Source organism: Acinetobacter sedimenti (assembly GCF_022601685.1).
Classification (GTDB): domain Bacteria; phylum Pseudomonadota; class Gammaproteobacteria; order Pseudomonadales; family Moraxellaceae; genus Acinetobacter; species Acinetobacter sedimenti.
Genome location: NZ_JAKUML010000011.1, coordinates 1 through 57671 on the forward strand (window position 1 = coordinate 1; position 57671 = coordinate 57671).

Genomic DNA, 57671 nt, shown 5'->3' on the forward strand with positions numbered 1-57671 from the left:
CTGTTTATCAACAAGTTTTTATCTAACTGTCCGCCAATAGGTGCGCATTCTACACCATTAATTCAGCGATGCAACCCCTTCCAATAGCTTTTTATACCGAGTGGTTGTTTCATGTTCATTTTTTCACTTTACCGCTCATTTCTGAATCAAATACAACGTTATTTAGATATTATTCTGTATTTGGGCTGTCTAAATATGCCAAAAGCATTGTAAGAAGCTCTTTTTTCAGTCGTGCTTCTTCGATTAAAAATTGATTGTGACTAACATAGCGCATCATGGTGAAGAGCGTACTATTGATAATGACAAAAGATTTATGTTTTAAGGTTTCAAAATTCCAATGACTATAAAAGCGGTTAAATACATAGAGTCCAACTTCAAAAAAATGTTTTTCAAGCACTTGCGCCGATTCAGACTCACTGTATTCATGCCAGTTTTTTAGGATTTCGATCAGAAAGCCTTGATCTGCTTTAAGCGACTCAAATCCGAATTCGATACTATTTTGAATCACTTCTTGAATACTTTTGTGTTGTTCTTCCATGACTAAGGCTTTAAACCCAAGTCCAAGTTTTTCACTTTTTCTCAAGAGCAACTCTTCGATGATTTGCTCTTTATTTTCAAAATATTGATAAATTGAGCCGACGCTCACACCTGATATTTCAGCGATTTTGGGTGTTGTGGTGTGAAGCACGCCATGTTGACTAATGCAATATAAAGTCGCTTCGAGAATATCATCGACGATGCGCTTTGCTCGTTGTTGCTGTGGTCTTTTTCTCATCTATACTTCCTTATCTTATCGCTTAGACCACTCCGCCTATTATATGACAGGGTATTTCCATGAATGCGAATTGAATGCGAATAAATATTCATATTATTATATGATTAAATTTTAAGCAGAGTAAAAGATCATGTCATTGACCTATCCGACTCGCCTTATGGCATTTGAGCATACCCAAAAAAGCAACTGGACGACGCAGATTTTAAATCATTTGTGCGATACACCTGTTCAGCCTAATTATGCTGAACATTGTCAGATTGCACGCTCAATTAATGATGGTGATCGGTTGATGGATCCAGTTATTGAATGGGTCATGCAAGCTCCTAAAGAACGCCGTAAATTATTTGAAACAGCATTATTTCAAGGACTTGATCATTTACAGGGTGATGCAACTGAATATACTCACGATGATGTAAAAGTACTGTATAACTTTTTTGCTCAAGTTGAACAAATACCGTCGTGGGTCGATCAAAGGAAAATTCAAAATGCGGTCAATTTCACTCATCGTCTTGGGATCAATAATGGTTTTGTTTTGCGTGATGTGTCTTTGATGGCAGGTTATATGTTCCCAGGCTTTAATCAACCCCTAGTCCTGACTGGCGCATTAAAACAACAAGTCAATGTACGCCTAGCGGAAACAACGAAATGGTGGATTGATATTACAGAAATTGATGGCTTACAACGCTTTCATTCAGGCTTTACTTCAACCATTTATGTGCGCTTTATTCATGCGTTGGTACGTCATCAGTTAAAAAAATCTGAGCGTTGGGATAGCAAGACATGGGGTGTACCGATCAATCAGTATGATCTCGCCATGACCAATATTGCATTTTCAAATGTAGTGCTGTTAGGTGTTCGAGCTTTAGGTATTTTCCCAAATAAAACCGAAGTCGATGAATATTTGCATTTTTGGCGCTATGTCGGTTGGCTTATGGGTGTTGAAGAAAAATGGTTAATTAACAAAGAATCAGAAGCTTGGCGGATGATGTATTGGTTACAATTTTCCCATCCTGCTTCTGATGAGTCGAGTGCAGCTTTGGGCGCAAGTTTATCCAAAGAGCCTTTTTTTCGAGAATATCGCCACTTCCGTCCGTTGCAACAAAAATTGGCGTATCGACAACATTTGGAAATTACCCAATTTTTTATCGGTAAAAAACGCATGCAAAGCCTCGGTCTGCGAACTCGCCCTGCATCGTGGTTTGCCTATTATCTCATAATGCGCAATTTGATTTTATATACTGGCGCAAAGCGTAGTCCAAAACTCAGTCAATATTTACAAAATCAAGGGCGCCGTATGCAGAAGATGGGGCTTTCACTCTATCAAAGTCCTAACAATAAAAACCAAAGCAATAAAAGCCCCAGCAAACAACTTGCGAGCATGCATCAATAGATGTATTGCTCACCCCAACCGTGAAAATTATTTCACACCTGAGTCTTTGCTCCATACTAGAATTTTAGTAGTCGATTCCTGCACCACCTCATCATTTTGATTTTTGGTTTGGCTAAATAGCGTGATCACGCCTTGATTCGGTTTTGACTGTGAACGGCGTAATTCGGTAATTTCTGATTCAACATGAAGTACATCATTTGGGCGAGTTGGCAATTTCCAGCGGACATCCGCTCCCATACCCAACAAACCACCTGCTACAGGAAAGCTTTTCACCCATAGACGCATAGTAATTGCCGCCGTCTGCCAACCACTTCCTGCTAAGCCTTGAAATACGGGATGCGCTAGAGCAGACACTTCATTCATATGAAAGGGTTGAGGATCATATTCAGAGGCGAATTGTTTAATTTTTTCTTCGGTCAGCGCATATTCGCCACTGTGATATTTTTGACCGACTGCCAAATCTTCAAGATAAAGTTTTGTCATGATTTGCTCCTTTAATTGTTCTCATCATAGTAGAAAAATTCGCAGTATTCGACTTATGTCGCTCAACTAAAATACAAATTGCTCAAAGTCTGAACAATTCGTAAATTTTCAATAAAAACGTCATCAACCTGTCATTTGTGATTGATATTTTGTGCCCTTATTTATTGGGGGTGGCGTTCCATGATGAACATTCAAAGCAATTATAAACGTACAGAAGCAGGCACTCGTGAACTGACGCAAAGACAGCTCAAAATCAATGCACGCACACGTACTTTGTTGTTATTACTCGAAAAAGATGATATCAAACAACTTAGCATTGATGCTTCGAATAAAATTGCAAATGCAGAAAACTTCCAAACTTTGCTCGATCTTGGTTTGATTTATGACACGACGACTGATCAACCGACAACTTTAATGTCTATAAATGAAATCGCTAGTCATAAAGCAGAATCCAATTCGCAAAGGCATTTAAGTGATGATTTAGCGACTGAACCTACAAATAATAATACTCAGCCAAAGCCTAATTTTTTATCTAAAGTATCTCGCACGCTCTCTCAAGTAAATGAAGCCTTGCAGTCAGAAAGGGTTGAGCGCAAATTATCATCAACTGAAATAGCATCTAAGGCAAATTTTGAAGCACAGCCCGATAAGGTCGTTGAAAACGAAACTGTTCAATCAATGTCAGCAGAAATAAAAATGTCTGAACCTGCAAAACAGCGCAGTAAAACAATAGAACCCGTCTCGCCGTTTAAAGCACCAACACCAATTCCACCAAAACCTGAACCACTTGCTGAAGAAAAATCAAGTGTCGCGACGATCGGATTTGAAGAGGTGAAAAGTTTAATGCAACAAACGCTTCAACAATATTGTGGATTGATGGCAAAAGCGTTAATTGTAGCGATAGGAAATGCAGAAAATACGCATCAACTGCGCCAATATCAAAGCAAATGGCTGACGTCGTTGTTTGAAACACGTATCGGTCGGCAGCAGCTTAATGAGCTGCTTAGTGTCATCAATGCCAGTTTGGAGCACGTCGATCATAATCAGTTGGCGAGTTAAGCTTTTGAGTCGTGAATTCAACTAAACCCAAAACGAAATAATCAATAACATTCCAACCAAAATACTAAACCCCGCCAAGAGCATCGGCTGATTGGTTTTATAGCCTTCCATCATTTCCGCATCGGTAATCGAACGTAGCGCTATGCGATATTGTTGCACCGAGATCAGACAGATAATCATCCCCAAAACGATCACCCCGCCCCCAGTCCATTTGCTAAATGCAATCTTGTCGGCATATTTCACAGGATCGACCAGTTGCGCAAGAAAGGCTGATTTTTCAATGACAAAGCCGAAAGCAATCAACGCCAAACTACTCCGATTCCACGCCAATACAGTGCGTTCCAAAGCCAATAACACACGTGGATCTTGCAAATTTGACATATTCTTACTTTTCCATGACCAATTTCTTGCTAAGATAAACATAAAGCAAGCACAGGAGAAATACAATGAAGATTCAAATTATCGTCGGCAGTGTTCGGGAAAATCGTGTGGCGATTCATGTCGCCGAGTGGATGCAAAATGCCTTGCAAGACATTGATGCCGAAGTGGAAATTGTCGATCTAAAAACTTGGGATTTGCCAATGTTTAGCGGTGCATCACCGATGTCCCTAAAAGGCAACTATAGCGATCCACTGCAAAAAAAATGGTCTGAAAAAATATCCGAAGGAGATGCCTATTTCCTGATTTCCCCTGAATACAACAATGGCTACTCGCCAGCTCTCAAAAATGCCTTAGATTATCTTGGTGCGGAGTGGAGTGGCAAACCTGTCGGTTTTGTCAGTTATGGTTCGGTGAATGGCGCTCGTTCAATTTCCCAAATCCGCCAAGTCACCACAGCACTAGGCATGATCGACAGCAATAATAGCCTTTTAATCCGTGATATTTTCACACGTAGCAAAGACCAAAGCTTTCAAGGCACTGATGTGGAAAAAGAAGTGCTAAATAGCTTAGCGAACAAACTGATTGATTTAGCTCAAAAACTAAGCCGTTAATAACTTAGTTTTACCTAAAATACATTGCGTAGCATGCGCATCTTCATGTCAGTTTGACCAATGTAGTGATTTTTTTGAGCGCCTATACTCAGCGATAGTTTGGCAAAAACAATAATGCCGTCACGGAATGACTTCACGGATATCACCTTAAGGAAATCTGTCATGAAAAAAATAATGCAACTACTCGGGCTAACAACGCTTGGACTAATGACCACACTCACCATGAATAGCGCACAAGCGAAGCAAACTTTTTGTGTATTTGATCTGGTCGGGACACAAGGCGATGTCTATGCTCTGATGAAAGATTATCAACTTGCATCGAAGCAATGGGGCGCAGATATTGAGCTCAAAGCTTATACCGATGAGCGTGTCCTCACCGAAGATTTTAAAGCTGGAAAGTGTGACGGTGCGAGTATCACTGGAATGCGTGGACGCCAATTCAATAATTTCACTGGTTCAATTGACTCAATCGGCGCAATCCCAAGTTTAAAGCTAGCAGTCAAAGTCATGCAAACACTTGCCGATCCTCGATTTGCCAACGATATGAAAAAAGGCAAATACGAAATCGTTGGTATTGTCCCTGTCGGTGATGCGTATTTATTTCTAAACGACCGAAGTATCAATACCATTGCTAAAGCCGCAGGGAAAAAGATCGCCATTCTTGACTACGATCAAGCGCAGAAGAAAATGGTACAACAAGTTGGTGCGCAAGCTGTTTCAGCTGATGTCACCAATTTTGGTTCAAAATTTAACAATGGTGAAGTCGATATCATTGGCGCACCTGCTGCAGTGTTTCGTCCTTTAGAGCTTTATAAAGGACTCGGTTCAAAAGGTGCGATTGCCAACTATCCACTACTGCAAGTATCAGGCAACCTGATCATTAACAGTGCAAAATTTCCTGCTGGATTTGGTCAAAAATCAAGAACTTGGATCAAAGGTCAATTGCCACGTGCCTTTACCATTTTGGGCAAGATGAAAGATGATATCCCTGCCAAATATTGGATGCAAATCCCTGATGCAGATAAAATCGGTTATCAAAAAATGATGCGTGAAGCACGTATTCAGCTCACTAAAGAAGGCATTTACGACAAAAAAATGATGGAGCTGTTGTGGCGTGCTCGCTGTGCGGAAAACCGTCAAAACTTCGAATGTGCGCTCAAAGATGAGCAATATTCGAAAAAATAAAGTGATCGCATCAGATTTTCACTTGTAAATCACAAATTCGCACAGATATGCTAAAATAACTCTGTTCTGATTTATTGGTGGAAATCATCATGACTGCCCAAGCCTTAGTTTTAACGAATAATGCTGCCGACAAAGTACGCCAACTGCGTGATAGTGAAGGCAATGCGGACCTAATGCTCCGTGTCTATGTGACAGGTGGCGGATGTTCAGGATTTTCCTATGGCTTTAACTTCGCAGAAAGTGTCAATGATGACGATGCCGAATTTGAAAATGGCGATGTAAAAATGGTCGTGGATTCGCTTAGCTATCAATATCTTTTAGGCTCAGAAGTTGATTATGTACAAGGTTTAGAAGGTTCACGCTTTATCGTCAAAAATCCAAATGCAACAACAACTTGTGGTTGTGGCTCATCGTTTTCGATCTAAGTATTTTCGATTTGAGTTTTTAGAAAAAAATACCTTGTTAATGATATAAACCGAACATCATTGTTCGGTTTTATTTTTTCTCATATTTTAAAAAGTGAAACTGATCCGCAAATGATAGACAAAAAGAAGCCTAGGTCTGGGGAGAGCCTAGGCTTTGAGAAGAAGGATGTTTTGTTGACATCCTTGAGGGTTGATCGTGTCTCATTCGATCGAATCAATAGCTGTATTATGCCGATCTCTAGCAATTAACACTGTTTAGCGAAAGTTGCTAATCTTAAGCAGTATGTAAAGAATACATACAATATGTACAAAGCTAGCGCATCACATGAATGTTTAATATTTCGCTAAGACATTCATTTTTATTCGTTAAAATTCTACACAAATGATATTTCATGCAAATTCCAAGCTGTAAAACCGATCATTTGCGTCACATAAGTTAACAAAACTGAATATCCTTAACCCTCAAAACTGGCTTCAAGCTCTTCGAGTTCCATCATTAATTCAAGCAATTGCTCTTCATCTTGCGCCAAACTCGCTTTATGCGCTGTCTGCTGATCCATCAATTGCAATAATTCCGCTTTACGATCTGTATCATAGATTGCGCTATCAGCCAACTGATTTTCAATCGTTGTTAGCTGTGCTTGCGACTTCTCGATCGACTTTTCTAATTGTTCCATTTTCTTACGCAGTGGACGAGTTTTCTCACGACGGCGTGCATTTTCTTTGCGCTGTGCTTCTTTATCGACTTTGCTATTCGATGATGTAGATGTTGTATTACTTGTCGTACTGTCTACTGCTTGTTCAGTTGTTGTTTTTGTACTGACTGTCGTAGATATCTCATCTTGTTGCTTTTGCAGCATCTGTTGTCGAGCTTGACGTAGCCACTGACTGTATTCTTGCAAATCACCATCAAATTCCGTCACGCGCCCATCATGGACGAGCAATAAATCATCACACACGGTCGCAATCAACTGTCGCTCATGCGACACCAACACCACCGCCCCTTCGAAGTCTTGTAGCGCCATCGTCAGCGCATGACGCATATCCAAATCCAAATGGTTAGTCGGCTCATCGAGAATCAACACATTCGGGCGTTGCCACACGATCAATGCCAATGCCAAACGAGCACGTTCACCACCAGAGAAGCGCTGACATGGTGTATCCATGCGCTCGCCACTAAAGCCAAAACTACCTAAAAATGACCGCAAACTGGCTTCACTAATGGATTTATCTGCGATCCGAGCAAGCTGTAACATCGGACTGGCTTGATCATCCAGCGCATCCATCTGATGCTGTGCAAAGTAGCCGATATTCAGTAATTCTGAAGCTTGACGCTCACCTACGAGTAAGGGCAACTGACCGACTAATGATTTAATCAGTGTCGATTTTCCTGCGCCGTTCATCCCGAGTAAACCCAAACGTGTCGTCGGCGTGATCTGCAATTTTACTTTTGAGGCAATACTTTTCTCTGCGCTATAACCTATCGTCGCATCGTCAAGGCTCAGTAATGGTGAACTCATCCGAGTTGGCTCACGGAAGCTAAAGGTGAACGGCGTATCTACATGTGCAGGCGCAAGATTTTGCATACGTTCAAGCTGTTTGATACGGCTCTGCGCTTGGCGGGCTTTGGTGGCTTTGGCTTTGAAACGATCAATAAACTTTTGCAGATGTGCTCGTGTTTCCTGTTGCTTCTCATAAGCTTGTTGTTGTTGCGACAAGCGTTCACTGCGAATGGTTTCAAAGCTCGAATAATTGCCTGAATATAGCGTTAATTCTGCATTCTCAATATGCAAAATATGATCAGTCACAGCATCCAAAAAATCACGGTCATGCGAAATCAAAACCAACGTGCCTGCATAACTCTTTAGCCAATCTTCTAACCATAAAATCGCATCTAAATCCAAATGGTTGGTTGGCTCATCGAGTAATAATAAATCTGAACGGCTCATCAAAGTACGAGCAAGATTCAGACGCATCCGCCAACCACCCGAAAAGCTCTGCACAGGCTGACGAATCTGAAATTCAAAAAAACCTAATCCTGCAAGCAATTGTGCTGCTTTAGCAGGCGCAACATAGCCATGAATCTCATCAAAGCGTGCATGCAGCTCCCCAAGCTCTGTGTCACTGAGTTGATCGCTATTTTGCAATTTAGTCTGAATCTGCCAATACTCAGCGTCGCCCGACAAGACAAAATCTAATGCAGGTACGTCTAGCGCCTCGATCTCTTGCGCCATATGCGCCACGACCCAGCCTTGTGGACGTGTCAATTGCCCTTCATCCGCACCAAGTTCACCCAGTAGCACAGCAAATAAAGATGACTTTCCTGCACCATTGACACCAGTTAAGCCCACTTTCCAACCGGGGTGGATTTGCATGGTGGCATTTTGGAATAGCGCACGCACGCCACGTCGAATGCTAAAATTTTCAAGTTGGATCATGGAGAGGTATCATTAAAAAATCAGGGCTGTATTGTAAACAATTTTATAGATCCTCCATAGCTTCACCTGAACTCGACGTAAAATCAGCAATTCAATTTAGATATTTATGTTCATTTTTTATGCACATTTTTACTTTTTGTGACCAATTGCACACAAAATTAATTGGCAATTGGAGCAATTACTCTATTAATTTAAATACAAGCACGATATTATTTTGCTCAAGTTGGATCGGGAATGACTCTCGCCAAAAAACAACAACTGAAAGGATGATGCAAAGATGAAAAAACTTGCGCTTGCCATCGTGGCAACTTCCGCTATGGGTGCGATGTCTAGCACTCAAGCAGCAACAATGTGTGTATTTGATTTACTTGGTGCTTCAGGCGAAGCTTACCAACAAATGAAAGGTTGGGCGCTACAAGCCAAATCATGGGGCGCTGACGTTACCCTTAAAGCTTACACAGACGAACGTGTAGCCAATGAAGATTTTAAAGCAGGTAAATGTGACGGTGTCAGTATCACTGCAATGCGTGCTCGTGAATTCAATAAATTCGTGGGTTCTATTGATTCTATTGGTGCAGTACCAAACAATAAAGTTGCGCAAAGTGCAATTAGCTTCACTTTGAACTCTCGTAATGCTGGCAAAATGGTTAGCTCGAACAAAAAATATGAAGTCGTCGGTATCGCCCCAATGGGTTCTGCTTACTTATTCGTCAACGATCGCAACATCAACTCAGTTGCAAAAGCGGCAGGTAAGAAAATTGCCGTTCTAGACTATGATTCTGCACAAAAGAAAATGGTTCAACAAATCGGTGCACAACCTGTTTCATCTGACGTAACCAATTTCGCATCAAAGTTTAACAACGGTCAGGTTGATATCATTGGTGCGCCTGCATATGCATTCAAACCACTTGAGCTTCACAAAGGCTTGGGTTCAAAAGGTGCGATGGTTAACTTCCCAATTCTTCACGTCACAGCGAATGTTGTGATCAATCCAAGCAAATTCCCTGCTGGCTTTGGTCAAAAGTCACGTGATTGGTTCGTGAAGCAATTGCCTAAAGCATTTAGCACGATTTCTAAGCTTGAAGCGGGTATTCCTGCGAAATACAAAATGGACATTCCAGCTGACGACAAGATTGGTTATCAAAAAATGATGCGTGAATCACGTATTGCTTTGACCAAGCAAGGCGTTTATGACAAATCAATGATGTCAGTGTTGAAAAAAGCACGTTGTAGCGTTGATAAGTCAAACTTTGAATGTTCACTCGCTGGTGAATAATTCACACAGAAGATTTTATCTTTTCATAAACTGCCTCTCGGGGCAGTTTTTTTATGTCATTTTTTATAGTTCACACTTTTGTACTACAGCTTTTCAAGGGTGTATTCACCTATAATCGGATCTGTTTTTTCAATGAGCATGATCATGATTCGCATAGCAATGACTAGGGACTTTGAGCAAATTTGGCGGTTCTTTAAGCCTATTGTTGAGGCAGGTGAAACCTATGCTTTTGATCGTGAAGTGACGAAAAAAAAGGCTTTTGACATTTGGATGACTTTGCCCAACCAAACTTATGTTTATGAAAAAGACGGAGAAATTCTAGGTTCATACTATCTCAAAACCAATCAAAGTGGTGGCGGATCGCATGTGTGCAACTGTGGCTATATGGTCTCCGAATCCGCACGAGGTCAAGGCGTCGCTGCCAAAATGTGTGAGCACTCTCAACAGGTCGCACGTGAACTCGGTTATCTTGCGATGCAATTTAACTTTGTCGTGGAAACTAATAATGGTGCAATTCGACTTTGGAAAAAGCTAGGTTTTGATATCGTTGGTCGCTTGCCAAAAGCCTTCAATCACCCCAAACAAGGTTTTGTTGATGCTTTGGTGATGTATAAGTGGTTAAAATAATCATGTTTCACGTGGAACGTGTACCCTACTTGCCTACCCCTAACTAACATTTAGCGATCTATTCGATCGACAAACTTGGCAATATCTTTTAAAGCACGCTTTGCAGGGTCAACCCAATGACTAAACATGTGAAAGTTGTGCCACATTCCTGAGTAAATCGTTAGCGTACACGCCACATCTGCACGATCTGCCGCATCTTTCAGCCGCTTTGCATCATCAAGCAAAATTTCCTTACTTCCAACATGGATCAGCATCTCTGGCAATCCTTTGAGATTGGCAAAAAGTGGTGACACATACGGCTCGTCTACGCTCGCATAATCGTTCAAATAATACCGAACACCATCACGCAAAGCCTGTTCGGATAACAAGGCATCATGCTTTGCATTACGTTTGATCGAAGGACCACTCAGTGATAAATCAAGCCATGGTGATAATAAAATCAAACCATTCGGCAACGGCAATTTTTCATCTCTTAACTTCAAACACAATGCTAATGCCAAATTTCCTCCGCAAGAATCACCTGATAAAGTAATGTTCTTTGCCGAAATGCCCTGCTCAAGTGCTTCAAGATACGCAGCTTGTAAAGTTTCTAATGCAAAAGGGAAAGGATGTTCAGGCGCCAGTGGATAATCCATATGAATCACTTGTGCGCCAGTGGCTCGCATCAAATCACACATCAATCCACGATGACTTTCCAAACCTCCTAGAAAGAATGCCCCACCATGTATATGAATAATCAATTGCGTTGCAGAATCACGTTTATGTCGAATTTCCTCACATTGCATGCCTGCCAAGTGTAACTGGCGAAATGCCAAACGCTGATCTACAGGAAAAATACGCCCTGCTTTACTCATCAAGCCACGCAACACAGATGCTGAAAGCCCTTGTCGACTTGGAAAGTGTACAAACATTCGTAATAATTTTTCGATTGCATAAGTTTTGAATGGATTCGAAGCAGGCATATAATTTTTCCACAATTGGACTAGCTATTCACAAAAGAAGCTTATAAAATTACAAGTATAAACGAAAAAATCATAATAGAAATTCGTTAATGTTTTATCGTGGATGAACTCAGGAAAACCCTTCGCAAGGAAACCAAAAATGAAAAAATTAGCATTTATTACGCTAAGCAGTGTGTTGGCAACTTCAGCTTTCGCAGCAGACCTAAACAATACGCAATGGCGTACAGTGGATGACGAAACTGGCAAAGCAAAAGCTTTGGTTGAATTCTCAAAAAGTTCAAATGGTACGTATACTGCCACCATCACCAAATCACTTGACCCAACGTCTAAGAAAACTTGTGAAGCTTGTTCAGGTTCACTCAAAGGCAAATCAATTGAAGGCTTGAATATTGTTCAAAACTTAAAATTAGACAAAGGCAATAAGTACACTGGCGGTACGATTCTTGATCCGAAGTCAGGCAAAACCTACAAAATGAACGCTGAAATGGCTTCTAATGGTAAAACTTTGAAAGTTCGTGGATATATCGGCGTAGCTGCTTTGGGTCGCAACCAAACATGGTACCGTGTGAAATAATATTCTGATCCAATCAGGCATTATAAAAAAGCTTGCGATTTAGCAAGCTTTTTTATGTCTACTATTTTGCTAAACTTGCATATTCTGCTTCGTCAAAACCAACTAAAATGCCCGATCCAGTATCCAACACAGGGCGTTTAATCATACTTGGACTGGTTATCAATGTTTCTATCAGTTGAGCCTCATTTTCAAGTGCGTAGGCTTGTTGTTCAGCAGAGAGCTTTTTCCACGTGGTCCCCTTTTTATTCAAAATCACATCTTGATCTTTTTGTTTGAGCCACTGTTTTAATGTCGCTTCATCAATGTCTTGCTTTTTATAATCATGAAATTCGTAGCTCACGCCGTGCTGATCTAATGCTGTAAATGCCTTCTTCATCGTATTACAATTCTTAATACCATAAATTTTCATCATAAATTTCCAAAGAAAATGTGTTTGTAGATAGGATAACTGGTCAAGAAAAAGTGATAAAGAGCTATTGACGAAACAGTAAAATTCACTAAACTGTAATATGTAACATAATATTTTAACAATTTTTACAACGTTTATGGGGAATAACCATGAAAAAATTGAGTCTTGCTACAGCACTAATCACTTCACTATTTGCCATGGGTGCAAATGCCTATCAATATGAACTTAATGTTGGCTATGAAAATACTGATATTGATGGTGCAGGTGATCTTGATACTTGGTCTGCTTCAGGTAAGTATTATTTGAATGCAGTTCAAACCAAATCTTCGCCGCTTGCTGAAGCCGCATTTTTGAATCGTGCAAGCAATATTGGCTTGGGCTATGTTAATGCGAGTGGCGATGGTGACGAAGATATTGATGTCTATGGTGTTTCGGGTGAATTCTTTATTCCAAACTCACAATTTTATTTCAGTGGTTCTTTAAATCAAGTTGATCTTGGTGGCGAAGACAACACAGGTTATACAGTTGAAGCAGGTTACTTACCAGTAAATGGCTTACTACTTGCATTAGGCGTATCTAAAGAAAGTTTAGATCCTGTACTTGTTGCAGAGAATGGTTTCGTTACATCTTTAGGTTATGCAAGTGCTGTAGGTGAAGATACAACTGTCAGCACTCGTGGCAAGTACGTGACTCAGATCGGTGGCTTTTACACCAACTTTGAAGGTGTAGTCTATTTTGGTGACGAAACAGCTTATAAACTTGGTGGTGACCTGTATCTTGATCCAACATTAAGTGTTGGTGCGTCTTTTGCCGATTCTACGGCAGATGAATCAGAAACTATCTTCGGCATCAATGCGAAAAAATTCTTTACACCACAAATCGGAGTTGGTGTTGCATACACCACAACGGATGACATTGATTCTGTTGGTATTAACGGAACTTTCCGCTTCTAATTCCACATCGCTGATGAAACTAAAAATCGCCCAACTGGGCGATTTTTTGTGACTTGCATCGCTGTGAATTTTTCTAAAGCACATTTTCACAATGTATCAATCGCAGTTGCAAACGTATTTGCCCACGAAATTCATTTCTTTCCAAGCTATAAGCAATTCTGACTTTTGGTGCTATTTCACCCTGCTCAATTTTCTCGATAAAATTAAAACCAATGGCTTCAACAAAATGATTTACATCAATTTGTAATTTTAGTTTTAAGTGCTTTTCCTTAAGCCATTGATAATCGACAACCTGAAATATTCCTTCAAATACTGGCGACTCAAAGCCTTGCCCCCATGGACCAAGCTGTTCCAATTGTTGTAATAAAGTCAGATTCATCTCATCGTTTTTAAGTGTGCCATCCGTATAGATTTTTGCTTGAAATACCTCAGGATTGACCTGAGCAACCACGTCAATAAACGCTTTGCGGAATGCTTCAAAGTTTTTCTGCGCAATGGTTAAACCTGCCGCCATAGCATGTCCACCAAAGAATTTGACCAATTGCGGATGCTGTTCTGCTACCGCCTCAATGGCATCACGGATATGAATCCCTACGATTGAACGTGCAGAACCTTTGAGGTGCTCTCCATCTTCATCGAGTGCAAATACAATACTCGGACGATGAAAATGTTCTTTTAAGCGCCCAGCGACAATACCGATCACGCCTTGATGCCATTCAGGCTCAAAAAGCACCAAAGCATCAGGAAGCTGATCTTGCTCAATATGAATTTGTTGCAAATAATCAAAAGCTTGCTCATGCATCCCCTGCTCGACTTGACGACGTTCGATATTCAGCCGATCAAGCTGATAAGCGTATGGATAAGCGCTATTCAGATCAGGTGCAAGTAAGCACTCAATACCGATCTGCATACTATCCATACGCCCTGCCGCATTGATGCGAGGACCAAGCACAAAACCAAAATCACTGGCTTGCAGTTGTGTTGCATTTTTACCTGTGATCTCGATCAATGCCAAAATTCCCGCTCGACACTGCCCTTGTCTGATGCGCTCAAGTCCAGCTTGCACCAAAATGCGATTATTAAAATCAAGCTTTGCTACATCCGCAACCGTGCCCAGCGCCACTAAATCGAGGAACTGCGTCATGCGCACGCTCGATTTACCAAGCTTTTGCCGGTGCGTTGCCAGCCGAGCCAGTAAATAAAATGCCACCCCCACACCTGCCAAAGACTTACTGGCAAAAGTACAACCCAATTGATTGGGATTCACCACAGCTTCGGCGTTCGGTGTGGCTTTTGTCGTGAGGTGGTGATCGGTGATAATGACTTGCATATCGAGCGCATGACAACGCTCTACACCTGCATGACTGGAAATGCCATTATCCACTGTCATCAATACATCGGGGTGAAAACGCTCATAAGCAAGCTCAGCAATTGCAGGCGTCAATCCATATCCATATTTAAAGCGATCGGGCACGATATAGTTCACATCTGCACCCATCGTCTGCAAAGCTAAAACAGCAAGTGCGGTACTGGTCGCCCCATCAGCATCATAATCACCAACGATGAGTATTTTTTGTTTTTTTTCAACCGCTTGATCTAAGATTTGTACTGCTTTATCCAAGCCCATTAAATCAGGTTGTAATAAGTGTTTTAATTGCAAATCAAGTTGTTCAACTGTCGTGTCACGCGCTGATAAAATCCGTGCCAACGTGTCTGAGCCAAGATATTCATATTGCTGTACAGGTTGTTGTAGGGAGCGTTGTTCGAGTTGAATTGATTGCATAGTTCTATAACGAGCTCATCATGCTCTTTCTACCATTGATATTGGGCAAACAATTGAGCACCCATCCTCTTGGCCTGATTGGTATTTAGATCATCTGCAATATATTTCAAGCCAAAATTTTGATGCTGTACTGATAAGCCTAAAGCATGGGTTTGAGGTTCAAAATGGATTCCCCATTGCACACCTTCATCCCAATAAGCATTCAATTGCCAAAGGCTACTATATTGATTGCTGATTGAACTTACACCTAAAAGCCAATTCTGATCTGACTGATAATTTAGATCGGTATAAATTTTAAAAGGCAGCTTCTGAGTATATTGATAATACTTATTAAATTGTCCCTGAATATCAAATCGGGGACGCTTATCCTGATCATAAGCAACCTGATATTGAGTATAAGGTGCATCCTGCCAATATAAATAGGCCAAAGCATCCTGAATATTGATATTTACTTTCCAGTGATTCGCAATTGTCCCTTGTAATGATGTATCAAATGCAAAACCATATCCATGATTCGCTCGCTCATTCCAGCCCATTTTGTCTTCTTTTAATGCTGGCTGGTCATAACTATAGTCAATTTGACCATTAAGCCACTTCACACGATCCATAAGTTGTTCCTGATCTATGGTTTTCGCCAAAGCATTCACCTGACCATCAGCATAATGTCGGCCAATTAATGCGGTTGCCCCTGTAGTTACATTCCAGTTAGGTGAAAGTTGCCAGGTATATGCAAATCGTGACCCAACCGTATCAATGTGCTGTGCCTCTAGTTGCAAATCATATTGAGTATTGGCATCAATCAATTTTTCATTTTTGATCTGATAATATAATTTTGCAGTGTCTGGACTAAAACGTAGTACATAATCATAACGCCAAATCCAGCTAAAATCCCATTGACCCTGTTTAATACCCAACTGCATTAGACCATGAGCAAACGCATTTTTTCCCGATTTAAAATCTGGGTCATCCCAATCATCAGTAAATGAGTGAATCGACAAAGGTTCACTATATACATCTGCTTGCACTTGATAATAGATTTTTTCCTGAGCATTGGAATAAAGAGGAATCAGCATTCCTAATACAGCTAGACTTTTTTTGAGCATAGAAAAAAAGGGGGAATTTACTCCCCCTCTCCTTTTCATAATTATGGTGCAATCGCTTTAACAGTATTATCTGTGAATTTTGCAGAATATACGTTATCTGACACTTTGCTCACTGTAGCATATGGGGTATTGCCCACTTTGATCTCTGCTGAAGTAAATTTGTCAAGATCAGCAATTTCAACATAAGCACCATTGGCATGAGATAATTTTGCCCATACAACAGGTTCATCTTTTGTAATCAAATTGTCTGTTTTAAAGTCAGCTGTAAGTGCATCTTTATCGACAGCAACCTTAATCGTTGCTGTACCTTTCTGGTACTCATTACGTTTAGCAGTTAAATCAACACTAAATGGTTTAATGCTAGTACCGCCACCTTTGACATTACCACTGAGTTTCATATTAAGGTCCGCATTGATAAATGCAGCAGCAGTTTCACCATTAGTCACATCAATCTGTTTTGACAAATCATTGTTTAATTTAATGCTTGCTTCTAAGTTCAGGTTCTCAGTTCCAGCAACAGCCTTACCTTTTAAGTTCAGTTCAGTTGGAATAATTTCTGTAGACGTGCTTAAACCATCTTTAAATTGAACTTGTGTAGCCTTGCTTGAAAACTCCGTTAAACTCAACTCTGCACCTGTACCTACAGCAGTCAACACAATATTCGCAAACTTAAATTGTGCACTCGTAGGAGTTTGATCACTAGAACGATCATCCAGTTTTTTTGCATTGTTATACACAACCTGAGCAGTACTATCACTATTAACCGCCAAAATCGCTTCTTTGTTGCTCACAACATTCTTGGTCGCAATTTTCCCACCAGCAACCAGTTTAAAATCGTAAGTTGATTTAGATGCAGAGAAGGGTGCTTCAAGTTTCAGATTGGTTACACCCACAGTAGTTTCATTACCAAAAACGTCATGCCCTGTTTGTGTTTTAGAGTCCCAAACATAATCAGTCCAATATTTAGCTGTAACACCACCTGTTACAGTCACTGAATTTGGTGTCACACTGACTTTTAGCGTATTATTGCTCAATTGATAGTCAGGATAATAATACTGACCATCGGTTGAATCCTCTTTTAATAAAGCTTCCAATTGAGCCGCATTATATTCTTTTTCAGAACCTTGCGCATCTTGTTCCGCCAATGAGGCCAAAGTCAAAATCAAGCTACTTGCATTACCAATATCGCTACCAGCATCACTAATTGCATCGAATGTCGGCTGATATTGTGATTGTAATCCATTAAAACTATCAAAATAACTAATAATAGTATTTGTTGTATCTACCAATTGCTTTGCCTTATCTAGATCTGATGCTGGAATAGCTGGATTTTCAGTATTATTACCACCATTATTTGATGATGAATCACCACCTCCACCACAAGCAGTTAAAATGGCTGAACAAGCTAAAACCAACAATGTTTTCTTAAACATTCTACAACCCTCTTTTATAGTAAACTATTATCTAAATTATTAAATTTAGTTTTATACAAACTATCTAGTTATATTTATAATGTCAATAAACTTTAGGGCATCAAACGTTGAATCAACCAATCTTCGCCCTGCTTTTGATAACAAATTCGATCATGCAAACGATTTGGTCTACCCTGCCAAAATTCATAATAATCAGGCACGAGGCGGTAACCTCCCCAAAATTTGGGTTTATCGAGTTGTTCAGTTTTTTCAAACTGTTGTACTGCATCATTAAAGCGTTGTTGCAGTGCTTCTCGGCTTTCAATCACACCACTTTGCGGCGTGCTGACATGCGCTGCAATTTGGCTATCACGAGGGCGTTTGTGATAGTAAGAAGTTGATTCAATTTCTGAAATTTTCTCAACTCGCCCAGAGATGCGCACTTGCTGTTCCAACTCCGCCCAATAAAACAAAATCTGCGTTTGTGGGTTTTCCGCCAAATCGAGTCCTTTTTCGCTGTCATAATTGCTATAAAAATCATAGCCTTGATTCGTTGCACCACGAAGTAGTACCGTACGCACGTGCGGTAAAGCTTGTGCATTCGCCGTTGCCAAATACATCGCATACGGCTCATGCAGGTCGCAGGTCAGCGCTTGATTAAACCACAATAAAAATTGCTCATGCGGTATTGGCGCCACATGATCTTCATGCAACTCCCCACGCTGATACGAAAGTCGCAATTCACTCAAATCTTTTATACTTGAACTTTCTATACTTTGCTTAGACATCTCTTATTCTGCGTGCATATCAGCTTGTTGACGGATTTGTTTTGCCAAATGTTTTGCCAATTGACTCACTTCATCCAAATTATCACCTTCGACCATCACTCGGATCACGGGCTCAGTCCCTGATTTACGAATCAGCAAGCGACCTCGCCCTTTGAGCTGTTGCTCGGCTTTTTCAAACTCTGCCACAAGTAAAGGATCAGCAAATGGGTCTATCATCTGTGCAAGGCGAACATTTTCTAAGACTTGAGGAAAAAGTTTAAAATCTTTAACCAATTCATCTAAGCTCGTTTCTTGCTCAACCAAAACACGCATCACTTGTAATGCAGCAATAATCGCATCGCCAGTGGTACTTCGATCTAAAGTCAGAATATGCCCTGATGGCTCTCCGCCAATAAACCAGTCATTTTCTTCCAACGCTTGAAGTACATAGCGATCACCAACTTTGGCACGAATAAATGGTATATCCACTTTGTTTAAGGCAAGCTCAAGTGCCATGTTACTCATAACAGTGCCGACGATACCATGTGGTGCTTTTTTACCTTTAGTGGCAAGGATATACAAAATATGATCGCCATCGATAATTTTTCCATGCCGATCAACCAGCAGTACTCGGTCAGCATCGCCATCAAAGGCAATACCCAAATCCGCCCTGTGCTCTGCCACAGCCTTTCGAAGGTTCTCTGGATGTGTTGAGCCACACTGTTCATTAATATTGGTGCCATTCGGTTGATCAAAAATGCTGATCACTTTTGCACCAAGTTCACGAAATACTGCGGGGCCAACGCTATAGGCTGCACCATTGGCGCAATCCATGACGATGGTAAAGTCCTGTAAATTCAAATGGTAGGGAAAAGTTGATTTGCAAAACTCAATATAGCGTCCTTGTGCATCATCGACACGTATACTTTTCCCGAGTTGATTCGGCTCTGTAATCACTAAATCTTTTTCAAGTTCTAAGCTAATCTCATTTTGCAATTCGTCTGGAAGCTTCTTCCCCTCATTAGAAAAAAACTTAATGCCATTATCAAAATACGGATTATGTGATGCCGAAATTACAATCCCTGCATTGGCATGTAAAGCACGCGTTAAATGTGCAATCGCAGGCGTTGGTAAAGGACCAAGCTGATGCACATACACACCTGCTGAGTTTAAACCAGCCTGTAAAGCAGACTCTAAAATATAACCAGAGAGCCGTGTATCTTTACCCATCACCACGATTGGCTTTTTCTTTGGAAAAGCTCGCTTAAGTACAGATCCAGCGGCAAAACCAAGTTTTAAAGCAAACTCTGGAGTAATCGGAGTTTGACCAAACTGTCCACGTATTCCATCTGTTCCAAAATAACTCATTGAATATCTCTAATTTCATCTTTCTAATATTAAATTGTATCCATTCTACATCAAAAAATAGCCACCTGCATGAGGTGGCTATGATATCAAAATATATAATATAACTTAAACCAATCAGCCCACCCGATAGTTTGGTGCTTCTTTGGTAATGGTCACGTCATGTACATGCGACTCTTTCATACCTGCCGAAGTAATTTTGACAAACTTCGCATGTTGACGCATATCTTCAATGCTTGCAGAACCTGTATAGCCCATAGATGAACGTAAGCCACCCATCATTTGGTGTACGATATTGCCCATTGGTCCTTTGTACGGCACACGCCCTTCGATACCTTCAGGAACCAGTTTCTCCGCACCTGCTTTGGCATCTTGAAAATAACGGTCTGCTGAGCCACTTGAACCAGACATCGCACCAAGTGAACCCATTCCACGATAGGCTTTGTAGTAACGCCCTTGGAAGAACTCCACTTCACCCGGTGCTTCTTCTGTACCCGCCATCAATGAACCAACCATGATGGTACTTGCACCTGCGGCAATCGCTTTAGAAATATCACCTGAGTAGCGAATACCACCATCAGCGATCAAAGGAATTTGCTCTTTCAATGCTTGAGCTACATTATCAATTGCTGAAATCTGCGGTACACCAATACCTGCAACAATACGTGTGGTACAAATCGAACCCGGACCAATACCGACTTTGACGGCATCTGCACCTGCATCAAGCAGTGCTAATGCTGCATCGCCTGTTGCAATGTTGCCACCGATCACTTGCACTTGTGGGAAGTTTTGTTTGACCCAACGTACACGTTCGATTACACCCGCAGAGTGACCATGTGCTGTATCGACAACGATCACATCGACGCCTGCATCCACCAATGATTCAACACGGCTTGGTGTTTCAGCACCCGTACCGACCGCAGCACCGACGCGTAAGCGACCGAGGTCATCTTTACAACTGTTTGGATAAAGCTCTGCTTTACGAAAGTCTGTGACAGTGATCAAGCCCCTTAAGTTTTGCTGATCATCGACCACGAGGACTTTTTCAATGCGATGTTTTTGTAATAAGGCTTGGATATTTTCTTTCGACTCACCTTCACGCACTGTCACCAAACGATCTTGTGGTGTCATGATATTGCTTACAGGTTGTTCAAGGTTGGTTTCAAAACGTGTATCACGCCCTGTCACGATACCAACCACTTTTTCACCTTCAACCACAGGAACGCCACTGATGTTATTCGCTTGAGTGATTTCCATCAACTCACGCACGGTGGTGTTTGGCGTAACAGTGATTGGGTTTTTCACCATACCTGCTTCAAACTTTTTCACACGGCGTACTTCTGCAGCTTGCGCAGCGATATCCATATTTTTATGCAAAATACCAATACCGCCGTGTTGTGCCATTGCAATCGCCATACGGGATTCTGTCACCGTATCCATTGCCGCAGAAACAAGCGGAATATTAAGTTGAATATCACGAGTCAGGCGTGTTTTTAGAGAAACATCTTTTGGGAGGACTGTAGAGTAAGCAGGGAGTAACAAGACATCATCGAAGGTCAATGCTTCTTGAACGATGGTCAGCATAACAATCTCACTGGTAATTTCCGTGCGCTATTATAAACAAATTTCAATTAAAATTGCACTGTTGATTGCGATTTACGAATAGAAATTTTCATTTCTGCGATCTCAGCATCACGCCATTTGTTTTATGAAAATTTTATATGAAAAATGGAGCTAAAATGAAGACGACGGAAAATTCCTTTACGCAATCCACTCTGAATTACCGAAAGAATCATGTTAAGGTCGATGAAATTTAAAAATAATTTTTGAGGTTTACTATGCGTTTTGCATTATCAAGATTAAATATTGTCGTGGCGGGTGTTGCTATTGTAAGTGGCAGTGTACATGCTGGACTCACCATTAATGGACAGCCTGTACCGATTAATGGAAATAACACTTCAACAATGATCTCATCAAGTTCAAGCACTACTTCTGGAAACTATCAAGCACAACAATATCAATCACCTAACAACTTTCAAAGCTGTCTTGCCGACTTGCGCTCAAGTGCAATTACCAAAGGTGTATCAGGTGCAACTTATGACCGTTATACCCAATCTCTTACGCCTGACTATTCGGTAATAGATAAGCTGAATTATCAACCCGAATTTAGCACAGATATTTGGGACTATTTATCAGGTTTAGTTGATCAAGAACGTGTCGATGATGGGCAAAAGCATATGGCGCAACATCGTAGCGCATTGAATCGTGCATCGACACAATATGGCGTACCTGCCGAAACCATTGCAGCGGTATGGGGTGTAGAAAGTAACTACGGCAATATTTCAGGGAAATATCCATTGTTACAAGCACTTGGTACGTTGAGCTGTGAAGGTCGTCGTCAGTCTTATTTCCGTGGTGAGTTTTTCACGACCTTGAAAATTTTGCAACGTGGCGACCTCACCGAAGATCAACTGAAAGGCTCATGGGCAGGTGCATTTGGTCATACCCAATTTATGCCTTCGACTTATGATCGTTTAGCTGTTGATTTTGATGGTGATGGTCGTCGTGATTTGGTATCCAGTGTGCCTGATGCACTCGCTTCCACTGCAAACTTTTTAGATAAAGCAGGTTGGCAATCGGGCATGCCCTGGGGCTTTGAGGTGAGTGTACCCGATGGCTATTATGTTGGCGGTGAAGGTCGTCGTAATAAAAAGTCTCTCAGCTATTGGGTTGCTAAAGGTGTCACACGTATTGATGGTTCACAAATCATTCAAGGCAATTTGAGTGGTTCAAGCCAAGCAGGCTTACTTGCACCCGCTGGTGAGAATGGACCTAAATTCTTAGTCTTTAAGAACTTCGATGCACTATATAGTTATAACGCTGCCGAAAGCTATGCCCTCGCCATTGCCATGCTCTCAGATCGCTTACAAGGTAAATCAGGCATACAAGCTTCATGGCCAACCGATGATGCTGGTACCTCTCGCGCAGAACGTCGTGAAATCCAAACCTTATTACTTCAACGTGGTCATGCTATTGGCGATGTAGATGGCTTGATCGGTGATAAAAGTCGTCAGGCAATTCGCATAGAACAGCAACGTCTTGGACTGCCGACGACTGGTCGTGCAGGTCAGCGTATTTTGACGGCGCTTCGTGCTGAGAATTTGATGAAATAATAAACCTGCAAATTGATTATAAAGATTGCGCTGTGACAATTTGTCACAGCGCAATATTTCGCTTGCGTTCACTCGCATTGAGATTACAATAATTCGTTTAATCCACATTTAATCATTTAAGCCCTATCGTGACTTCTGAGCATTCAAATACACAATCAAAACCTAGTCGACGCATTCTAATGATGGCAGCAGGCACTGGCGGTCATGTCTTCCCTGCGCTTGCAGTTGCCAAAGCATTACAGCAACGTGATCATCAAATCTCTTGGCTTGCCACACCAAACGGCATGGAAAATCGTCTATTAAAACAACATGATATTCCAATTCATCAGATCGACATTCAGGGTGTGCGTGGTAATGGTATTGTTCGCAAACTGAAAGCACCATTTAAAATACTTGGCGCGACGATCGCAGCGATGCGGATCATGAAATCATTAAAAATAGATGCAGTTGCAGGTTTTGGCGGTTATGTATCTGGACCAGGCGGATTGGCTGCGCGACTACTCGGTATTCCCGTATTAATCCACGAGCAAAATGCGGTTGCAGGCTTTACCAATACGCAACTTGTACGGATTGCAAAAACCGTATGTCAGGCTTTTCCAAAAGCATTTCCTGAATCTTCAAAGTTGATCACTACTGGCAATCCTGTACGTCAAGAAATTTGTCAGATTCCTACACCTGAAGAGCGCTATCAACAACGTGACGCAGAACAGCAAGCCTTACAAATTCTCATCGTTGGTGGCTCACTTGGTGCACAAGCATTGAATGAACATATTCCTGCTGCACTGACTGGATTGAATTTACCGATGCAAGTGCGTCATCAATGCGGTCAACAACAACTTGAATCTACCGTGCAACGCTATGAGGCCCTGCAAAAAGTTGATGGCTTTGCAGTCCAAGTTTTACCATTTATTGAAGATATGGCACTTGCCTACAGCCAAGCTGATTTAATCATTTGTCGTGCGGGTGCGCTCACGGTGACCGAAGTGGCAACCGCAGGTGTGGCGGCGATTTTCATTCCTTTGCCGTCTGCGGTAGATGATCACCAAACTGCAAATGCACATTACTTGGCAGATGTCGGCGCAGCACAAATTTGCCCTCAAGCAACGATGACTGCGGAAGGTTTACAGCAATTGCTTGCGCCATTAATGTCGAGAGATGTTCTTTTAAGTATGGCAAGCAAGGCTCGACAACAAGCGCAAAGCCAAGCGACAGCATATGTTGCTGAGCTTGTTGAAAGCTTATAAAGCCACTTATCCAAGCGAATTCAACAAACGATTTAGAGAACGATTTTTTAGAGAAAAACTATGTCAGATACCACATTCACTGCAACAGAAGCCAAACAACTGATTAAAATCCCTGAAATGCGCCGTATCAAGCACATTCACTTTGTAGGGATTGGCGGTGCAGGCATGTGTGGTATTGCCGAGGTTTTGAAAAATCAAGGCTATAAAGTGTCTGGCTCAGATATTAAAGCCTCAAAAACCACCGCACAACTTGAAAAAAATGGCATCGAAGTCTTTATCGGACATCAAGCCAGCAATATTGACGGTGCCAATGTTTTAGTGGTATCCACGGCGATTGATCTAGAAAATCCTGAAGTTCAAACAGCAAATGAGCGTCGTATCCCTGTGGTGCGTCGTGCGGAAATGCTCGGTGAACTCATGCGCTATCGTCACGGTATTGCGGTCGCAGGGACACATGGTAAGACAACTACAACAAGTCTTCTGACCTGTATGCTTGCTGAGGAAAATCTTGATCCAACGTACGTGATTGGCGGTTTACTGAATCGTACTGGAGTCAACGCAGCACTTGGTGCAAGTCGTTATATCGTTGCCGAAGCAGACGAATCCGATGCTTCTTTCCTCTATCTTGAGCCGATGGCAGCCATTGTCACCAATATCGATGCCGACCATATGGACACCTACGGCGGTAGTTTCGACACTTTAAAAGATACTTTTATTCAATTTTTACATAAACTACCCTTTTACGGTTTAGCCGTGGTCTGTGGCGATGACGCCAATATCCGTGAAATCATGCCTCGCATCGGTCGCCCTGTGCTGACGTATGGTTTTGAAGAAGATAATGACATTCGTGCCATTGATGTTGAGCAAGACGGTATGCAATCTCACTTCACCGTACTGCGTAAAGATCGTGAGCCACTGCGCCTCACCATTAATCAGCCCGGCATGCACAATATTCTCAATGCTTTGGCAGCGATTGGTGTCGCCTCTGATGAAGGTGTATCAGACGCAGCGATTGCTCGTGCATTAGAAGGTTTCAACGGTGTGGGTCGTCGCTTCCAAGTCCAAGGTGAATATGCCAAAGACAATGGTACAGTGAAATTGGTTGACGACTATGGACACCATCCAAAAGAAGTCGAAGCAACCATCAAAGCGGCTCGTCAAAGCCACCCTGATCGTCGCTTAGTGCTTTTATTCCAACCACATCGTTTTAGCCGTACACGTGATTGTTTTGATGACTTTGTTGATGTGCTTTCACAAGTCGATGCGCTACTGTTGATGGAAGTTTATCCTGCGGGAGAAAAGCCGATCGTCGGTGCTGACAGTCGCAGTCTTGCTCGGGCAATTCGTTTGCGTGGTCAGGTTGAACCGACTATCATCGACCCTGTTGATGGTCAATTGCCGAGCGTTTTAAAGAATTTGTTACAAGCGAATGATCTGCTTTTAACACAAGGCGCAGGTAATGTCGGCGCAATTTCGGTAGAATTGGCGCAAAATGAACTTTATCTCAATACATAAATGTTGCGATTTGCGTGTTATCTGAGATTTCGATTCAATTGATGTTGTGAAATTTAGCAAGTCAATTGAACAAGTTTTAAAATTTTAGTTGTTTGAAATAAGGAATTCACCGTGTCACAGGTGCAAGATAAATTTGGAAAAGTTGCGGTATTACTCGGTGGAAAATCTGCGGAGCGTCAAGTGTCACTCAATAGTGGACAATCCGTCCTTGATGCTTTGCTTCGTAGCGGTGTCAATGCAGAAGCCTTTGATCCGCTTACTCGCTCTGTGACAGAGCTGAAAGCGTATGATCGTGCATTTATCGTTTTGCATGGTCGTGGCGGTGAAGATGGTCAAATTCAAGGCGTATTGGACTGGCTCAATATTCCGTACACTGGAACACGTGTGCAAGGTTCTGCGATTGGCATGGATAAGGTGAAAACCAAACAAATTTGGCAAGGTAGCGAATTGCCAACTGCGCCATACCGTTTGATCACAACAGATACCAACCTCAATGAAGTGATTGATAAGCTTGGTCTACCACTGATCATCAAGCCTGTACACGAAGGCTCAAGCATCGGCATGAGTAAAGTGGAGAAAGCTGAAGAATTTTCTACGGCATTATCTAAAGCCACCACTCACGATTCGATCGTCATGGCGGAGCAATGGATCACAGGCTCAGAATATACTGTGGTCATTTTAAATGGTGAAGCTTTACCTGTGATTCGCTTAGAACCGCCGAAAGATGTGGCGTTCTACGACTATGAAGCAAAATATAAACGTAACGATACCCAATATGGCATTCCATCAGGACTTTCTGATGCTGACGAAAAGCATTTGAAAGAATTGGCACTGCGTGCTTTCCAAGCCGTTGGCGCTTCAGGTTGGGGACGTATTGATGCCATGCGTGATGAGCAAGGTAATTTTTGGCTACTTGAAGTGAATACCGTTCCGGGTATGACAGATCACTCCCTCGTACCAAAAGCAGCGCAAGCGATTGGACTCAATTTCGATCAACTCTGTTTGACAATTTTAGAGCAGACTTTGGGCTAAAACATTTAAGATGGCACAACTTCCCTTGTCCCTGCGACGTCATCAAGCAGCGACCACCTCAATACATGACAAGCCACCGAGTCTTGGTGAGAAGTTGTTGTCGTGGGGAAGTTGGCTATTATTGATATTTGCCATCTTGGTATTTGTCTTTGGTGGTTATGCGTTGTATCAGCGTTTTATGCATGCAGAAATCGATCATGTCGATGTAGTTGGGGTCAGTGCGCCTGCACAACAAGCACTGATTCAACATATCAAAGCCGATACAGCGAGCGGTTATTTCACCACAGATCTTGAACAGATTCGTGATCATGCCTTAGGTTTGTCTTGGGTCGATCGTGTGGTGGTATCACGTGCATGGCCAAATGCCATCGTTTTGCGTGTCACACCACGGCATGCGGTTGCACGTTGGGGGACAGGTCGTTATTTGAGTGATGATGGTGTGGTATTTAAGCCTGTACAAGGTTTCGATCATCGAAACTTGCCATTATTGCATGGTCCGAACTCACAATCACGCATGATGATGACCAAGTATCGTGATATCAATCAAATGTTTAGCCCAATGAACATGCGCCTTAAAGAGCTATATCTGACAGAGCGTATGACGTGGTTTATGCAGTTTGATAATGGTATGCGCTTGATCGTTGATCAAGATCAGACGATGGGCAAGTTACAAAGACTAAGCGAAATTGCTAAAACAGATTTAGGTTTAGTTTGGGACAATATCGCTGGGATAGATTTAAGATATCGCAACGGTCTCGCTGTACAGTGGAAGAATGCTCAACCTGTCAATATTCATAATGGGCAGTTTGTCATTCCAACGCCTAGCGTAGCTGTTGCGGAGCAAACCCAATCAAGCCCATAATAGGGCATTTTTTTAACAGATGAAGCATACGGTCTGCGCCAAGCGATCTGCACCGCAACCGTATAATAAAAGTCATAATGGTAATGAACAATGAGTGAAGCTGTGCCATCAGTTGTGGCCATAGATATTGGAACACATAAAGTGACGGTGTTGATCGGCAAGGTTCACGCACCAAACAAAATCGAAGTCATCGGGATGTCACATGCTCGCAATCGTGGCATGAGTAAAGGCAAAATCGTCAGCCTTGATAAAGTCGTTTCTGCGATTAAAAATGCCGTGCAAGAAGCCGAAGACCAAGCCGAGTGCCGTATCAACAGTGCTTGGGTATCTATTCCAAGTACCGACCTACGTAGCTTCTATGCTTCTGGACGCACACCAATTACCAGTGCCGACGGTTCAATTAGCACCAATGAAGTGGTACGTGCTTTAGAGCTTGCCAAAACCAACCATCTCATTCCCGACTATTATCTTGCCAGTGCTGTGCCACTTGGCTTTGCTGTCGATGACAATGATGAATGGGTGCACAATCCTGTTGGGCTCACTGGGCAAACTTTAACGGGTCATTATCAGCTGATGATGCTCCCGATTAGCACCATGCAAAACCTTGATAAAGCATTGAAAAGTGCAGGTATTGGTGTGGAGAAAATGGTCATTTCAGCCCTTGCAACCGCCGAAGCAAGCTTACTCAAAGATGAAAAAGAGTATGGCGTCTGCCTCATTGATATTGGTGCGGGGACGACCAATATTGCAGTCTATCTCGGTGGGCATCTCGCTTTTGCAAGCACATTACCTCTAGGTGGAGAACACGTTACTCGTGATATTGCAGCTGTACTACAGTTGACGACTGATGAAGCCGAGCGAATTAAACATTTGCATGGTTGTGTTGATCATAGCGTGATTAAGCCAGATCATATGATCCAAGTACAAGGTATTGATGGCCCTCAAACCATTAGCCGTATCGAACTCGCAGACATTATCAAAGCGCGATACGATGAAATCTTTGATCGTGTCTATCAAGAATTAAGTCAAAATGGTGCGCTTGCCAATCTTTATCATGGCGTGGTCTTGACAGGTGATGCTAGTCAAATCGAAGGTGCAGTCAGTCATGCACGTCGTAAGCTTGGCGTATCTGCCCATCTCGGTAATCCGCCATTGCAGGTGTATAGCAAAGATGAACTTTTAGCTGCGTTACGTCGATCCATTTATACCACAGCGAGTGGATTACTGATGTTTAGCCAAAGTGAAGCGCAAGAAAGCGTCATTGATGAAAATCAAAATACATCTTCAATTTGGAAGAGAATGGTCAACAGTAGCAACGACTTACTCTCAAATTTGAAAAACTTTTTCTAAAAGTCGTTTGGGTTCTGTTGCATAAAAAACAGTGCTTTGGTAAGGAAATTTTTTTGTTTGTAATAAATTGAGTATGAGATATTACAAACTGAAAACAGCGTGCTAATATTTAGCTTTTATTTCAGGCAGTATACGGGCATAAGTGACTGCTATAACACAATTTTGGAAGTCGGAAGGTCATGCCTACAAATTCAATTACCTATATAGATGATAACGAAATGGACAACTACGGACAAGCACGCTTCACCGTATTCGGGGTAGGTGGTGGTGGTGGTAATGCCGTACAAAATATGGTTCAACAACAAATTTCTGGGGTCAAATTCATCTGTGCAAACACAGACAAGCAAGCCCTTGACCGTATGTCTGCACCGAACAAAGTTCAATTGGGCGAGCAAAGCACACGTGGTCTAGGTGCAGGTGCCAAGCCTGAAGTAGGTCGTGCTGCTGCAGAAGAAACCCGTGATGCGATTCGTCAACACCTTGAAGGTACAGACATGGTCTTCGTCACTGCAGGTATGGGCGGTGGCACAGGGACAGGTGGTGCACCAGTCGTTGCAGAGATTGCCAAAGACATGGGTATCCTGACTGTAGGTGTAGTAACTACACCATTTCGTTTCGAAGGTCGTCGTCGTGTCAAAGCTGCTGAGCAAGGCATTGAAGAGCTTGAAAAGCATGTAGACTCGCTGATCATTATTCCAAACTCACGCTTGCTCGATGTCTATGGCGACATCTCAATGCACGATGCCTATAAAAAAGCAGATGATGTATTGCTCAATGCTGTACGCAGTATCTTTGATTTAGTTGTTAATCCAGGCTTGATCAATCTTGACTTTGCTGATTTAAAAACTGCAATGAGTACACGTGGCTATGCCATGATGGGTACAGGGATTGGTCGTGGTGAAAAGCGTGCTGAACAAGCTGCTGAAATGGCGATCCGTAGCCCATTATTGGATAAAGTCAATATTCGTGATGCCAAAGGCGTATTGTTGAATATTACAGGTGGCGAAGATTTATCTCTACGTGAAGCAGAAACAATTGCTGACTATGTTGCACAAATCGTTGATGAGGATGAAGTAGAATTTTTCTACGGTACAGCGATTGATCCTGATGTCCGTGATGAGATTCGAGTCACTGTGGTTGCAACTGGTTTGACACGTAATAGTAATGTGGTTGAACCGCCTAAGGCGCCGCCAATAGCGACTCAAGCAAGTCCTGCACAGCAACAAACTGCGGAAGATGAGGATGTGCCTGCGATTAATCGTCAAGCACAACCCAATACAGCTGCCAATGATATGCCAGCGTCAAGCAACCAAAATACAGGTTCGCCACGTCCTGCGCCAATGAGCATTCAAGACTATTTGAAGAATCAGCAACGCAAATAAATCCTGCATGTTGTATGATGCATCTCATGAGTAGGGATAGTTGCATAAAGCAACTATCCCTATGTTTTTTTACATTCTATTTTGTGCTACCTTAGTTACAATTGCTCATCTTGTAAGTAAATATGTTCAAACAAAGATCAATCCGCCGAATCGTTCGTGCTAGCGGTATCGGATTACATAGTGGAAAAAAAGTCAAAATCAACTTTTTGCCAAGCGAATCTGATACTGGAATTGTTTTTCGTCGCATCGATCTCGACCCAGTGGTTGAAATTCCTGCCGAAGCCATGCTGATCCAAGAAGCCTTTATGTGCTCAAACTTGGTGAAAGGTAAGGTCAAAGTTGGGACTGTTGAACATGTCATGAGTGCGATTGCTGCACTTGGTTTAGATAACCTCATTATCGAAGTTGATGCCGCCGAGATTCCAATCATGGATGGTAGCGCAGGGCCTTTTATCTATCTATTACTTCAAGGCGAGCTCATCGAGCAAGAACACGCCAAAAAATTTATCAAAATAAAAAAAGAAATCCATGTTCAAACTGATGATAAAACCGCATCATTCCGCCCCTATGATGGGTTTGAACTCAATTTCACCATTGATTTTGATCATCCTGCCTTTGATAAACGCCATCAATCTTCTTCAATCGAATTTTCTACAGAAAATTTCGTTGCTGAAATCAGTGAAGCACGTACTTTTGGCTTCATGAAAGACTTAGAACAACTCCAAGCGAATAATTTAGCCTTAGGTGCCAATCTTGAGAATGCCATCGGTCTTGATGAAAATGGCGTCGTTAATGAAGGTGGTCTACGTTATTCTGATGAATTTGTTCGCCACAAAATCTTAGATGCGATTGGCGATTTATACTTACTTGGTCACCAAATTATCGCTCGATTTGATGCGTTTAAGTCAGGACATTCACTCAATAACAAGCTTTTACGTGCCATTCAAGCAGATCCAAGTAGCTTTGAAATTGTAACTTTTTGTAACCAAGAACAATGCCCAATAAAATATGTTCCGATTGGCTAAATAACTGTCAGCATTGAATTAAATGTTATAATATTACAATTGCTAAACCCTTTTACTCCCTTGGTTTTGCTCGTATTTCATGGTTTGGTAACATTTCATTCCTGATCTTGACTTGCCAAACGTATCAAAGCTTCGCTAAGCTTGGCATCCTTCACGATTCGAGCGGCTTGTTGTATCTCTTCTTGAGTTTGATTTGACAATCGTTTCTTTCGTGTATATTTTTTGCTACTAGGTGGTTGTGAAACTGATTGCATAACTATTTTGATTTGTTGCACATCGACTAGAGCAGGGATTGCTTTTAGATTCCGAATATATTGGCTTTGCAAATAGCGCATTTGACTAATCAAGGCTTGATTGTCACCTGCAATAATAAGCATACCATGCTGATAACATACAACCTGCCACGATCCCCCAAGGGGTAATAAAGGTTGAACTAATTTTGTAAGTTGTTGCCAAGCATCAACTTGCTTTTGTAGAAATGTAAAATTTCCGACACGTTGTGAAGATGGCTGACGAAGCCGTTGAAATAATGTTTTGGACTGTTGCATAGACTGATCATCTACGATGATTGATCGTTATATGTTAGTCCCGAAAAATTTATTCGCAAGTCCTCTTCATTATGATCTGGAATTCGAGGTTTTTATTTATGCATATTCGTCGTTTTTTACTTGCATTGTCGTTCGCTAGTTCTGCAATGTCTGTCGCTTTTGCCGACTATCAGTCTTTAAACAGCATCGAGTCGATGGATCGTCTAGAACAACTTTCTCGTACACTTGGGAAAGGCTCTTATTCACAAGATGAACAAACCATTAGCAATGCAACTTTGGCGTCTGCATCTCAAAAATCGGTTGAATTTAATAATGCCTCGTTGAGCAAATATGCAAGCGCATCAACAGGGACTTGGATGACAGCTCATCCTGTTCCTGATGCACGTGTTAGCTCAAACTATGGTATGCGTACTTTGTTAGGTACAACACGCCAACATTCTGGCATCGACTTTTCTGCACCGACTGGTACCGCAATTTATGCAAGTGGTGCTGGTGTCGTCACTAAATCAGGTTGGGGCAGTGGTTATGGCTATTATGTTGAAGTTGATCATAGTAATGGCTACAAGACACGCTATGCGCACGCATCACGCCTAATCGCAAAAGTTGGCGATTATGTCAATGCTGGCGATCATATTGCTAATGTTGGCTGTACAGGTCGTTGTACGGGTCCACATTTACACTTTGAAGTGGTGAAAAACGATAAACGCCAAAATCCTTCAACATATTTAGCATTATTGCCTTAACGCAAAAATTTTCAGTTATTCAAAACGCTCAATCATCCATTGAGCGTTTTTTCATTTTATATAGCACTTAACCATTAACTAACCTTTAATCTTTATCAAAACATTTATAGAAAATCATGCCCTTACTGAGTTTTCCTTAATTATTAATGATTTAAAAATTAATGCTAATGCCGTTTCCTATGCTTATTCGTCGTTAAAAATATAATACGCTAAAATATTATTCTTTTTCATGATGCACTTTGCATGGCTTTTGCGAACTTTTGACCGCTTTCTGTGAATATTTGTAAAGCCCGCCGTTAAGCGTCATCTTATGCCACATGGTAATACGATGAAGCCGATATGCTATGTACGTCGTCATTTAGTCTTAGAACTAAGGACAATCACAATGATTTATGGAAAGATAAATCAGGCTCGTAGAATAGGATAGGTGGAAAAATGACTTTTTATGGTGACAAGGATGCGTTGGAAACAAAAGAATGGCAGGATGCGTTTGATTCGGTCATCGAACATATGGGCACTGAACGTGCTGCTTTTATTTTAAAAACTTTATATCAACGTGCCATCGCCAAACATGTCCCTATTCAACGCCTAAACACGCCATATTTAAATACAATTTCTGTCAATGAAGAACCTGCAATGCCGGGTGATCCTGATATGGAGCGCCGTATCCGAGCATTGATTCGATGGAATGCGTTGGCAATGGTGCTTCGTGCCAATAAAGTGGATGACTTGGGCGGACATTTGGCGACATTTGCCTCAAGTGCAACATTGTATGATGTTGGTTTTAACCACTTTTTCCGTGCCAACAGTGACAATTTTGGTGGCGACATGATTTATTACCAAGGTCACTCTGCACCAGGAATCTATGCACGTTCATTTTTAGAAGGTCGCCTGACCGAAGATCATTTGGAAAACTTCCGCCGTGAGGTTGATGGCAATGGCCTGTCGAGTTACCCGCATCCGTATCTCATGCCTGAATATTGGCAATTCCCAACGGTATCCATGGGTCTTGGCCCAATCATGTCGATTTATCAAGCGCATATTCAAAAGTATTTGATGAATCGTGGCTTGATCAAAGAAGAAGATCGTAAAGTCTGGGCATATCTCGGCGATGGCGAGATGGACGAGCCTGAAAGCCTCGGTGCAATTTCACTGGCTGGTCGTGAAGGTTTGGATAACCTTATCTGGGTCATTAACTGTAATTTGCAACGTCTTGATGGTCCTGTGCGTGGAAATGGCAAAATCATTCAAGAACTGGAGTCGATTTTCCGTGGTGCGGGTTGGCGTGTGATCAAAGTGATTTGGGGACGTCATTGGGATCCATTGCTCAACAAAGATGATTCTGGCGCATTAAAAGCGGTCATGGAAGAAGCGGTAGATGGTGATTATCAACGCCTACAAGTCAAAGGCGGTGGCTATGCTCGTGAAAACTTCTTTGGCAAATATCCTGAAGCCAAAAAACTGGTTGAACATCTCAGTGATCAAGACATTGACGCACTGAATCGTGGTGGTCACGATCCATATAAAGTCTATGCCGCTTACGCCGCTGCGATGCAAGGCAATGGTCAGCCAACGGTGATCTTGGCAAAAACCGTGAAAGGCTACGGACTTTCTCATGAAGCAGAAAGTATTAATAAAACCCATCAAATCAAGAAACTGCCTGTTGAATCGCTAAAATACTTTCGTGATCGCTTCAATTTGCCATTTAGCGATGAACAGCTACAAGAACTACCATTCTATCGCCCTGCAGAGAACTCATCTGAATTGAAGTACATGAAAGCCCGCCGTGAGGCTTTAGGTGGTTATTTACCTGCACGTCGTAAAGAAAGTGAGGTGTTATCTATTCCTGAGCTGAGCGTATTTGACGCCGTGCTTAAAGGCAGTGGTGAAAAAGAACTGTCCACCACCATGATGATGGTGCGCTTAATTTCTGCCTTACTTAAAGAAAAAGCCATTAAAGATCGTGTGGTACCGATCGTGCCTGATGAAGCACGTACTTTTGGTTTGGAAGGCATGTTCCGTCAGCTCGGCATTTATGCGGTCAATGGTCAGCATTATACCCCTGAAGACAATGAACAGTTGATGAACTACCGTGAGGCCAAAGACGGTCACATGCTACAAGAGGGCATCAACGAAGCAGGGGCAATGAGTGCGTGGACTGCTTTGGCGACTAGTTACTCGACCAATGATTTGCCAATGATCCCAATGTACATGTATTACTCGATGTTTGGTTTCCAACGCATTGGTGATTTGGCATGGGCAGCGGGTGATGCGCAAGCACAAGGTTTCTTGCTCGGTGCAACCGCTGGACGCACCACGTTGAATGGCGAAGGCTTACAACACCAAGATGGTCATTCTCACATCTTGGCTGCAACTATTCCAAACTGCGTGGCATACGATCCATGTTTTGGCTACGAACTTGCGGTGATCGTGCATGATGGCTTAAAACGCATGTATCAAGATCAAGAGCGTGTGTTCTATTACCTGACTGTGATGAATGAAAATTACGAGCATCCTGCAATGCCTGAAAGTCTTGATGGTGGAAAAAGCGTAGAAGAGGGTATTCGTCGTGGTATTTATCTACTTGAGAAAGATGAGCAAGCCACCGTTCAATTACTTGGCTCAGGTGTCATCCTGCGTGAAGTGATCAAAGCATCAAAAATTTTGCGTGAAGAATATCAAATCCACAGCAATGTCTGGAGTGTGACGAGCTTTAACGAATTGGCTCGTGATGGTATGGCGTGCGAAGAATACAACCGTAATCATCCACTGAATGAGGAGCCTAAAGAATGCTGGCTTTCTCAGCAATTACGCCCATATCATGGTACTGTAGTTGCTACTACAGATCATATGCGCATGTATAGCGAGCAGATTCGTCCATATTTACCTGACAATCGCCCTTATGCCACTCTCGGAACAGACGGCTACGGTCGATCAGATACTCGTGAAAAGTTGCGTAGCTACTTCGAGGTGGATGCAGCACATATCGTTGTTGCCACGCTTAAACAGCTTGCTGACGAAGGTGAAGTGGATAATCGTTTGGTTAAAGATGCGATTACTAGCTTTGAAATTGACGTGGATCGCCCAATTGCTTGGCAACCTCAAGATCACGCTGAAATAAAACCCGTTGCTGAATACGTTGAACCAACATCAGCAGAGGAGAAATAATCATGCAAATCATTACTCCTGATATTGGTGTTGATCAAGCGCAAGTCACTGAGATTTTAGTCAAAGTTGGTGATCAGATTGCTGAAAATGACAGTATTTTGGTCTTAGAATCTGATAAAGCTTCGGTCGAAGTACCGAGCACAGTCAGTGGTACGGTGAAATCCATTTCGGTCAATGTTGGCGATACGGTGAAAGAAGGCACACTGTTGATCGAATTGGAAGCTGGAGAGTCATCACAATCGAATGAAACATCAGACATCAAAGCTGAAGCAACACCTGAAACTGAAGCACCGTCAACTGACGATGCAAAAGTAGAAGAAGGACCTGCAAAAGATGCACCTCAAGCCGAAGCACCATCTGAAAGTCGTGAAATCGAACTGAAAGTGCCTGATATTGGCGTGGAGAAAGCCTCTGTTGCCGAAGTCTTGGTCAAAGTCGGTGATGTCATTGCCGAAGACGATAGCATTATCGTGGTGGAGTCGGATAAAGCCACGGTCGAAGTACCAAGTATTGTCAGTGGTGAAGTGCTCTCTATCGCTGTTAAAGCTGGCGATATGGTGAAAGAAGGCGTGTTGATGTTGATCGTGAAATCAACATCAGGTGCAGCACAAAGTAGCGAGAGTGCGAACACAACAGAAGCGCAAAAACCTTCTGAAGAAAAGGCGCAAACGACCTCTGCTCAAAAACCACAGGCAGAATCTGCGCCAGCATCGTCATCTAGTACTGAACAAGGTACAAGCACTACAAAACTCACTGATGCAGAAATCGAAGCCAATGCCAAAGTCTATGCAGGACCTGCGGTGCGTCAAATGGCGCGTCAACTCGGTGTCGTACTCAGCCAAGTCAAAGCAACAGGCGCAAATGACCGTATCTTGAAAGAAGATGTTTATGCCTACGTTAAAGGACGTCTAAATACATCATCTCCATCAGTAGGCACTGCGGGTGTAGCACAAGCCTCTGGCTTACCAAAGCTACCTAGTTTTGATGCTTATGGCGGTGCTGAAGTCAAAACGATGACCCGCTTGCAACAAGTATCCGTGCCACAGCTGTCTTTAAACAATTTTATCCCGCAAGTGACGCAGTTTGATCTTGCAGATATTACGGCGCTCGAAGCATGGCGAAATGAGCTCAAAGCTGACTTTAAGAAGCGTGGCACAAGCCTAACAATTTTGGCTTTTATCGCCAAAGCCGTTGCGCATTTGCTCAAGCAAGAGCCATATTTTGCTGGTCATCTTGCGGATGATCAAAAATCGGTGCTGTTACGCAATGAAATTCATATGGGTATTGCAGTCGCTACAGAGGATGGTTTGACCGTGCCTGTGTTACGTAATCCTGATCTGAAGTCGATTGCTCAAATTGCCGCAGAACTTGCTGAACTCAGCCAAAAAGCACGTGATAAGAAGCTCGCACCAAAAGATTTGCAAGGTGCTAACTTAACCATTACTAGTCTAGGCAGTATCGGTGGTACAGCATTTACACCACTGGTCAATTGGCCTCAAGTCGCGATTCTCGGAATTTCTCCTGCGACCATGCAACCTGTTTGGGATGGGCAACAATTCCTGCCGAAACTGATGTTACCGTTATCACTGTCTTATGATCATCGTGTGATTAATGGTGCTGATGCCGCAAGATTTACCAACAAATTGACCAAGTTATTGCAAGATATTCGTTCAATATTGTTGTAATTCAACTAACACGGAAAACTTAAACTGTTTTTTCATGCGATAAGAAAAAAGCCTTAAGACGAATCTTAAGGCTTTTTTTGAGTTGGTTGTGATTAGTGCGAATGTCCTTTCGCTTGGTGCTTCACAGCACTGTTATCAAGAAACGTCCTGTTTCTATTTCATTTGTGAATGAGTAATCCATTTACTCTGTTGCTTCACAGCAAGTCTTTTTATCACAGACATCCTGTCTGCTGATGTGATCATTTTATAAACTTTATCCACTTACAGAAAGCCTACATCTACGCCAAAAGTTGTAAGTCATTTCTTACAAATTTTAAAATTAGTTGCATAACTTATTGCTGATTTGGCATAAGATGAATACACCAAATAACTCGAAGACTAATCATGCCTGCTTTTGAAATTGGCTTACTTACACCACAAATCGTTTGGCGACATTTTCAAACCTTATGCAATATTCCACACCCATCAAAACATGAGCAGATGTTACGTGATTATCTTCGACAGAGGGCATTACTACGAGGCTTGGAAACGCAAGTCGATGACATTGGCAATCTCGTGATTCGAAAACCTGCAAGCGAAGGTATGGAAAATGCGATTCCTGTCATTTTGCAAGGTCATCTCGATATGGTCACCCAAGCCAATCGAGATACAGTGCATGACTTCCTACACGATCCGATCCAACCAGTGATCGAAGAGGGTTGGCTCATTGCAAAACATACCACCTTAGGCGCGGATAATGGCATTGGTGTCGCACTGTCTTTGGCTGTGCTTGAATCAGACGATTTTGCACATGGACCAATTGAGGTTTTACTCACCGTTGATGAAGAAGCAGGGATGAGCGGTGCACGATTTTTATCGCCAAGTATTTTAAACGGACAATGGCTGATCAATATTGATACCGAACAATGGGGTGAATTGTATTTAGGCTGTGCGGGCAGTCAGGATGTTGAGGTCAATCAAACTGCTCAGCTTATCGAAGCACCACCAAATTTAGCATTTTTTGATCTGCAAATCTTCGGACTCAAAGGCGGACATTCTGGGCTAGATATCCATGAGGGGCGGGGCAATGCTAATGTCATTTTGGCGAAATTTTTATCAGAATATCTGCACAATCTAGACGGTCATTTAATCTCTATGCAAGGCGGCACAGCACGTAATGCCATTGCAAGAGAAGCATCTGCAACTATTGCGATTCCAATCAATCAATTTGAAAACTTACAACAGGCTATATTCAATACGGAATGCAAATGGCGAGAGAAACTACAACACATTGATGGTGATTTGCATATCCAAATTCAGAAATCTACGCAAAATCATCAATACATTTTAGAAGAAAAACAACAGAATCAATGGCTCCAAGCTTTAGCCAATTGCCCATATGGTGTGAGCAAATTTAGCCAAACTATTCCTGATATTGTTGAAACCTCGAATAATATCGGTGTGGTGTCTATAGATCAGAATGCAATTAAAGCATCTATTATGGTGCGCTCTTTGGTGAATTCTGATGCAGGCGCATTAGCGGAGCGAATTCAACAGCATTTTATCAACCATAATCTTCAAGCGACTTTAGCACCACTTGTTTCAGGGTGGACACCAAATCCAAGTTCCAAAGCCTTAGCCTGCTTGCAACAAGCCTACCGAGATGTATTTGGCATCGAAGCAAAACGTAAAGTAATTCATGCAGGATTGGAGTGTGGCATCATTGCAGAGCATTATCCGCATTTAGAAATGGTCTCTTTTGGTCCTGATATCCGTGGCGCACATGCACCTGGAGAAAGGGTAAATATTGAAACCGTTGAAAAGTGTTGGCAGTTACTCAAATCTGCATTGGCAACTGTGCCTTCAAAGCAAGCGTTTTAAATGAACTGTTTCACGTGGAACACATGACTGCGTTTAAATGTTTAATCGCTTTTACACGATTCAGCACTTTAAAGCCAAATTTTAGGCAAAAAAAAACGGCAACAGGGGTGTGTTACCGTATAAAATCAAAAAGGGATTTTACTTTGTCAATTATATAGCAAAAAAAGGGATTTACAATACAAAGAATAAAAATATTTTTAAGTAGATCACATTTTTTAATTCATTGTGAATTAAAACCGTATCTGCATTGCCGCATCAAGTGCCAATGGTTCAGGTAAAATTACCGCTAATTTCCGACACAGTGCAGTCAATTCATCACTCGAATTCGGCATAAGCGTGATGTGTCCTAGCTTTCGGCCTTCTCGTTCAGATTTGTCATAAAGATGTAGATGCGCACTGTCTAAAGCGAGAATGAGTGCTGTCTTTGGATGCTGTGAAATAATATTCACCATCACCGTTGGTCGGATAGTTTTAGTTGACCCAAGTGGTAAGCCTGCTACTGCACGAATATGATTTTCAAATTGTGAGCATACCGCACCTTCAATCGACCAATGTCCCGAATTATGAACTCGTGGCGCCATTTCATTGGCAAACATGCCTTGTTCAGTGACAAACAGCTCAAGGGTCAGTACACCAACATAGTCCAAATGATTAAGTAGACGAGTGATATAGTCTTCTGCGATCGGCTGTAAATGTAAGCTATTCGGCGCAGGGACGATCGAATGCGACAAAATGCCATGATGATGATGGTTTTCTGCCAGATCCCATGTCCGCACTTCACCGTTTTGACCACGCACCGCAATGATCGACACTTCCCGATTAAACTGTACAAAACTTTCTGCAATTAATGATTTTGCTGCACCAAGTTCAACCCATGCTTCATCAATCTGCGCTTTATTTTTAAGGACAAATTGACCTTTACCATCGTAGCCACCTGTTGCGGTTTTGAGCACAATCGGCAAACCTAAATCGCTTACGGCTTGCTGTAAACTCTCTAAACTATCTACCGCACGATACGGTGCAACTGGAATGTCTAATTCATCAAATAAAGATTTTTCCAACAAACGATTTTGCGCAATCGCCAAAGCCTGACGTGGTGGATAAATTTTCTTAGATTGGACGAGCTGATCAACATCTGTAAGTGGCGTATTTTCAAACTCAAGACTAAATACATCAGCACTTTGCATGAATTTTTCTAGACCATTTTCTTCTTGGCTGGAAATCACTTGACCCAAAACTGCAGAAGGGCAATCTGTACTGGCTTCGAAAAAAGTACATTGAATATTCAAAGGCAACGCGGCTTGCGCCATCATGCGACCAAGCTGACCACCACCAAAAATACCAATCGTCATTTTTGACATGATCTCGTCCTTAAACCTGACCTGGGATGTTATTGTTCGCTACTTTCGCTGTTTGGGCACTGCGAAAATCTGCGACATTTTGAGCAATATCCGCACGCTGTAAACCGACAATTTGCGCCGCCATGATCGCTGCATTGGTCGCACCTGCAGGACCAATCGCTAAAGTACCTACAGCAATACCTGCAGGCATTTGTACAATAGAAAGCAGCGAATCTACACCATTTAAAATAGACGATTTCACAGGCACACCGAGTACTGGTAGATCTGTTTTTGCAGCACACATCCCCGGTAAATGCGCTGCACCCCCCGCACCTGCGATAATCACTTGAATACCGCGCTCACGTGCTGTTTCAGCATATTCAAACAAGCGATCTGGCGTACGATGCGCAGACACCACTTCCGCCTCAAAAGGCACATTGAGCTGTTGCAACATATTCGCAGTGTGCTCAAGTGTCGCCCAATCAGATTGAGAGCCCATAATAATTCCAACTAAAGGCTGAGCATCGGTAGTGTTGACCGCATTCATTGGCATAGTTCCGCTAAGTGATGACGTAAAGTAAAAATTCAGAATGGTCAAAACATTAGATTCATACGACCAAACTAAAAGAGAAAAGAAGAAACCGCATATTATAGCGATTTTTAAATTGAAACCAAAATTGAAATACGACGTTTAAATTTAAAAAGTCTATGACAAGAGAGCGCATAAATTTATTAATCACGTTAGAGTGATCAACAAATAAATTTAAATTTGTGGATAAAGCTTTTGGATAAATATTATTTTTTATTATAAATTCAACCAATTAAACTGTGGACATGTTTGTGCACAACTTTAGAAATCGTCTAAAGCAGCTTCAAAAAGTCCATTTTTTAAAGATTCAAAATCTACTCCGAAATTTTGAATTGGATTAGAATCTCACAAAACTTTTTAAAGCGGAAGCAAAATTAAAGGCTTTCCGACGAACGAAAGCCATTCATTAAACTACTTTTAAGCTCATGATAAATATAATATTAATTTCTAAGAACATCGGCAATGCTTGGATCTTTATCGAATACAGATTTTGCATAAGGGTATAGTGAAATGATTTTTAAGTTTTTTTCTCGGGCGAATTCAACAACTTTATCTAAAAGCTGACGACCGATACCTTGTCCACGATAGTCTTCAGACACATCGGTATGATCGATGATAAACATACCTTCGCCAGCCCAGGTATATGCCATTTCGCCAGCCAGATTTTCTTTGCCAGTATCGCCATCTAATGCCTGAAATACACCATGTTTGCCATCGTCTTGTTGTTGAATATCCATATTTATTTCCTCTTTTACTGTTTCATTTCACCATGAAAAAAGCGCCAAAATTGCATTTTGGCGCTTTGATTTTGACACTTTTAATCTAGCATGTTGCGACTAAAAAGTGAAAATTTCAGATATTACAATTCATATCAGGCATCAATATCGGCATTCAGTGCATTTTCTTCAATAAAGATACGACGTGGCTCGACGTCATCACCCATCAGACAGGAGAACATGCGATCTGCTTCAATGGCATCGTCAATGGTGACTTGAAGCATATTGCGGTTTTCAGGATCCATGGTGGTTTCCCAAAGTTGTTCCGCATTCATCTCACCAAGACCTTTGTAGCGCTGAATCATCATGCCACGACGTGAGTCTTGCAAAATTTGTTGCCACACTTGATGGAAGTTTTCGACGAAGATTTTACGTTCACCTTTTTCCAAGAATGCGCCTTTTTCCAATAAGTTAAACCAACTTTTTGAATTTTTCAGCAAACGTGCATATTCGGTAGAGTGAAGTAGCGAACCATCCAGTAAATAATGATGTGGCAGATTATGCACGTATACGGTCACACGTGGATAATAAGTCGCCTTCGTTTCGCCCTCAACCTGTACGTCGAATTGCTCAAGCTCAAACTCAGTACGCAAACTTGGTTGTAAGCGATTCATCACCGCAATCAACTGTTCAGACCATTGCTGTACATAGGCTTGATCGGTTTTTTGTTCGGTATGGAACGCTTCAAGTTCAAGCAAAGCATCAAGCAGAGTCGCAGGGAAGCGCTGCGTCAAACGGCTAATCGACTTCTGTGATACTTGATAATCTTTGATGAGTTGCTCAAGTGCAGCACCACTCACCGCAGGTGCATCCGCATTTGTATGCAGCGCTAAATCATCAATCGCATTAGAAATCAAATAAGTTTCGAGTGCTTCATCATCTTTAATATATTGTTCTTGCTTGCCTTTTTTCAGCTTATATAGCGGTGGCTGCGCAATATAAATATAACCACGCTCGACCAATTCTGGCATTTGACGGAAGAAGAAGGTCAATAATAGCGTGCGAATGTGCGAACCATCGACATCAGCATCGGTCATGATGATAATTTTGTGATAGCGCAATTTGTCAGGGTTATAATCTTCACGACCAATCCCAGTACCCAGTGCTGTAATCAATGTACCGACTTCTTGACTAGAAATCATCTTGTCAAAACGGGCACGTTCAACATTGAGGATTTTGCCTTTCAGTGGCAAGATCGCTTGCATTTTACGGTTACGACCTTGTTTTGCCGAACCACCCGCCGAGTCACCCTCGACCAGATAAAGTTCTGATAATGCAGGATCTTTCTCTTGGCAATCGGCTAATTTCCCTGGAAGTCCTGCAATATCTAAGGCACTTTTACGTCGAGTCATTTCACGGGCTTTACGGGCTGCATCACGGGCGCGGGCTGCATCAATGATTTTACCTGCAATGGATTTTGCTGCTTGCGGATTTTCCAGTAAATACGCTGAAAATTCCTTATTCATCGCCTGTTCAACCGCAGGTTTGACTTCACTCGACACCAATTTTTCTTTGGTTTGTGAAGAGAATTTTGGATCAGGTACTTTCACTGAAATAATCGCCGTCAAACCTTCTCGAGCATCATCACCAGTGACTGATACTTTTTCTTTTTTGAGAATATTTTCGCTTTCAAGATATTGGTTTAAACCACGAGTTAGCGCTGCACGGAAGCCTGCCAAATGCGTACCGCCGTCTTTTTGCGGAATATTATTGGTAAAGCACAGCACATTTTCTTGATAGGATTCATTCCACTGCAAAGCGACTTCAACACCAATGCCATTATCTGCATCCACAGTGAAATGGAAAATTTCATTCAGATGGGTTTTACCTTGGTTGATATATTTCACAAACTCAGACAAACCACCTTCAAAATCAAACACATGTTCTAAATCAACACGCTCATCACGGAGCACAATACGTACGCCTGCATTCAAGAACGACAGTTCACGCAAGCGACGTGCCAAAATATCGACATTAAAAATGGTTTGGCTAAAGGTATCACCACTTGGTAAGAACCGAACCGTAGTTCCTGTTTCTGAGGTTGTACCTGTTTCTTTCAATGGATATTGTGGATCGCCGTGACGATATTCTTGTTCAAAGACTTTGCCTTGACGTTTGATTTTTAAGAATAATTGTCTAGAGAGGGCATTCACCACCGATACGCCGACACCGTGTAAACCACCTGAAACTTTATAGCTATTATCATCAAATTTACCGCCCGCATGCAGAATGGTTAAAATCACTTCTGCGGCAGATACGCCTTCTTCAGGGTGAATCTCTGTCGGAATCCCACGACCATTATCCGATACGCTGACCGACTCATCATCATGAATGGTGACTTGAATTTCATCACAATGACCTGCTAGCGCTTCATCAATGGCATTATCGACGACTTCAAACACCATATGATGCAAGCCTGTACCATCGTCAGTATCGCCGATATACATGCCGGGACGTTTGCGCACCGCATCGAGTCCTCGCAGGACTTTAATACTTGAAGAATCATAAGCCTTTTCAGCAACGGGTTCAGGTGCTTGATTTGCATCTGTATCGCTAATTTGTTCGTTATTCACGTGTTCACTGTTGTTTGCATTGTTTTGCTCTGAACTCATGATTTCTCCCTGAATTTTTCATTACCAAAAGGTTTCAATAGATCGACATCGCATAAGATTAATTTAGATTGAAACGGAACGCACTTGCCCAGATTCCACACAATACAATTGATACGGCAACTGGATGTCATCCATATAGTGTTGCACGGCTTGTTGATCTAAAGTGGTGAGGAAAACCTGACTACCTAATTGATGCAAACGGCGTATTAATCGTTGTTGTGCCTGCGTATCGAGCTCTGCGGTTAGATCATCCAATAATACCACAGTTTCCTTATTTGAGCGATTTAAAAGGGCGATTTGCGCCAGTTTCAGCGCCACAATAAGTAGCTTTTTTTGTCCTCGTGACAACACTTCCTCGGCATCGCCAATTGGCGTTTTAAAGCGTAAATCTGCACGATGCACACCATAATTCGTGGTGCGTCGATCAATGTCTTTTTGTAGACTTTGCGCCAGATGTTCAGACAAACCTAAATCGGTTGAAAAGCCTGCCAAATATTCCAACTCAATCTCTAAATGTGGCAAGAGTAATTTGAGTTCTGCTTGTACATCCGCTCGCCATTGACTAACGATCAATTCACGTAATAAATGAATCTGCTCACCTGAATTCGCAAGCAATTGATCCCACGTTCTGACTTGTTCACGGCTGACAGGGTAGCTTTTGAGTAGGCTATTGCGCTGTTTCAACGCTCTTGCATAGTTTTGCCACACCGCAAAAAAATCAGGTTCCACGTGAAACATGAGCCAATCTAACATTTGTCGACGAGGTTTTGCACCATGATCGATAATGTCTGTACTTTGTGGCTCGATCACTTGCACAGGGAGTAATTTTGCCATTTGACCTTGTGTTGCCACACTATCGCCATTTACTCGCATGGTCTGTTCACCCGTACTGAGTTTTTGCAAGCCGATACGATATTCCTGCGACTGCGCATAGATCATGGTATCGGCTTGATGATATTGAATATAATGCTTAGGAATATGCGTGCGAAAAGAACGCCCTGTAGCAAGCAAATGAATTGCTTCGAGAATTGAGGTTTTTCCTGAACCATTTGCGCCATAGAAAATATTAAACGGTTGCAAATCATGCATTGCAACCGTTTGGATATTTCGAAGTCGTTCGATACGCAGTTTTTGCAACAGCATTAGGCGATTAGACTCGCATTGGCATCACAACATAAGTTTGTGCAGGTTGATTTGGATCTTGGATTAATACTGATTGATTCGATTCTGACATTTGCATTTGTACATCATCGCCATCTAATACATTCACCACATCAAGCAAATATTGCGCATTAAAAGACATTTCTAAAGTATCACCTTGATACTGCATGGCAAAATCTTCAACCGCTTCATCTTGCTCTGGGTTATTGGCTTTAAGTTGTAATACATCTGCATTAAAAGTCAGGAACACACCACGCAATTTTTCATTACTTAAAATTGCCACACGTTGCAATGTTTGCTTAAAGGCATCATGCGCCAAGGTTGCAATTTTGTCGCCACCTTTTGGAATCACTCGGCGATAATCAGGGAATTTTCCATCGATTAACTTGGTAGTGAAACGTACTACGATTGCTGATTCATTGTCTTTGCTTGGCTGTTCAATCGTCACATTGAGCAATTCACGACCAATCAAAATCGTTAATGGTAAATCTTCCACCGTTAACAGACGTTGTAATTCGCCCACCGCTTTACGAGGTACAATCGCTTGTTGCACTTCATTTGTATTCGATGTTGCAGTCGCTTCAGACAATGCCAAACGGTGCCCATCTGTCGTCACTGCACGTAACTGATTTTGTTCGATTTCTAGCAGAGTACCTGTCAAATAAAAACGTACATCTTGCACCGCCATGGCAAAAGATGTTTTTTCAAACAAATGCTTTAACGCCACTTGCGACACTTGTACTTCAGTGCCTTGTGTCGATTCATTGTTGAGTAATGGATAATCTTCTGCAGGCAAAGTGCCGAGCACAAAACGGCTCTGACCAGACACCAATACACAACGCTGATCATCGGTCACTTGCAAATCAAGCAAAGCTGAATTCGGTAAAGATTTGCAGATATCCATCAGCTTACGTGCAGGTACTGTACTTTCACCCGCTTGGATACATGCACCAGCTTCTAGCGCAGTACTTGCCACCAGCTCCACTTCAAGATCTGACCCTGTGATTGTTAATTCTGATTCGTTCACTTGGATTTTGATATTGGACAAAATATTCATGGTATGACGACGCTCAACAGCCCCCATCACATGGGTAAGTACATTTAATAATGTTTCTTTCGCTATCTTTAAGTGCAGGCTAGTCATGAGTCAAAATCCAAATTTTCAGCAATGTTTAATCAATATCGAACGTTTAATAATGTTTGATGCGACTTGATAGAATTGAATGCTCAATCTAAGCATATTCAAGGACAATTGACAATTGATAATTTATTGCATTTTAAATGTTGAAATACAATAAATTACCACTTTTCATGAAGATAATTATTTGAATTTTAAATATAAATTAAAGTTACTAAGTTAACTTTGTAGTAAGCGATGTAGATTTTTATAGTCATCATTAAAGCTTGGGTCTTCATTGCGCAGACTTTGTACTTTTTCGCAAGCATGCATCACCGTACTATGGTCACGTCCACCAAATGCCATGCCAATTTCAGGATAACTATCACCTGTGAGTTCACGTGCTAAACCCATCGCCATCTGACGAGGTCGTGCATAAATTCGAGTCCGCTTTGGACCTGTCAATTCTTTGAGTGGAATACGGAAATATTCACAGACCACTTTTTGAATATTTTCAACACTGATATTCCGTGCACGAATCGCAAGCACATCTTTGAGCGACTCACGTACCACTTCCAAATCAATCGCTGAACCACGAAAACGCGCCGTTGCAACCACACGGTTTAACGCACCTTCAAGCTCACGTACATTCGCTACCACTTGCTGCGCAATAAACAAAGCACAATTGCGTGGTAGGTCAATCTCGCTACTTTCTGCTTTTTTCAGCAAAATTTCGGTACGTGTTTCAATATCTGGTGGTTCTACACCGACTGATAACCCCCAAGAAAACCGTGAAACCAAACGTGGATCAAGCTCAGTTAACTCTTTAGGATAGCGATCTGAGGTCAGAATAATCTGTTTAGATTCATCAAGTAAGGCGTTAAATGTATAAAAAAACTCTTGTAAACTCGCTTCTTTGCCTGCCAAAAGATGAATATCATCGACGAGCATCAAATCCAACGAACGACAATTTTTCTTAAATTCTTCAATTTTTTTTCGTTGTAAGGCACTGACAAAATCCTGTACAAAACTTTCCGCAGTCATGTACATCACTTTTGCATTCGGTTTTAGTTGCAATAACGCATTACCAACTGCTTGCATCAAATGCGTTTTACCTAAGCCAGTCGGTCCATATAAGAATAATGGATTGTGATCATCCGCACCCAACTTAGTGAGGACTTTACGACAAGCATCTGCCGCCATTTGGTTGGAACGACCTTCAACAAATAAATTAAAGTTCAATGCAGGATTAAGCTGACGCACTTTTGTTGGTTTTGCAGTGTCATTTGATGTTGCTTTTGGAATAACTGGCGGACTTTGTAATGCAGAAGTTGTGGTCGCAGGTGTTTCTTGCTTGGTTAAAATATCTTTACCAGGACTAGATCCCACCAACACTTCGACTTGACGCACACGCCCTTCAGAGATTTGCTCAGCCATGATCGAAATGATTTCATGATAATCCTTTTCGATATGACTCTTCCAATATGGGCTTGGCACATACAGCTTTAAGCAATCTGAGTGTTCTTCTGCCTCAAGTGGTCTAATCCACATGGTGAAGTGGTTATCAGACACATGCTTTCTTAAGCGTTCTAAACATTCTGCCCAAAGCATTCATGTCTCCCAATCCCTAACTATCTTTTTAAATTCAAAAAACGATCAATGCCCGACTTGTATTTAGCGGGGTCGCCATTCTAACCAAGTTCAATCACGCTGTCATAAGTCAATCGGTGCGAATGCATAAATTATCCACAATTAGATAAATTTAAATTCATAATTCTCAATGTGGATAACTATTTCCTCAACCTGTGGATAAAATAACACGAAAACTTATCCACAATTTACTATTTTTAGATAAACATAGTTATACACAACTCATCTCATTGAATAACATAGATATAAAGTCATATTCCACAGGAAAAACGCTACTTAATAATAACAAATTTAAATTTTAAATTTATAAATTTAAATTTAGATCTGCATTGTATTGTGAACAACTGCACCATAGAAGCTGATGATGGCTTATGTATAGAAGTTTTAAAAACGAAAATAAATTCATAAGAATTTGATTTATAGGATTTAAATAGAACACAATGCGTACTTAAACTTCTATCGTATAGAACTCAGGATACATTGAAAAACTTTGAAAATAGCAGATCTAAGGTTTAATCTTTTGAATTTAAAATACATTAAAAGCTTTGTATTAAATTTTTGCTGTTGTCGTTCATTAGGCTTCTTAGATCAATAACAGTGTGCATTTCAGTAATGACGCATTGTAAAAAAGAGTACAATAATAGCGATAAAATTTGATTGGTGTTTTGAATTTAAAAATCAATGCTTAGGCTGTATAGTCTATTTTTTGAATTTAAATTCAAAAAACACATCGGTTTGTGGAAAACTTATCCCAAATCTGTATTTTTTGCATTGACAGTTGTGGCTGAGATGCATAAAATTGCGCACCTTTAATATAGAACATTGATTTGGAGTTTCGACATGAAACGTACATTCCAACCAAGTGAATTGAAACGTAAACGTGTTCACGGTTTCCGCGCTCGTATGGCTACTAAAGCTGGTCGTCAAGTGCTTGCTCGTCGTCGTGCAAAAGGTCGTCACAGCTTAACAGTATAATCTTTGCATTATACTGTTTCTGCTGACTAAAGCTTTGCTTGATGAGTTGCTAAAGCTCGATCAAAGCTATAGCGATTTGAATAAATTGTGAAGTCGTATGACACGTTATCCTTTTGGAGCAAATCAGCGATTATTGTGCGCTAAAGATTTTTCAGGCGTATTTGATCACACTTTATTTAAAGTTCACCAGCCTAGCTTTTTGATCCTTGCAACAGCAAAGCCATCTACTGCTTCGGCACGTATTGGCTTGGTGGTTGCAAAAAAGAAAGTTCGACGTGCGCACGAGAGAAATCGTGTTAAGCGTATTAGCCGTGAAAGCTTTCGTTTACATCAACGAGATTTGACGGGCTTAGATATTGTGGTCTTACCCAAAGTGGGTATAGAGCACATACCTAATGCAGATTTGCATCAACAATTACAATTGGCATGGCAGAAGTTATCTAAACAATTTGCCAAACATCGGCGCCAAAATTCTCCACTTCCTGCTTCGACTCCATCTGTCTCGACTCCATCTGTTTCGAATCAGTAGAGTATTAGCCAATGCAAAAATTTCTTCATTGGTGTATCCGATTTTATCAAATTGCGATTAGTCCATTACTCGGACCGCGTTGTCGTTATATTCCAACATGCTCTCAGTATGCGATTGAAGCAATCCAACTTCATGGTGCAACAAAAGGTGTGTATTATAGCGCCAAACGTATTTGTCGATGTCATCCGTGGGGCGGTTATGGCTATGATCCTGTACCGAAAAAGCCTTTCCGATGTATTTCGTTGCAACTTTCTGATTCTCAAATCTCTTACGTTTATGTACCCTTGCGTGAACGTCAAAAAAATTCAACTGCTTTTAATCATTTAGGGTAAACATTATGCAACAATGGGCTCGATTTGCGATTCTCGGTGCCATGTTTGTGACGGCTTATTTGCTCATCTTGGCATGGCAAAAGGATTATGGTGGTGCGCAGGCTGAAACAGCACAACAAGCTGTCTCAGTACAAAGTGCAAATACATCATCATCTGATATTCCATCTGGACAAGCGCAAGCGACAACAACGGCTGCGGATATTCCGCAAGCCGTCACTGCACAAGCAAATACACCAGTAGCGACGACTGCTAATTCACAACAGTTAGTCACTGTTACGACAGATATGTACAATGTCTGGATTGATCCAAAAGGTGGTGATATTGTGCGTTTAGAGCTGTTGTCGCATGACAAGAGCAAAGACAGCGATCAACCTTTTGTGATGTTGCATAGTGATAAAAATATCTTCGTTGCACAGTCTGGTTTGATTGGAGTAAATGGTCCTGATAGCCGTAGTCGTCCGATGTATGAAGTGAACAAAACCAGTTATACCATCGACGAAGCTCAAACGACCACGAGCAAAGATGATAAAGCACAAAAAGTCCTTGAAGTCCCGATGGTGTATAAAACCGCTGATGGCGTGGAAATTTTTAAAATTTTCAAATTTACTTCAGGTGAATATCCAATTCAGGTGACACATCGTATCGTCAACCGTAGCGCAGGCAACTGGCAAGGTCAGATGTTTGGCCAGCTGAAACGTGATGATGCACCAGATCCGGGTAAATCTGATCAAGGTATTTTCACTTTAGGTACTTTCTTGGGTGGTGCTTGGGGTACGCCTGAAGAGCATTACAACAAGCTGAAATTTGACAATTTCAATGAAGAAAAATTGAATCTACAAGCCAAAGAAGCTTGGGTTGCAATTGTTCAACATTATTTTGTTTCGGCTTGGGTACCAGATAAGAGCTATACAGCGCAGCTCGAATCACGTAATAGTGATAATGTTCATATTATTGGTTTCCGTTCGCCATTGGTGAATGTCCCTGCGGGCAAACAATACGACATCAGTGCAACTTTGTATTCTGGTCCAAAAATCCAATCTGAACTCAAAGAATTGGCAACTGGTCTAAACCAAACTGTAGATTATGGTTGGTTGTGGCCGATTGCAAAACTATTGTTCTGGGGCTTGGAATTCTTCCATAACATCGTGGGCAACTGGGGTTGGGCAATTGTCTTATTGACCATTTTAGTCAAATTGATTTTGTGGCCACTTTCTGCAAAAAGCTATCGTTCAATGGCGAAGATGCGTGTCATCGCTCCTGAAATGCAACGCATGAAAGAAGAGTTTGGCGATGATCGTATGCGCTTCTCACAAGAGATGATGGCGCTGTATAAACGTGAACAGGTCAATCCGTTGTCAGGCTGTTTACCGCTGTTGATGCAAATGCCGATTTTCCTTGCCTTGTATTGGGTATTGATGGAAAGTGTGGAACTGCGTCATGCGCCGTGGATGTTGTGGATTCAAGATTTATCGGCGATGGATCCGTGGTTTATTTTGCCACTGATCATGGGTGCAACCATGTATTTCCAACAGATGTTGAACCCACAGCCGACTGATCCAATGCAAGCGAAAGTCTTCCGTTTGATGCCGATTATTTTCACTGTATTCTTGCTGTTCTTCCCTGCAGGTTTGGTGTTGTACTGGATCGTCAACAACTTGATTACTATTGCGCAGCAATGGTTTATCAATAAGAGTGCTGAAAAACAAGGTTTAAGCACAGCGGCGAAATAAGCTGTTTTTAAAACCGCATAAACCGTCTAGGATTTCTAGGCGGTTTTTTAATGCTGGCTATCAATGCCAATTCATGAAAAAATCATTTAACTTATTTTGTTGTAAATCAAGCGAAACTCACCATGAGCCAATCCAACACGCCAATCCAAGTCACTCAACCCACGATTGCAGCCATTGCAACACCGTCGGGGCGTGGTGGTGTCGGTGTGATTCGGCTCTCTGGTGCAAAAGCATTTCAAATCGCTGAAGCGCTCACGCAGAAAAAATTGCCTGAACTGCGTATGGCAGGATTTCGGCAGTTTTTTGATGAGTCAGGGGAAGTGCTCGATGAAGGTTTGATTTTACGCTTTGCCAATCCGTCTTCATTCACAGGGGAAGATGTGGTTGAGATTCAAGGGCATGGCGGTGTAGTCATTCTCAACACCTTGTTAGCTCGTGTTTTGGCACTTGGTGCGACGGTGGCTAAAGCAGGCGAATTCTCCATGCGTGCTTTTGAAAATGGCAAAATGGATTTAGTCCAAGCCGAAGCCATTGCCGATTTGATTGATGCCACCTCACAAGCTGCTGCTCGATCTGCGGTGCGCTCTTTGCAAGGTGCATTTTCATTACGAGTCAATGAAGTCTTAGAAAAACTCATTCATCTTCGATTACACGTTGAAGCAGCGATTGATTTTCCTGAAGAAGAAATTGATTTTCTCGCAGATGGAAGAATTTTAGCGTTGCTTGAAGAAGTGCAATCATCGGTAAAACAAGTGCAACTTTCTGCCAAGCAAGGGCAATTGCTTCGTGAAGGTTTGCAAGTGGTGATCGCAGGTAAACCGAATGCAGGAAAATCAAGTCTACTCAATGCCTTAGCAGGCAATGATCGGGCGATTGTCACTGATATTGCAGGGACGACACGTGATGTATTACATGAAAAAATTAGCTTAAATGGTTTACCGATTACCCTGACTGATACCGCAGGATTGCGTGATACAGGCGATGTGGTGGAGCAAGAGGGCATTCGTCGTGCCTATAAAGAGATTGCGCAGGCTGATTTACGTTTGTTTGTCTATGACATGAGTGCAGAACAGCAACCGATTGCATTAGCACAGCAATTCTTTGCGGAATATATGAATCCGAAGCATCTCATCCTGATCGCCAATAAAAGTGATTTAAGCAATGCGACACCGCAAGTGGACAGTTTGGACGGCTACAAACGGGTGATTTTATCGGCGAAGCAACAGCTTGGTATTGATGACTTGATCGAAGTGATTACGCAATATGCAGGCTTTCAACCTGAGGAAGATAGCTTTATCGCACGAACCCGACACTTAGATGCGATGCAACGCACGCAGATCTATCTCGCAGAAGCTCGAGAACAGCTTGTAGAGTATCGTGCGGGTGAGTTGGTGGCTGAGTCGCTAAGACTTGCACAAAACGCTTTAGGCGAGATTACAGGTGAATTTAGCGCTGATGATTTGCTAGGGAAAATCTTTGGCTCGTTCTGTATTGGGAAATGATTTTTACTCGAAAAAGGCTCATTTAAGCCCTAATGATTTTAAAGTGATCTTTAAATCAAATCCCTAAGAGTCATCTTTGGGATTTTTTGATTGAAAAGCATAAAAATGGTCACTGTACATCATGGTAATGTTTTGTATATTGAAATAAACCTATTTTAGGAAAAAACAGGATGTTTAAGAAAAAACAATCAGCAATCAGATGGATCATTGGTGGTAGTAGCGGCATCGGCTTGGAATTGGCGAAACGCTATCTTAAAGCAGGCGATCAAGTCTGCATCTTTGCCCATGCCGATGTCGAAAATGCAGTAAAAGATTTATCCAAATATGCCAAAGATCCTAAAAAAACAGATCAATTTATTCGAGGTTACACACTTGATGTGCTCAATATTTCACAGATCGAAAGTGCGTTCGCACAAGCCAACCAAGATATGTCATTACCAATGACCGTGATCAACTGTGCAGGAATTGTTTATGCTGTACCGTTTGAAGAACAAACCGCTGAGCAGTTCGAGCGTCAAATTAATATTAATTTGATCGGTAGTCGGCATATTGCTGCCAGTGCTTTAAGTTATCTCAAACAAGCACGTGGGCAATCGAAGCATAATCCAAAATTGGTTTTAGTTGCCTCGATGGCGGGCATACTGGGTTGTTATGGCTATGCAGGCTATTGCGCATCGAAGTTTGGTACGATTGGATTGGCGGATGTATTACGCTTAGAGCTGAAATCGCAAAATATCGATGTGGCAGTGGTCTGTCCGCCAGAGATCGAAACACCAATGGTTTTTGAAGAAAGAAAAATCGGCTCAAAGATTACCTCAGAGCTCAAGCAAATGGGTGGTTCGCTCAAAGTTGAACCTGCATGTAAAGAGATCATGGCAGGGATTGAACGAGATACATTTTTTATCATCCCAGGCAAACAAGCACGGGTGTTACATCGTCTCATTGGCATGTTCCCAGTCGTGGCAAGACAACAAATTGATCGTCAATTGGCACAGATTCTCAGCAAATCTCAGAGTTGAATTGACACTTGACACGATATTTTAAAAATAATTTTTAGGATGTGTATTTCAAAAGGTCGGTTTCATCCGATCTTTTGTTGTCTCTGCCATTTGATTTTTTAAAAAAATCGATAAAAACTTGATGTAATGAAGCATGTATTTTTTTCAGCATGTAAAAAAGATCGTTTCAGTTGGGAAATTAAAAGAAATCAAAGCGTAGGATACGAAAAATGAAACTATGGGAAGCCGATCAAGCACGTAAACACAGTGCCAATGTCAGCGCATTTAGCGAAGATGTAAATCAAAAATATGGTTTAAATATCCAATCGTTTTCAGCGCTTTATGATTGGGGCTTTGAAAAAGATGAAGATTATTGGAATGCCGTTTGGGACTTTTCAGGCATCATCGGTGAAAAAGGCGATCGGATAAAAGTTGCTGATCCGCAAATTTTCAAATGTCATTTTTTCACTGATGGCAAACTCAATTTTGCTGAAAATTTTTTAAAGCGTCGAGATGATGCCACTCGGGTTTTTGGGGAGATGAAGACGATCAAAAATATCAAAACCCATATTCGCAGTAATATCACACCACGTCATGTTCCTGCGGTCATTTGCCAAGTGTCAGAAATTCCAAAAACCAAGAGTGGCAAAGTGATTGAGCTTGAGGTACGTGATGTGGTGGATGGTAGAGCAATTAAAAATAGTGAGGCGATAGCCAATCCACACGTATTGGAAGAATTTAAAAATCGACCTGAATTGGTTCTAAAATCCGCTATCTTTAGAGAATTTATAAGATGTAAAAAAACCGCTCATCAGAGCGGTTTTTTTGTGATTAATACAATCAGCTAAGGCTTAGAAACGGTGTTTCGCAGCGATACCAAAGGTATTGTAGTCATTGTCACTATCACCAGTATCGCCAAAGCCTACACGACCTTCAAGACTAGTTTGTTGTGAAATAAACTTACGTGCATTGATACCGAATTCACTATTATCAGTTAGATCATTGCTGTAATAATCTGCTCCTAGACTAAAGGTGTTGTCGATGAAGTAATCAGCAGCAAGGTTAAATTCTTCCAAGTCACCGAAAGATGCACCTGCTTCAAGATTTACAGCGTTATCGCCAAGTTGAGTGACATATTTCGCACGAAGTGTAGGGTCTACACCATCATTATCATAGTCATCTTCATAACCTTTCACACCTGCAGCGATCAACAAGTTTGGTACTGGTAAGTAACCGACTTCAACGCCATAAGTTGTTAAATCGTTGTCAAGATCGACATCATCATACTCATAGGTATTTTGAGCGATGTTACCACCAACATAGAAGTCTGAGTTTGGTACAAAGTATTCTACGCCAGCGCCATAACGGTTGTGCTCAGATTCACCTTGATCTTGGAAAGTTGCGCCAGCAGACACATTACTTGCACGGTTTACAAAAGCTGCTTCTGCAAGCGGTGCATTTTTGTCTTGAACTGGATTGAAGTAGTACGTACCACCCAAATCAAATTGGCTACCAGAGTCGCCATTGTCAGGGTCAAGATAGCCAGCGCCTGCACCAACTTCAAATTGATATGCATTGGCATTGATCATCGCAAGAGAAGTAGATGCTGCAAGAATGGCAGTAGCAAGAGTTAACTTATTCATAATATCCTCCAAATTTTGGAATTCACATTTTTTGTTACATTTTCTAGTTTAAGAGTTATTTTTATCTCGTCAAATCTACTTGGTTAAGTCGTGTAAGGTAAGTAGTAACTTCTGTAACAATGTTGAAATATTAAATTATAACTAATTGAAAATATTGATATAATAATAATGTAAAGATTCATCAATGAATTGTTATGCTATGTATACCATGCTTTTTTTGATGAAATATTCATCAATAGTTTCAATTTTTATGGACAAACTTTGATACGTTTTTTGAAATATTTGCATTTTTAATGAAATTTTCTAAATGTGAATTTCCTATTTTAATACACGATCTCGCATGATGAGCTTGGATAAGTAATGTGCTAAAATATGTGCTAATTTTTTTGTGTTGTGACAGTTTAAGTTATGGAAATTAATCCTTTTGTACTTCGATTAAAAGATTTGACCGATCGTGGTGATATGTTACGGGGGTATCTTTGACTACGATCTGAAGAAAGAACGCTTAGAAGAAGTGTTGCGTGAATTAGAAGATCCTGCGATTTGGAATGATCAAGCGCGTGCGCAAGCGATCGCCAAAGAAAAAGGCGCATTGGAAAATAGTGTCGGTGTCTTAGATCAGCTCGCTGAGCAGTTGGTCGATGCGCAGGCGATGCTTGATTTGGCAGTAGAAGCAGAAGATGAAAGCCTGCTCGAAGATGTCACTGCAGAACTTGATACCGCAGAACAAGCCTTAGAAAAATTAGAATTCCAACGCATGTTTAGCAATCCGATGGATCCGAATCCGTGTTTCGTTGAGATTCAATCAGGTTCTGGTGGTACAGAGGCGCAGGATTGGGCATCGATGCTACTACGGATGTATATGCGTTGGATTGAGCGTCATGGCTTCAAAGCCGATTTGATGGAAGTTTCTGACGGTGATGTGGCAGGGATTAAGTCTGCAACGATCCGTGTCGATGGTGAGTTTGCCTATGGCTGGTTGCGTACTGAGTCTGGTGTGCATCGTCTGGTGCGTAAGTCACCTTTTGATAGTAATAATAACCGTCATACTTCATTCTCTGCGGTATTTGTTTCGCCTGAGATTGATGACAATATCGAGATCGATATTAATCCAGCCGATGTGCGGACTGATACCTATCGTGCCTCGGGTGC

General features: G+C 41.7%; 49 protein-coding genes and 1 pseudogene (1 of these 50 running past the window's edge). 29 read left to right on the forward strand and 21 right to left on the reverse strand.

The window, feature by feature from the left end:
- Positions 1–169 precede the first annotated feature (169 nt).
- Positions 170–775, reverse strand: a complete 606-nt coding sequence (locus MKI79_RS07880; RefSeq protein WP_241571778.1) for a TetR/AcrR family transcriptional regulator — start codon at positions 773–775, stop codon at positions 170–172.
- A 130-nt stretch (positions 776–905) separates the two neighbouring features.
- On the opposite strand from MKI79_RS07880, the gene MKI79_RS07885 reads away from it, so the two are divergent.
- The gene (locus MKI79_RS07885; protein ID WP_241571780.1) at positions 906–2165 is read left to right on the forward strand and encodes an oxygenase MpaB family protein; all 1260 of its coding nucleotides are present in this window, start codon (positions 906–908) and stop codon (positions 2163–2165) included.
- A gap of 27 nt (positions 2166–2192) precedes the next feature.
- Here the strand turns inward: MKI79_RS07885 and MKI79_RS07890 are convergent, their stop codons facing one another.
- Positions 2193–2648, reverse strand: a complete 456-nt coding sequence (locus MKI79_RS07890) for a MaoC family dehydratase (RefSeq protein ID WP_241571784.1) — start codon at positions 2646–2648, stop codon at positions 2193–2195.
- 180 nt (positions 2649–2828) lie between these two features.
- Between MKI79_RS07890 and MKI79_RS07895 the strand changes: the two genes are divergently transcribed.
- Entirely contained in the window at positions 2829–3707 is an 879-nt protein-coding gene (locus MKI79_RS07895) for a hypothetical protein (protein ID WP_241571785.1), read from the forward strand.
- Between the two features lie 21 nt (positions 3708–3728).
- Here MKI79_RS07895 and MKI79_RS07900 read toward each other — a convergent pair whose 3' ends face one another.
- Positions 3729–4088, reverse strand: a complete 360-nt coding sequence (locus tag MKI79_RS07900) for a YidH family protein (RefSeq protein WP_092621736.1) — start codon at positions 4086–4088, stop codon at positions 3729–3731.
- A gap of 65 nt (positions 4089–4153) precedes the next feature.
- Here MKI79_RS07900 and MKI79_RS07905 point away from each other — a divergent pair, with 65 nt between their 5' ends.
- The 3 genes from MKI79_RS07905 to erpA all read left to right on the forward strand — a co-directional run bounded on the left by MKI79_RS07905 (position 4154) and on the right by erpA (position 6309).
- The gene (locus MKI79_RS07905) at positions 4154–4699 is read left to right on the forward strand and encodes an NADPH-dependent FMN reductase (protein WP_241571788.1); all 546 of its coding nucleotides are present in this window, start codon (positions 4154–4156) and stop codon (positions 4697–4699) included.
- 174 nt (positions 4700–4873) lie between these two features.
- A complete protein-coding gene (locus MKI79_RS07910) occupies positions 4874–5884 on the forward strand; it encodes a putative solute-binding protein (protein WP_241571984.1) in 1011 nt (336 codons plus the stop codon).
- 89 nt (positions 5885–5973) lie between these two features.
- A complete protein-coding gene (erpA, locus tag MKI79_RS07915; RefSeq protein ID WP_092621730.1) occupies positions 5974–6309 on the forward strand; it encodes an iron-sulfur cluster insertion protein ErpA in 336 nt (111 codons plus the stop codon).
- A 455-nt stretch (positions 6310–6764) separates the two neighbouring features.
- Here the strand turns inward: erpA and MKI79_RS07920 are convergent, their stop codons facing one another.
- Positions 6765–8747, reverse strand: coding sequence for an ATP-binding cassette domain-containing protein (locus MKI79_RS07920; protein WP_241571790.1), 1983 nt, complete (start codon positions 8745–8747; stop codon positions 6765–6767).
- Between the two features lie 277 nt (positions 8748–9024).
- Between MKI79_RS07920 and MKI79_RS07925 the strand changes: the two genes are divergently transcribed.
- Both MKI79_RS07925 and MKI79_RS07930 read left to right on the forward strand, forming a co-directional pair.
- Positions 9025–10023: a putative solute-binding protein gene (locus MKI79_RS07925; RefSeq protein WP_241571792.1), complete on the forward strand. Its 999-nt coding sequence runs from the start codon at positions 9025–9027 to the stop codon at positions 10021–10023.
- Positions 10024–10182: 159 nt separating this feature from the next.
- On the forward strand, positions 10183–10650 hold the full coding sequence (locus tag MKI79_RS07930) for a GNAT family N-acetyltransferase (protein ID WP_241571793.1): 468 nt from the start codon (positions 10183–10185) through the stop codon (positions 10648–10650).
- A 50-nt stretch (positions 10651–10700) separates the two neighbouring features.
- Here the strand turns inward: MKI79_RS07930 and MKI79_RS07935 are convergent, their stop codons facing one another.
- Positions 10701–11612 (reverse strand): alpha/beta hydrolase, encoded by a 912-nt coding sequence (locus MKI79_RS07935; protein WP_241571795.1) that lies wholly within the window; start codon positions 11610–11612, stop codon positions 10701–10703.
- Between the two features lie 139 nt (positions 11613–11751).
- Here MKI79_RS07935 and MKI79_RS07940 point away from each other — a divergent pair, with 139 nt between their 5' ends.
- Positions 11752–12186 (forward strand): DUF2147 domain-containing protein, encoded by a 435-nt coding sequence (locus MKI79_RS07940; protein WP_241571798.1) that lies wholly within the window; start codon positions 11752–11754, stop codon positions 12184–12186.
- A 61-nt stretch (positions 12187–12247) separates the two neighbouring features.
- On the opposite strand, the gene MKI79_RS07945 is transcribed toward MKI79_RS07940, so the two are convergent.
- The gene (locus MKI79_RS07945) at positions 12248–12598 is read right to left on the reverse strand and encodes an arsenate reductase (RefSeq protein WP_241571800.1); all 351 of its coding nucleotides are present in this window, start codon (positions 12596–12598) and stop codon (positions 12248–12250) included.
- A gap of 146 nt (positions 12599–12744) precedes the next feature.
- On the opposite strand from MKI79_RS07945, the gene MKI79_RS07950 reads away from it, so the two are divergent.
- Positions 12745–13548: a putative porin gene (locus MKI79_RS07950; RefSeq protein WP_241571805.1), complete on the forward strand. Its 804-nt coding sequence runs from the start codon at positions 12745–12747 to the stop codon at positions 13546–13548.
- Between the two features lie 73 nt (positions 13549–13621).
- Here the strand turns inward: MKI79_RS07950 and recJ are convergent, their stop codons facing one another.
- The 6 genes from recJ to guaB all read right to left on the reverse strand — a co-directional run bounded on the left by recJ (position 13622) and on the right by guaB (position 21562).
- Complete coding sequence (recJ, locus tag MKI79_RS07955; RefSeq protein WP_241571807.1) at positions 13622–15331, reverse strand: single-stranded-DNA-specific exonuclease RecJ; 1710 nt, start codon at positions 15329–15331, stop codon at positions 13622–13624.
- Positions 15332–15360: 29 nt separating this feature from the next.
- Positions 15361–16434: a hypothetical protein gene (locus tag MKI79_RS07960; protein ID WP_241571985.1), complete on the reverse strand. Its 1074-nt coding sequence runs from the start codon at positions 16432–16434 to the stop codon at positions 15361–15363.
- Positions 16435–16475: 41 nt separating this feature from the next.
- Positions 16476–17867 carry a hypothetical protein gene (locus MKI79_RS07965; RefSeq protein WP_241571809.1) on the reverse strand — a complete coding sequence of 464 codons (1392 nt, stop codon included), beginning with the start codon at positions 17865–17867 and terminating at the stop codon, positions 16476–16478.
- A 92-nt stretch (positions 17868–17959) separates the two neighbouring features.
- Positions 17960–18634, reverse strand: a complete 675-nt coding sequence (gene pdxH, locus MKI79_RS07970) for a pyridoxamine 5'-phosphate oxidase (RefSeq protein ID WP_241571812.1) — start codon at positions 18632–18634, stop codon at positions 17960–17962.
- A gap of 3 nt (positions 18635–18637) precedes the next feature.
- Complete coding sequence (glmM, locus tag MKI79_RS07975; RefSeq protein WP_241571814.1) at positions 18638–19981, reverse strand: phosphoglucosamine mutase; 1344 nt, start codon at positions 19979–19981, stop codon at positions 18638–18640.
- Between the two features lie 114 nt (positions 19982–20095).
- Positions 20096–21562, reverse strand: a complete 1467-nt coding sequence (gene guaB, locus MKI79_RS07980) for an IMP dehydrogenase (protein ID WP_241571816.1) — start codon at positions 21560–21562, stop codon at positions 20096–20098.
- Positions 21563–21816: 254 nt separating this feature from the next.
- Here guaB and MKI79_RS07985 point away from each other — a divergent pair, with 254 nt between their 5' ends.
- From MKI79_RS07985 to lpxC, 8 genes are all read left to right on the forward strand, one after another.
- The gene (locus MKI79_RS07985) at positions 21817–23151 is read left to right on the forward strand and encodes a lytic murein transglycosylase (protein ID WP_241571819.1); all 1335 of its coding nucleotides are present in this window, start codon (positions 21817–21819) and stop codon (positions 23149–23151) included.
- 128 nt (positions 23152–23279) lie between these two features.
- The gene (gene murG, locus MKI79_RS07990) at positions 23280–24395 is read left to right on the forward strand and encodes an undecaprenyldiphospho-muramoylpentapeptide beta-N-acetylglucosaminyltransferase (RefSeq protein ID WP_274619074.1); all 1116 of its coding nucleotides are present in this window, start codon (positions 23280–23282) and stop codon (positions 24393–24395) included.
- Between the two features lie 60 nt (positions 24396–24455).
- Entirely contained in the window at positions 24456–25910 is a 1455-nt protein-coding gene (gene murC, locus MKI79_RS07995) for a UDP-N-acetylmuramate--L-alanine ligase (protein WP_241571824.1), read from the forward strand.
- A 120-nt stretch (positions 25911–26030) separates the two neighbouring features.
- Positions 26031–26942, forward strand: a complete 912-nt coding sequence (locus MKI79_RS08000; protein ID WP_241571986.1) for a D-alanine--D-alanine ligase — start codon at positions 26031–26033, stop codon at positions 26940–26942.
- 10 nt (positions 26943–26952) lie between these two features.
- Positions 26953–27804, forward strand: a complete 852-nt coding sequence (locus MKI79_RS08005; RefSeq protein ID WP_241571828.1) for a cell division protein FtsQ/DivIB — start codon at positions 26953–26955, stop codon at positions 27802–27804.
- Between the two features lie 90 nt (positions 27805–27894).
- Positions 27895–29154, forward strand: coding sequence for a cell division protein FtsA (ftsA, locus tag MKI79_RS08010; protein WP_241571831.1), 1260 nt, complete (start codon positions 27895–27897; stop codon positions 29152–29154).
- A 218-nt stretch (positions 29155–29372) separates the two neighbouring features.
- Positions 29373–30536 (forward strand): cell division protein FtsZ, encoded by a 1164-nt coding sequence (ftsZ, locus tag MKI79_RS08015; protein ID WP_241571989.1) that lies wholly within the window; start codon positions 29373–29375, stop codon positions 30534–30536.
- Positions 30537–30658: 122 nt separating this feature from the next.
- Positions 30659–31561: a UDP-3-O-acyl-N-acetylglucosamine deacetylase gene (gene lpxC / locus MKI79_RS08020; RefSeq protein ID WP_241571834.1), complete on the forward strand. Its 903-nt coding sequence runs from the start codon at positions 30659–30661 to the stop codon at positions 31559–31561.
- Positions 31562–31656: 95 nt separating this feature from the next.
- Here the strand turns inward: lpxC and MKI79_RS08025 are convergent, their stop codons facing one another.
- Positions 31657–32109: a DUF721 domain-containing protein gene (locus tag MKI79_RS08025; RefSeq protein WP_241571836.1), complete on the reverse strand. Its 453-nt coding sequence runs from the start codon at positions 32107–32109 to the stop codon at positions 31657–31659.
- Positions 32110–32207: 98 nt separating this feature from the next.
- On the opposite strand from MKI79_RS08025, the gene MKI79_RS08030 reads away from it, so the two are divergent.
- From MKI79_RS08030 to MKI79_RS08045, 4 genes and pseudogenes are all read left to right on the forward strand, one after another.
- Entirely contained in the window at positions 32208–32852 is a 645-nt protein-coding gene (locus tag MKI79_RS08030; protein WP_241571838.1) for a M23 family metallopeptidase, read from the forward strand.
- Positions 32853–33287: 435 nt separating this feature from the next.
- A complete protein-coding gene (gene aceE / locus MKI79_RS08035; protein ID WP_241571840.1) occupies positions 33288–36020 on the forward strand; it encodes a pyruvate dehydrogenase (acetyl-transferring), homodimeric type in 2733 nt (910 codons plus the stop codon).
- A gap of 2 nt (positions 36021–36022) precedes the next feature.
- Positions 36023–37705 (forward strand): annotated as a pseudogene (locus tag MKI79_RS08040) (2-oxo acid dehydrogenase subunit E2); the annotation flags it as partial.
- A gap of 384 nt (positions 37706–38089) precedes the next feature.
- Positions 38090–39565: an aminoacyl-histidine dipeptidase gene (locus tag MKI79_RS08045; protein WP_241571843.1), complete on the forward strand. Its 1476-nt coding sequence runs from the start codon at positions 38090–38092 to the stop codon at positions 39563–39565.
- A 230-nt stretch (positions 39566–39795) separates the two neighbouring features.
- Here the strand turns inward: MKI79_RS08045 and MKI79_RS08050 are convergent, their stop codons facing one another.
- The 7 genes from MKI79_RS08050 to dnaA all read right to left on the reverse strand — a co-directional run bounded on the left by MKI79_RS08050 (position 39796) and on the right by dnaA (position 48771).
- The gene (locus tag MKI79_RS08050; protein ID WP_241571845.1) at positions 39796–40926 is read right to left on the reverse strand and encodes a 5-(carboxyamino)imidazole ribonucleotide synthase; all 1131 of its coding nucleotides are present in this window, start codon (positions 40924–40926) and stop codon (positions 39796–39798) included.
- A 10-nt stretch (positions 40927–40936) separates the two neighbouring features.
- Positions 40937–41452, reverse strand: a complete 516-nt coding sequence (purE, locus tag MKI79_RS08055; protein ID WP_241571847.1) for a 5-(carboxyamino)imidazole ribonucleotide mutase — start codon at positions 41450–41452, stop codon at positions 40937–40939.
- A 482-nt stretch (positions 41453–41934) separates the two neighbouring features.
- The gene (locus MKI79_RS08060) at positions 41935–42231 is read right to left on the reverse strand and encodes a GNAT family N-acetyltransferase (RefSeq protein WP_241571849.1); all 297 of its coding nucleotides are present in this window, start codon (positions 42229–42231) and stop codon (positions 41935–41937) included.
- Positions 42232–42365: 134 nt separating this feature from the next.
- Positions 42366–44882 (reverse strand): DNA topoisomerase (ATP-hydrolyzing) subunit B, encoded by a 2517-nt coding sequence (gene gyrB / locus MKI79_RS08065; RefSeq protein WP_241571851.1) that lies wholly within the window; start codon positions 44880–44882, stop codon positions 42366–42368.
- Between the two features lie 63 nt (positions 44883–44945).
- Entirely contained in the window at positions 44946–46025 is a 1080-nt protein-coding gene (recF, locus tag MKI79_RS08070) for a DNA replication/repair protein RecF (protein WP_241571853.1), read from the reverse strand.
- 7 nt (positions 46026–46032) lie between these two features.
- Entirely contained in the window at positions 46033–47178 is a 1146-nt protein-coding gene (gene dnaN, locus MKI79_RS08075; RefSeq protein ID WP_241571991.1) for a DNA polymerase III subunit beta, read from the reverse strand.
- 222 nt (positions 47179–47400) lie between these two features.
- Positions 47401–48771, reverse strand: a complete 1371-nt coding sequence (gene dnaA / locus MKI79_RS08080) for a chromosomal replication initiator protein DnaA (RefSeq protein ID WP_241571856.1) — start codon at positions 48769–48771, stop codon at positions 47401–47403.
- 879 nt (positions 48772–49650) lie between these two features.
- On the opposite strand from dnaA, the gene rpmH reads away from it, so the two are divergent.
- The 7 genes from rpmH to MKI79_RS08115 all read left to right on the forward strand — a co-directional run bounded on the left by rpmH (position 49651) and on the right by MKI79_RS08115 (position 55724).
- Positions 49651–49785, forward strand: coding sequence for a 50S ribosomal protein L34 (rpmH, locus tag MKI79_RS08085; RefSeq protein ID WP_000831329.1), 135 nt, complete (start codon positions 49651–49653; stop codon positions 49783–49785).
- 97 nt (positions 49786–49882) lie between these two features.
- A complete protein-coding gene (gene rnpA, locus MKI79_RS08090; RefSeq protein WP_241571859.1) occupies positions 49883–50314 on the forward strand; it encodes a ribonuclease P protein component in 432 nt (143 codons plus the stop codon).
- 11 nt (positions 50315–50325) lie between these two features.
- Complete coding sequence (gene yidD / locus MKI79_RS08095; protein ID WP_241571862.1) at positions 50326–50646, forward strand: membrane protein insertion efficiency factor YidD; 321 nt, start codon at positions 50326–50328, stop codon at positions 50644–50646.
- 5 nt (positions 50647–50651) lie between these two features.
- The gene (yidC, locus tag MKI79_RS08100) at positions 50652–52376 is read left to right on the forward strand and encodes a membrane protein insertase YidC (RefSeq protein WP_241571864.1); all 1725 of its coding nucleotides are present in this window, start codon (positions 50652–50654) and stop codon (positions 52374–52376) included.
- A 122-nt stretch (positions 52377–52498) separates the two neighbouring features.
- Complete coding sequence (gene mnmE / locus MKI79_RS08105) at positions 52499–53878, forward strand: tRNA uridine-5-carboxymethylaminomethyl(34) synthesis GTPase MnmE (protein WP_241571866.1); 1380 nt, start codon at positions 52499–52501, stop codon at positions 53876–53878.
- Positions 53879–54048: 170 nt separating this feature from the next.
- Positions 54049–54897, forward strand: a complete 849-nt coding sequence (locus MKI79_RS08110) for an SDR family NAD(P)-dependent oxidoreductase (protein WP_241571869.1) — start codon at positions 54049–54051, stop codon at positions 54895–54897.
- A gap of 209 nt (positions 54898–55106) precedes the next feature.
- Complete coding sequence (locus tag MKI79_RS08115) at positions 55107–55724, forward strand: hypothetical protein (RefSeq protein WP_241571873.1); 618 nt, start codon at positions 55107–55109, stop codon at positions 55722–55724.
- 3 nt (positions 55725–55727) lie between these two features.
- Here MKI79_RS08115 and MKI79_RS08120 read toward each other — a convergent pair whose 3' ends face one another.
- On the reverse strand, positions 55728–56519 hold the full coding sequence (locus tag MKI79_RS08120) for a putative porin (protein ID WP_241571875.1): 792 nt from the start codon (positions 56517–56519) through the stop codon (positions 55728–55730).
- Between the two features lie 408 nt (positions 56520–56927).
- On the opposite strand from MKI79_RS08120, the gene prfB reads away from it, so the two are divergent.
- Positions 56928–57671, forward strand: a protein-coding gene (prfB, locus tag MKI79_RS08125; RefSeq protein WP_241571879.1) for a peptide chain release factor 2 whose coding sequence is annotated in 2 segments (ribosomal slippage) — positions 56928–56999 and positions 57001–57671 — 1095 coding nt in all; it runs 352 nt beyond the window's last position. Because the reading frame shifts where the segments join, the coding sequence is not laid out codon by codon here.

What these genes read in the sequence shown, in the direction of transcription:
- MKI79_RS07880 (WP_241571778.1), bottom strand. Translation starts at nt 775, where the DNA reads ATGAGAAAAAGACCACAGCAACAACGAGCAAAGCGCATCGTCGATGAT.
- MKI79_RS07885 (WP_241571780.1), top strand. Translation starts at nt 906, where the DNA reads ATGTCATTGACCTATCCGACTCGCCTTATGGCATTTGAGCATACCCAA.
- MKI79_RS07890 (WP_241571784.1), bottom strand. Translation starts at nt 2,648, where the DNA reads ATGACAAAACTTTATCTTGAAGATTTGGCAGTCGGTCAAAAATATCAC.
- MKI79_RS07895 (WP_241571785.1), top strand. Translation starts at nt 2,829, where the DNA reads ATGATGAACATTCAAAGCAATTATAAACGTACAGAAGCAGGCACTCGT.
- MKI79_RS07900 (WP_092621736.1), bottom strand. Translation starts at nt 4,088, where the DNA reads ATGTCAAATTTGCAAGATCCACGTGTGTTATTGGCTTTGGAACGCACT.
- MKI79_RS07905 (WP_241571788.1), top strand. Translation starts at nt 4,154, where the DNA reads ATGAAGATTCAAATTATCGTCGGCAGTGTTCGGGAAAATCGTGTGGCG.
- MKI79_RS07910 (WP_241571984.1), top strand. Translation starts at nt 4,874, where the DNA reads ATGCAACTACTCGGGCTAACAACGCTTGGACTAATGACCACACTCACC.
- erpA (WP_092621730.1), top strand. Translation starts at nt 5,974, where the DNA reads ATGACTGCCCAAGCCTTAGTTTTAACGAATAATGCTGCCGACAAAGTA.
- MKI79_RS07920 (WP_241571790.1), bottom strand. Translation starts at nt 8,747, where the DNA reads ATGATCCAACTTGAAAATTTTAGCATTCGACGTGGCGTGCGTGCGCTA.
- MKI79_RS07925 (WP_241571792.1), top strand. Translation starts at nt 9,025, where the DNA reads ATGAAAAAACTTGCGCTTGCCATCGTGGCAACTTCCGCTATGGGTGCG.
- MKI79_RS07930 (WP_241571793.1), top strand. Translation starts at nt 10,183, where the DNA reads ATGACTAGGGACTTTGAGCAAATTTGGCGGTTCTTTAAGCCTATTGTT.
- MKI79_RS07935 (WP_241571795.1), bottom strand. Translation starts at nt 11,612, where the DNA reads ATGCCTGCTTCGAATCCATTCAAAACTTATGCAATCGAAAAATTATTA.
- MKI79_RS07940 (WP_241571798.1), top strand. Translation starts at nt 11,752, where the DNA reads ATGAAAAAATTAGCATTTATTACGCTAAGCAGTGTGTTGGCAACTTCA.
- MKI79_RS07945 (WP_241571800.1), bottom strand. Translation starts at nt 12,598, where the DNA reads ATGATGAAAATTTATGGTATTAAGAATTGTAATACGATGAAGAAGGCA.
- MKI79_RS07950 (WP_241571805.1), top strand. Translation starts at nt 12,745, where the DNA reads ATGAAAAAATTGAGTCTTGCTACAGCACTAATCACTTCACTATTTGCC.
- recJ (WP_241571807.1), bottom strand. Translation starts at nt 15,331, where the DNA reads ATGCAATCAATTCAACTCGAACAACGCTCCCTACAACAACCTGTACAG.
- MKI79_RS07960 (WP_241571985.1), bottom strand. Translation starts at nt 16,434, where the DNA reads ATGCTCAAAAAAAGTCTAGCTGTATTAGGAATGCTGATTCCTCTTTAT.
- MKI79_RS07965 (WP_241571809.1), bottom strand. Translation starts at nt 17,867, where the DNA reads ATGTTTAAGAAAACATTGTTGGTTTTAGCTTGTTCAGCCATTTTAACT.
- pdxH (WP_241571812.1), bottom strand. Translation starts at nt 18,634, where the DNA reads ATGTCTAAGCAAAGTATAGAAAGTTCAAGTATAAAAGATTTGAGTGAA.
- glmM (WP_241571814.1), bottom strand. Translation starts at nt 19,981, where the DNA reads ATGAGTTATTTTGGAACAGATGGAATACGTGGACAGTTTGGTCAAACT.
- guaB (WP_241571816.1), bottom strand. Translation starts at nt 21,562, where the DNA reads ATGCTGACCATCGTTCAAGAAGCATTGACCTTCGATGATGTCTTGTTA.
- MKI79_RS07985 (WP_241571819.1), top strand. Translation starts at nt 21,817, where the DNA reads ATGCGTTTTGCATTATCAAGATTAAATATTGTCGTGGCGGGTGTTGCT.
- murC (WP_241571824.1), top strand. Translation starts at nt 24,456, where the DNA reads ATGTCAGATACCACATTCACTGCAACAGAAGCCAAACAACTGATTAAA.
- MKI79_RS08005 (WP_241571828.1), top strand. Translation starts at nt 26,953, where the DNA reads ATGGCACAACTTCCCTTGTCCCTGCGACGTCATCAAGCAGCGACCACC.
- ftsA (WP_241571831.1), top strand. Translation starts at nt 27,895, where the DNA reads ATGAGTGAAGCTGTGCCATCAGTTGTGGCCATAGATATTGGAACACAT.
- ftsZ (WP_241571989.1), top strand. Translation starts at nt 29,373, where the DNA reads ATGGACAACTACGGACAAGCACGCTTCACCGTATTCGGGGTAGGTGGT.
- lpxC (WP_241571834.1), top strand. Translation starts at nt 30,659, where the DNA reads ATGTTCAAACAAAGATCAATCCGCCGAATCGTTCGTGCTAGCGGTATC.
- MKI79_RS08025 (WP_241571836.1), bottom strand. Translation starts at nt 32,109, where the DNA reads ATGCAACAGTCCAAAACATTATTTCAACGGCTTCGTCAGCCATCTTCA.
- MKI79_RS08030 (WP_241571838.1), top strand. Translation starts at nt 32,208, where the DNA reads ATGCATATTCGTCGTTTTTTACTTGCATTGTCGTTCGCTAGTTCTGCA.
- aceE (WP_241571840.1), top strand. Translation starts at nt 33,288, where the DNA reads ATGACTTTTTATGGTGACAAGGATGCGTTGGAAACAAAAGAATGGCAG.
- MKI79_RS08045 (WP_241571843.1), top strand. Translation starts at nt 38,090, where the DNA reads ATGCCTGCTTTTGAAATTGGCTTACTTACACCACAAATCGTTTGGCGA.
- MKI79_RS08050 (WP_241571845.1), bottom strand. Translation starts at nt 40,926, where the DNA reads ATGTCAAAAATGACGATTGGTATTTTTGGTGGTGGTCAGCTTGGTCGC.
- purE (WP_241571847.1), bottom strand. Translation starts at nt 41,452, where the DNA reads ATGAATGCGGTCAACACTACCGATGCTCAGCCTTTAGTTGGAATTATT.
- MKI79_RS08060 (WP_241571849.1), bottom strand. Translation starts at nt 42,231, where the DNA reads ATGGATATTCAACAACAAGACGATGGCAAACATGGTGTATTTCAGGCA.
- gyrB (WP_241571851.1), bottom strand. Translation starts at nt 44,882, where the DNA reads ATGAGTTCAGAGCAAAACAATGCAAACAACAGTGAACACGTGAATAAC.
- recF (WP_241571853.1), bottom strand. Translation starts at nt 46,025, where the DNA reads ATGCTGTTGCAAAAACTGCGTATCGAACGACTTCGAAATATCCAAACG.
- dnaA (WP_241571856.1), bottom strand. Translation starts at nt 48,771, where the DNA reads ATGCTTTGGGCAGAATGTTTAGAACGCTTAAGAAAGCATGTGTCTGAT.
- rpmH (WP_000831329.1), top strand. Translation starts at nt 49,651, where the DNA reads ATGAAACGTACATTCCAACCAAGTGAATTGAAACGTAAACGTGTTCAC.
- rnpA (WP_241571859.1), top strand. Translation starts at nt 49,883, where the DNA reads ATGACACGTTATCCTTTTGGAGCAAATCAGCGATTATTGTGCGCTAAA.
- yidD (WP_241571862.1), top strand. Translation starts at nt 50,326, where the DNA reads ATGCAAAAATTTCTTCATTGGTGTATCCGATTTTATCAAATTGCGATT.
- yidC (WP_241571864.1), top strand. Translation starts at nt 50,652, where the DNA reads ATGCAACAATGGGCTCGATTTGCGATTCTCGGTGCCATGTTTGTGACG.
- mnmE (WP_241571866.1), top strand. Translation starts at nt 52,499, where the DNA reads ATGAGCCAATCCAACACGCCAATCCAAGTCACTCAACCCACGATTGCA.
- MKI79_RS08110 (WP_241571869.1), top strand. Translation starts at nt 54,049, where the DNA reads ATGTTTAAGAAAAAACAATCAGCAATCAGATGGATCATTGGTGGTAGT.
- MKI79_RS08115 (WP_241571873.1), top strand. Translation starts at nt 55,107, where the DNA reads ATGAAACTATGGGAAGCCGATCAAGCACGTAAACACAGTGCCAATGTC.
- MKI79_RS08120 (WP_241571875.1), bottom strand. Translation starts at nt 56,519, where the DNA reads ATGAATAAGTTAACTCTTGCTACTGCCATTCTTGCAGCATCTACTTCT.